The sequence below is a fragment of the Streptomyces sp. AC550_RSS872 genome (assembly GCF_019049285.1).
GTDB lineage: Bacteria > Actinomycetota > Actinomycetes > Streptomycetales > Streptomycetaceae > Streptomyces.
This window is the reverse complement of the sequence record NZ_JAGMUL010000014.1, coordinates 223,464-278,654: the sequence shown is the minus strand read 5'-3', so window position 1 is coordinate 278,654 and position 55,191 is coordinate 223,464. Positions and strand designations below refer to the sequence as shown.

Sequence of the window (55,191 nt, the reverse complement as noted above, 5' to 3'; positions counted from 1 at the left end):
GCGGTGGCCGCGCTCTTCACGGCCCGCACGATGTGGCTGCTGCCGCACGAGGGGGATCTGGATCTCCACCTGCCGTGGTGGCAGCAGCCGTTGGCCTCGCCGTACCCGCTGCTGGCCTTCGCCCTCCTGGCCGCCTACCCTTCCGCGAGGATCTCGTCCGCGTCCACGATCCGGTACGCGTACCCCTGCTCCGCCAGGAAGCGCTGGCGGTGGGCGGCGAAGTCCTGGTCGAGCGTGTCGCGGGCGACGACCGAGTAGAAGTGGGCCTGGTGGCCGTCGGCCTTGGGGCGCAGGACGCGGCCGAGGCGCTGGGCCTCCTCCTGGCGGGAGCCGAAGGTGCCCGAGACCTGGATGGCGACCGTGGCCTCCGGCAGGTCGATGGAGAAGTTGGCGACCTTGGACACGACGAGGACGCTGATCTCGCCCTCCCGGAACGCGTCGAAGAGCTTCTCGCGCTGGGCGTTGGACGTCTCGCCCTTGATCACGGGGGCGTTCAGATGCTCGCCCAGTTCGTCGAGCTGGTCGATGTACTGGCCGATGACCAGGATCTGCTGGCCTGCGAAACGCCGGACGATCGCCTCCGTCACCTTGCGCTTGGTGTCGGTCGTCGCGCAGTAGCGGTACTTCTCCTCCTGCTCGGCGGTGGCGTACGCGAGCCGCTCGGAGTCGGTGAGGTTGACGCGGACCTCGACACAGTCGGCGGGCGCGATGTACCCCTGCGCCTCGATCTCCTTCCACGGCGCGTCGAAACGCTTGGGGCCGATGAGGGAGAAGACGTCGGACTCGCGCCCGTCCTCGCGGACGAGGGTCGCGGTCAGCCCGAGCCGGCGGCGGGCCTGGAGGTCGGCGGTGAACTTGAAGACCGGTGCGGGCAGCAGGTGCACCTCGTCGTAGAGGATCAGACCCCAGTCGCGGGAGTCGAAGAGTTCGAGGTGCGGGTACACGCCCTTCCGCCTGGTGGTGAGCACCTGGTACGTGGCGATGGTGACGGGCCGGATCTCCTTCCGCGTCCCGCTGTACTCACCGATCTCGTCCTCCGTCAGCGACGTCCGCTTCACCAGCTCGTGCTTCCACTGCCGGGCCGAGACGGTGTTCGTGACGAGGATGAGCGTGGTCGACTTCGCCTGGGCCATCGACCCGGCGCCGACAAGGGTCTTCCCGGCCCCGCACGGCAGCACCACGACGCCGCTCCCGCCGTGCCAGAAGTTCTCCACCGCCTGCCTCTGGTACGGCCGCAGCGCCCAGCCGTCCTCGTGCAGCTCGATCGGGTGCGCCTCGCCGTCGACGTACCCGGCGAGGTCCTCGGCGGGCCAGCCCAGCTTCAGCAGCGTCTGTTTGATCTGGCCGCGCTCGGAGGGGTGCACGGCCACGGTGTCCGGGTCGATGCGGGTGCCGACGAGCGGCGCGATCCGCTTCGACCGCAGCACCTCCTCCAGGACCGGGCGGTCGGTGGTGGTGAGGACGAGGCCGTGCGTGGGGTGCTTGGAGAGGGTCAGACGGCCGTAGCGGTCCATCGTGTCGGCGATGTCGACCAGCAGGGCGTGCGGGACCGGGTACCGGCTGTACGTCACCAGCGCGTCCACGACCTGCTCGGCGTCGTGCCCGGCCGCGCGCGCGTTCCACAGGCCGAGCGGGGTCACCCGGTAGGTGTGGATGTGCTCCGGCGCACGCTCCAGTTCCGCGAACGCCGCAATCGCCCGACGGCACGCGTCCGCCTGCTCGTGATCGACTTCCAGGAGCAGGGTCTTGTCCGACTGGACGATCAGTGGTCCGTTCACGTACGTGCGTCCTTCCGCTCGGCCACTCGACCAAACGTCCAGTGTGCCTGATCGATTCCTGATCGAATCCGGAGTCGTACAGGATGTCTTTTCATTCCTGTGAGTGGCGTGGTTTCACCTGGACGGCGCAGGCTGCGAAGAATGCGACCGTGCAGGCCATCTCTCGTGATCCGTCCCCGACCACCACCACACCCCTCGGGTACGCCCTGTTCGCCACCCGCTGGCTACAGGCCCCGCTCTACTTCGGCCTGGTCGCCGCGCAGGGGGTGTACGTCTACAAGTTCTTCCACGAGCTGTGGACATTAGTGCTCCGCTGCGTGACGGGGCAGGCGACCGAGACGTACGTCATGCTCGCCGTGCTGAAGCTGGTGGACGTCGTGATGATCGCCAACCTGCTGATCATGGTGATCGTCGGCGGCTACGAGACGTTCGTCTCCCGCATCGGCCTCCAAGGCCACCGCGACCAGCCGGAGTGGCTCTCGCACGTCAACTCCAACGTGCTGAAGGTCAAGCTCGCCACCGCCATCGTGGGGATCTCCTCCGTCCATCTGCTCCAGATGTTCGTGGACGTCCACCACACCTCGCGGCACGCGCTGCTGTGGGGCACGGTGATCCACATGGCGTTCATCGCGTCGGCGGCGATCCTGGCGTACATGTCGGGGCCGATGGCCGCGCAGAGCGAGCGGGGACATCAGCAGCCGCAGCACGGTGCCGCCTCCGCTCCGGCCGCCGCCCAGGAGCCCGCCGCGCAGGTCTTCGTCCCGGCCCAGGCCGCCGCTCCCCGGTACGACGACGCGTCCAGCACCGAGGAACGGCTGCGCGCCGCCGGGTTCCCCGCCCGCAAGCTGCTGGAGGAGTTCGACTCCGAGCACCCGCACTCCTTCGACCGCGAGGCCGTGGCCCGGCTCGGCAAGCTGGACTTCGTCGCCGCCCACCGCAACGTCGTCCTCGTCGGCCCGCCCGGCACCGGCAAGACACATCTGGCCGTCGGCCTCGGCGTGCGGGCCTGCCAGGCCGGGCACTCGGTGCTCTTCGCGACCGCCGAGGAGTGGGCGGCCCGGCTGGCCGGCGCACGGGACGCCGGACGCCTCGCCGAGGAGCTCTCCGCGCTCGACGACCACCCCGTGCTGATCGTCGACGAGGTCGGCTACACCCCCTTCGACGCGGGCACCGCCGGCCTCTTCTTCCAGCTGATCGCCCACCGCTACGAGCGGTCCTCCCTCATCGTCACCACCGACCGCCCCCTCGGCCGCTGGGACGAGATCTTCGGTGGTCCCTCGGCTCTGGCGATGGTGGACCGGCTGGCCCACCATGCCGAGCTGGTACGGATCGACGGGGAGAGCTATCGGATGCGGCGTGTTGGGGCCGCGTGGGCGGATTGAAGGGGGCGGTGGGCGGATTGAAGGGGGCGGTGCGGTTTCGTGGCGGGCTGAGGGCCGGTGGGGGCTGATCGCGCCCACGCGGCGGAGCCGCATATCGATACAGCCCCGCGCCCCTAGGGGGTCGCAGCCGGCCGCGTAGTTACTTCAGTGTGGGCAGACTGACGTTGTTGACCAACGGGCCCTCGACCGTGAGGCCCTCGGTGATCAGGGACTCCGGGCCGGCCGCGGGGAGCGGCAGGGGGAGGGTTGAGGGGTTCGCGGTGGCCTCGGGGGCGAGGGCGGTGGCCAGTGCGGCTGCTGCGAGGACGGCGGTGACGGCGGCGGAGCGGGCGCGGGCGGGGCGCTTGGAACGCATGGCAGGGCCTTTCAGGTGCGGAGAGGGGCGCCGGGCCGGCCCAGGGATGCCGGACCGGCCCGAAGGGTGCGCGCGGTCGTGTCAGACCTGCGGGGTCTCGACGACCAGTCCGGCGATGTCGACGCTCACCGCCGCGGCCTGGGCGGTGAAGGCACCCATCATCAGGGCTGCGGCGGCCAGGACGGTGGCAAGGCGACGAGCTGTGCGCATGGGACAACTACCTCTCAGTTGCGCTCACTTGAGCGTGATCAGGACACCCGGTGGCTGCCCTGCGTCGCGAGAGGCGATGCGGAAAGATCCCGAAGGTCGCTCAAGAGTGGGAAGAGCCCGGCGTGGCATGCATGGAACGCCGCGTCCACCCGAACGAGTGGGGCGTCGTCAGATCTGGTCGTCCGCCAGTTCCGCCACGCCCGTGATCCGGTGCAGCGGATACGTCCGTACCTCGTCCGCGGTGTGGTCGTACGCCGTCACGAACCCGCCCTCGACCCGCACCGGCGCGATCACCCGCTGACTCGCGGCGCCCTCGGCGTTGACGTACCCGATCCACAGCGCCTCGCCGGTCAGGACGGCGGCCTGCATGGTGGCGAGGGTCTCGGCGGAGGTGGTGCGGGGCAGGTCGCCGCCGGTCACCGTGGGGGCGGTCGCGCTCGGCTTGCGGGGGGCCGTGGAGGCGAGGTCGCCCGCGCGGATGGCGCGGATCGCGGCCGCCAGCAGCGTGGCGTCCGGCGTCGGCGGGCCGTCCGGGACCGGCTCGGGGGCCGTGCGCGGCGGGGTGCGGTGGGCGTCGGCGCGGGTGATCAGGACGTCGCCCTCCGCCGACTCGGCGGCCGGCGCGAAGCCCATCGCGCGCAGGCCCTCCAGCAGGGCGGCCGGGTCCGCGACGGTGGCGAGCACCGTCGGCGCGAGGCGGCGCAGGCGCAGACCCGCGGCCCGCTTGTCGGCGAGGATCTCGTTCAGCATCGCGTCGTCGTCGCAGCGGACGTACGCCGACGCCGCACCCACCCGTAGATGCCCGTGCTTACGGGCGACGTCGTCGATCAGGTACGCGAGCGGCTGCGGCACCGGCGTACGGGAGTGCTCGGCGAGGAAGGCATGCAGGTCGGAGGCGGTGCGGCCGGCGTCGAGGGCGCGGCGCACCGAACCGGGCGTGAACCGGTACACCGTCGCGCCGCCCTTCGACTCGACGTCCGCGAGCACGCCCAGCATGTCCGCCAGCGGCCGGCGCAGGGGGCCGGGTGCCACGGCCGTCAGGTCGGCCTGGAGGAGGACGTGGTCCAGCGGCTCGGGCAGGAGGGGGGCGAGGAGGCGGGCGGCCGCGGCGGAGGCGGTGGACTGTTCGGTGGGGGAGAGGGGCTCGAGGGGCGGGGCCGGACGGTGGTGGACGGGGAGTTTGTCGCCGGGCCCGGCCGGCTGCTCCTCGGCCGCCGGTCCCGGCTGCCGCGCCCCCAGCAGCGCCCGCCCGTGCGCGGACAACGCGCCCCGCCCCGTCACCCCCAGCATCTCCGCCTCGCCCAGCGTCCACTGGGCGAGCCTGCCGCGCAGGTCGTCGTCGCGCTGCGGTCCTCGGAGCGGACGCTCCCAGCGCAGGCGGGCCAGGACCGACTCGGCGGACGGGGACGTTCCCTCCGGGAGGCCGGCCAGCAGGGTCAGTACCCGGTGTCGTACCTCCGGGGCCGCCGAGCGGTCCAGGCCGGGGCCCAGCGCCGACAACGTACGGTCCTTCGCGTCCCGTCCGCCGACCACGCCCGCCGTCCGCGTCGCCGTCAGCCACGCCTGAGCCAGCAGGGCCCAGCGCTGTGCGGCGGGCTGCTCCAGCCACTCGTCGTAGGCCGGGGTCGCCGCGTACCGCTCGTCGGCCTCGCCGTCGGAGGCCAGCAGTCCGGCGGCGTAGGCGAGCTCGACCCAGAAGGCGGCCACGGGTTCGGACACGTCGAGGGCGACGGCGGTGCGCTTGAGGTCGCGCACGCTCAGGCCGCCCGCCCGCAGCACGGCCGGCCCGCCCTCGTGCCAGTCCTTCAGCAGCTCCTCGACGGTCGCCAGCGCCGTGTAGGCCTGTCCGGCCGCGGCTGCGTCCACAACCTGTGGACGGTGCGTCGCGGCCGCCTCGACGGGCGGCGGCAGCGGCTCGGTGGTGCGGTGCGCGCGGCCGGCCCGCAGATGCAGGGCGACCTCGCGGGGGAGTACGACCGTGCCGGGCGCGGTGGGCAGGAGCAGGCCGCGGTCCAGCAGCCAGCGCAGCCGCGGCGCCGGGTCCGCGGTGACCTGGCCGTACGGCGGCCCCCAGACCAGGCGGGAGAGGACCTCCCGGGACTCCTCCGGGGCGTCGGCCAGCAGGGCCGTCATCCGCCGCCGGTCGCCGAACAGGGCGGACAGCGACGACACGGCGGACACGGCGTCGTGCGTCGAGGGCAGCCCGGCCGTCGTGAGGATCTCCTGGATCCGGCCCGGCGACATGCCCGCGGCGGCTTCCTGCACGGTCGGACCCAGTCCCGTGGGAGAGGGGTGCTGCGGCGAGGGCGCCAGCAGCTCACGGGCCGTGCGGACGAGCCGCAGCCGGTCGTCGGCGCCCCACACCAGGGCCTGTTCGCGCAGGGTGCCGAGGGCGTGCGGCAGCGCCGCCACGACGGCCGGGTCGCCCTCGTCGCCGGCCATCAGCGCGAGCAGCTCGTCGTACGTCGCCGGATCCGCCGCCACGGCCAGCGCCTCCGCCGTCTGCAACGCGAGGCGGTCCAGCCGCTCCAGGGCCCGCACGACGGAGGCCCGCGTGCCGGCCCGGGTCGCCAGCTGCGTGAGGTCCGTCGGGACGGGGGTGATGAGGTCGGGGCGGCTGCGCAGGAGTACGGCCAGGGAGGCGTCGTCCCGCGCGCGGAGCGCTTCCGCGAGGGAACGGGGCGGTGTAGCCGGGTCGCTCATCCTGCCCACGTTAGCGGGTGGGGGTGGGGGGTGCTTTGAAAGGGCTGTGCGGTGCCCGCGCCCGCTGCGGCGAGGGTGCGTGCCGGGCGCCGCGGGTGCTGTGCGGCCCTTTCAAAGCCCCCAGGGCGCAGGGGGTGTGTCAGGGGCCCGGGACGGCGCCCGGTGGGCGAACGGAACGTTTCGCAGATGGCTCCCGGATGAACATCATCCGGAGGATTCCGGCACCTCTGGCAACACCGTGCACCCACTCGTCACCCTGGGCTCCCTGTCAACTACTTCACGGCTCAAGGGAATTGGGGGGAAGCGGTGAGTGAGCAGGCGGAGCAGTGGATCGCGATCCTGAGTCTCGCGTTTCCCGTCGCGGCGTTCCTGTGGGAGTTCGCCGTAGTCGGCCGCAAGCGGCTCGGCTACCGGGTGCAGATGGACACCCTCGCCGCGGACGCCGCCGACAAGCCGTACGCCGACGTACTGGGCGACATGCGGCACGACGGCCACCGGCTGAAGGACCCGTCCTTCGTCCTGCTGCGGATCGAGAACGCCGGGTCGGCCAAGATCGTGTCCGACGACTACCTCGCCGACCCCACCGATCCCTACGGCATCAAGGTCACCTTTCGCAACCGCCGGGTCGCGGCCGTGGTCCTCACCGATCCGAGCAACAACGCGCTGCGCGACTTCTTCTTCGAGGAGATGACGGAAGGCGACAACGTCCGCGTCGTCGCCAAACCCGGCTTCCGCCGCAACAACAACGCGGTGGACCGCACGGGCACCATCCGGCTGCCGAAGGTGACGCTGCCCCGGGGCGCCGAGTACAAGGTGCTCGTAGTGCTGGAACGCTGGCCCGAGGACGACAGCAAGGACCCCTTCCCGGACCCGGACGTGCAGGGCACCGACGGGCATGACCGCTGGTACGACCCGCTGGTGCGGTTCCTCCGGCTGAAGGCGACCCGGACCGAGAGCCATGTCTTCGCCTCCCGGCCCGCCTGGTGGGCCATGTGGATCCTGATCGCGGCCGTCGTCGTCCAGGCCTCCTTCACGCTCTTCCTCCGCGACGACCGGCGCCCCCCGCTGGACTGCGTCGGCGGCACCCTGTACCTGCACGGCTCCACCGCCTTCGCGCCCGCCGTCCGGGCCGCCGCCGAGGACTACCTCACCAGATGCGAGGGCGCCGGTGTCGCCATCCCGCTGGAGAGCGACACCTTCAAGGGCAGCACCGACGGGGTCACCGACCTGGACAAGGCCGGCCTGGACGCAGACGTCCCGGTCGGCGAGGGCCTCGGCGACCACCTCGCCTTCACCGACGGCCTCGCCTCAGACGGCCACCCCCGGCTGATCCCCAGGCCCGTCGCCTTCTCCGTGTTCACCCTCGTCGTCAACAAGGACGCGGGCGTGGAGAACCTCAAACTGGACCAGATCCGCAGGGTCTTCGCCGGACAGGTCCAGAACTGGTCCGAGCTCGGCGGCAACGACGTGCCCGTCCATCTGATCAACCGCGACCCCGGCTCGGGCACCCGCAGCACCCTGGTCACCAAGGTCCTGAACGGCAAGGAACCGCCCCAGTTCACCGAGACCGACTGCGCGGCCCTCAACCCGAAGCAGTACGGCCGCTGCGAGGTCACCAGCACGGACACGATGCTGAACACCACCGCCACGGTCCCCGGCGCCATCGGCTACAGCGAGGCCGCCGGAGTCGCCGGCCACAAGGCCGCCGACGGAATCGTCAAGCTGACCATAGACGGCAGGAAGCCGACGGCCGAAGGCGTCGAGGACACCAACTACCCGTACTGGCAGACCGAGTTCGCCTACACCTACGGCGAGCCCCCGGCCGGCTCCGTCGCCGCGGCCTTCCTCAACTTCCTCACCCAGCAGAGCGGTCGCGACATCCTGCACGAACACGGCCACGGGCTCTGCTCCGACGCCCACAACTCGGGCGAGTGCCGACCGGTCTGACCCGCACCGCACACATAGGGCCTGTCGTTTGGATCATGCCGCAGCTGCACGCACCACGCCCCGCTCGGGTTGGCTGAAAGGCGCTGTCTCTCTCAGCCAGCCTGATCCAAACGACAGGCCCTGGTCCTGCGCTAACGTCGTCCCCGCGGGGTTTCGGCACACCCACCCCGGAGGGGACTTCGTGGGGATCGAGAGCGACCAGGTCGTCTACGAGTATCTGAGCCGCGTCGGCGACGTGGCCCAGCAGCGGCAGCTGCCGTCGAGCGCCCGTATGCGCCTGGTGAACGAGCTGCGGGGCGAGATCGACCGGCGCCGCGCCAAGGTGCCCGTCGACAGTCCCGCCGCCGTCCGCCGCATCATCGCCCGCCTCGGCACCCCGGACGAGGTCGTCGCCGCCGCCGGAGGCTCCGCCGCCCCCGCACCCCGGGCACCGGTCACCTCCGTGCCCGTGCAGCCGGACAGCAGGCCCGACGAGGAGCGCCCCAAGGGCCTGCGCCGGCTCGTGCCCCGCCCCCGCCCCGCCGAGGCCCCGACCGTCCCCGACGACGCGCCCCCGCCGCCGCACCTCGCCGGCACGGCGGACCTCGGGGGCAGCGCGGTCCAGCCGGACTGGTGGCGGGTGGACAGCAGCCCGTTCGGGCCCGGCGAGGACATCCCCGGGTTCGTCGGGGGCGTCGAGATCCCGGAGATGCTCAGGCGCCCGCCCGCGCCGGGGGAGACGCGGCTCAAGAAGAAGGACCTCGCCGAGGAGCCGGAGGACCAGGCCGCGGTGGAGGAGGGCGAGGAGGAGGCGCCGAAGGCCCGCCGCCGCCTCATCCGCCGCCCGACCCTCCCGGGCGGCCGCTGGAGCAACCCCCTCCTGCTGCTCGCCGCCGCCCTCCTCGTCGCCGGCGCCGTCCTCAGCCAGATCGTCCCCCTGCTCCTCGGCTGGCTCATCGCCTGGGGCTCGCGCCGCCTGAGCGACGCCGAGACCAAGTGGGCGGTCGTGATCCTGCCCGGCCTCTCCCTCACCGCGGGCGTCGTCTGGCTGTGGGGCCGCACCAACGGCCGCTGGGGCGACCCGATCGCGGAGGGCCACATGAACGCCGCGCTGAGCGAGACCTGGCCCTGGGTGCTGAAGGGAGCGGCGGTGGCGTCGGCGCTGTTCATCGTCTGGCGCTCACAGAAACAGACGTGAGTGGTCGGTTGGGGTCGTCGTTCGTCTGCGGCACCGTCGTGGCTCCGCCGCGTGGGCGCGAACAACCCCCACCCACCCGCAGCCGCCACACGACGGACACCCCCGAGCTACTGGGCGACGGCACAATGAACCCCATGGCTCCTACAACCGTCGGCTTCGATCTCGACATGACCCTCATAGACTCCCGCCCCGGCATCCACGCCTGCTACACGGCGCTGTCCGCGCGCACGGGGACTTTCATCGACGCCGACCTGGCGATCACCCGGCTGGGACCGCCCCTCGCCGACGAGTTGATCAACTGGTTCCCGGCGGACCAGGTCGAGGCCATGGCCGACCTGTACCGCGAGATGTACCCGGCGACAGCCATCACCGCCACCCCCGCACTCCCCGGTGCCCGCGAGGCGATCACCGCGGTACGGGAAGCCGGCGGCCGCGCGATCGTCGTCACCGCCAAGTACGAGCCGAACGCCAAGCTGCACCTGGAACACCTCGGCATCGAACCGGACGCCGTCGTCGGCGACCTGTGGGCCGAGCAGAAGGCCGACGCGCTGCGCGAGTACGCGGCGAGCGTCTACGTCGGCGACCACCAGGGAGACATCCGCGCCGCCCGCGCGGCCGACGCGCTGTCCGTCACCGTGGCGACCGGGCCGTACAGCGCGGTGGAACTCGGCGAACTCGGCGCGGACGTGGTCCTCACGGACCTGACGGCGTTCCCGGACTGGCTGTCCGGCTACCTGGCCGCGCCGCGCGCCTGACGCCGCCCCGCCGCGATCGAGCGGAGCACCCCCGCGCCGGCGACGAGGAATCCGACGCCCATCAGCATGCTCAGTCCGAACATGTATGTGGGAAATGGTGTCGTTCCGAGCAGGAACGGGGTCACGGTGACCAGAGTGGCCAGGGCACCGATGAAGAACACGACCGCACCGGCACGGATCAGTCGGTCACCGGCAGCGGCGGAATTCGTTTGGGTTTTGTCAGGCACCGGACCAGGGTAGTTCCCTGCGCGAAGGAACAACCGGGCGACGTCTTGTCACGGGCCCCGGGAGCATTAGCCTTGGTAGCGGCGGGTCATGGTCGACCCGCTGTAGTGCTATCAAGAGCCGTTTTCAGAAGCAGTTTTCCGACGAGTACGAGGACGAGGACAGACGTGCCTACCGGCAAGGTCAAGTGGTTCAACAGCGAGAAGGGCTTCGGCTTTCTCTCCCGCGACGACGGCGGTGACGTCTTCGTTCATTCCTCGGTCCTCCCCGCCGGAGTAGACACACTCAAGCCGGGACAGCGAGTGGAGTTCGGGGTGGTCGCCGGTCAGCGCGGTGACCAGGCACTTTCGGTCACCCTGCTCGACCCGACCCCCTCGGTCGCGGCCGCCCAGCGCAAGAAGCCGGACGAACTGGCATCCATCGTCCAGGACCTGACGACCCTCCTGGAGAACATCACGCCGATGCTGGAGCGCGGCCGCTACCCGGAGAAGACGGCCGGGAAGAAGATCGCGGGGCTGCTGCGCGCGGTCGCCGACCAACTCGACGTCTAGCCGTCAGCCGTAAGGATTCAGGGGAAATCCAGCACACCCGGGCCGAGGGGCGGCACCAGCCCCTCGGCCGCCGCACGTGTGAGGAGTCCGCGCACGGCCGCGGCACCTCTTTCTGCCGGCCGTGAAAGTCGCGGCTGGGCCGGATGTCAGGGGAAGGTGAGTGCCTCGGGCCCGAGGGGCGGCACCAGTCCTTCCGCAGCCGCCCGAGTCAGCAACCCCCGCACCGCCGCGTAGCCGTCCACGCCCAGGTCGTGGGTGAACTCGTTGACGTAGAGACCGATGTGCTGGTCGGCGACGGACGGGTCCATCTCCTGGGCGTGTTCCATGACGTACGGGCGGGAGGCCTCGGGGTCGTCCCAGGCGGCGCGTACGGACGTGCGGATCGCGTCGGCCAGGAGCGTCAGCCGCTCGGCGCCCAGTGAGCGCTTGGCGATGATCGCGCCGAGCGGGATGGGCAGGCCCGTCGTGTCCTCCCAGTGCTCGCCCATGTCGGCGAGCTTGTGCAGGCCGTAGTTCCGGTACGTGAAGCGGGCCTCGTGGATGACGAGCCCCGCGTCGACCTTGCCGTCCCGCACGGCGGGCATGATCTCGTGGAACGGCATCACCACGATCTCGCCGACCCCTCCGGGGAGCGTGTCCGCCGCCCAGAGGCGGAACAGCAGGTACGCCGTCGACTTCTCGCTCGGTACCGCGACCGTACGGCCCGTGAGGTCCGCGCCGGCCTCGCGGGTGAGCACCAGCGGGCCGCAACCCCGGCCCAGCGCACCCCCGCAGGGCAGCAGCGCGTACTCGTCGAGGACGTACGGCAGCACGGCGTACGACACCTTCAGCACGTCGAACTCACCGCGCTCGGCCATGCCGTTGGTGATGTCGATGTCCGCGAAGGTGACGTCGAGGGCGGGTGCGCCGGGGACGCGGTCGTGGGCGAGGGCGTCGAAGACGAAGGTGTCGTTCGGGCAGGGGGAGTACGCGATCTGCCAAGGCTGTCGCTGCTGTTGCTGCTCACCGGTCATGCGGGTGCCAACCTTCCAGGACGGGTGCGAGCTTCCCGAAGGCCTCGGTCAGGGCGGCCAGCGCGTCGCCGATGCGCCAGGCGGCGCGGTCGCGCGGGCCGACGGGGTTGGAGACCGCGCGCAGCTCCAGCACGGGCGTACCGTGCGCGGCGGCGGCCTCGGCGACGCCGAAGCCCTCCATGGCCTCGGCGAGGGCGGTGGGGTGCCGCTCGCGCAGCCGTGCGGCGCGGACGGCGGTGCCGGTCACGGTGGAGACGGTGAGGACGGCGCCGGGGCGTGCGCCGGTGGCCGACACGACGTCTCGTACGAGTGATTCCGGTGGACGGTGGGTGACGGTGCCGAAGCCCAGTTCGGTGACGGGCAGGAAGCCGTCGGGGGTCTCCGCGCCCAGGTCGGCGGCCGTGATCTCGTCGGCGACGACGAGGGAGCCGACGGGGGCGTGCGGGGCGAAGCCGCCCGCGATGCCGGTCGAGACGGCCAGGCCGTAGGGGGCGCCTTCCAGGGCGGCCCGGGTGAGGGCCGTGGCGGTGGAGGCGGCGGCGAGCGCGGGCCCCACGCCGGCGGCGATCACGTCGACGCCGGGCAGGCCGAGTGCCCGGGCCACCGCGTCCCGCTCGGCGGGGACGGCGGTGGCCACCAGGACACGTACGGCGGACGTCGTCAGCTGTCCTTCTTGAGCTTGAAGGACCACAGGCCCGTCACGTCCTTCTCGCCCTCCTTGATGGAGACCAGCGTGGAGTCGCCGCTCGCGCCGTACTGGGCGTTGAAGAACACGCTGCCCGGGACGGTGCGGTAGGTCTTCGTGCTGGAGTCGGTGAGGGGCTGGCCGTTCATGAGGATGGTCCAGCCGTTGTCCGCGATCTCCGGGTCGACGCCGAAGCGGACGGTGTCGTCCGGGTCCACCTTGATGGACTCGATGCCCTTGTCCTTCAGGCAGCCGGCCAGGTCGGCGGTCTTCACGGCCTTGCCCTCGCCACCGCAGGTCGCCTCCGAGTGGACGGAGGAGGTGCCGACGGTGACCGTGGCCAGCGGGGTCGGCTTGTCGCAGGCCGACAGGGCGAGCAGTCCGGCGGAAACGGCGCCGGCGGCGGCGAGCGCGCGGCGGCGTCGCTCAGCACGTTGTACATCAGCGGCTTCGCCGCGGGGCAGCGTGGTCATGGTCGAAGGCTATCGGGCGCGTGTGACGCTCTCTCCATGTGGGGGGCGGCGTGCCGTACGACAGGCGTGGGTCACGCGCGGGTCACGTGGCCGTCAGGCCACGTCGGGACGGCTGTGTCCGCCGTGCCGGGCCGAGCCGATCAGGCCCTTGACGGTGGTCAGCCAGCCGACGGCGACGATCGCCGCGCCCACCAGCAGCCCGAACGAGCCCTTCAGCGGCAGCACGATGCCGACCGCGCCGCCGAGCACCCAGGACATCTGGAGCAGCGTCTCCGAGCGCGCGAACGCCGACGTACGGACCAGCTCCGGCACGTCCCGCTGGATCAGCGCGTCCAGCGACAGCTTGGCCAGCGCCTGCGCGAACCCGGCGGTCGCCGCGAGGAACGCCACCAGGACCGCGCCGAAGAAGGCCGCCGCCGTGAGCGCCGCGAGCAGCACGAAGCCCACGACCGTCACGATGATGATCTCGGGCGCCCGGGAGCGCAGCCACGCCCCGACCGCCGTACCGCAGGCGTTCCCGACCCCGGCCGAGCCGGCCACTATGCCCAGCGACACGGCCGCGCTCTGCCCGGACATCGGGTGCTCGCGCAGCAGGAACGCGAGGAAGAAGATCAGGAAGCCGGTCAGGCAGCGGATGGAGGCGTTGGCGGCGAGGGCGTGGGTGACGGCGATGCCGACCGTGCGCAGCCCGGGGCGCTTGACCGGTTTGAGGTGCGGCCCGTGCAGATGCTGCTCGTCGGCCGCCAGCAGCGCGGTGTCCTCGCCCTTGGCCGAGTCGACCTTCGGCGGCAGCGTGAACGACAGGAACGTGCCGACGACGAAGATCAGGAAGGCGCCGTACAGCGGATAGCGCGGCCCCAGCGCCTGGAGTCCCGCGCCGATGGGTGCGGCGATGCCGGTGGCGAGAAGACCGCCGAGGGTGACCCGGGAGTTGGCCTTCACCAGGGAGAAGCGGGGTGGCAGCAGCCGGGGCACCACGGCGCTTCTGACGACGCCGTAGGCCTTCGAGGCGACCAGCACCCCGAGGGCGGCCGGATAGAGCTCGATGCTGCCGGTGACCACGGCCCCGGACAGGACCAGCGCGAGCATGGCGCGGGCGAACATGGCCCCGGCCATGGCGGCCCGCCGGCCATGAGGAACCCGGTCGAGGAGCGGGCCGATCACCGGCGCGAGGACGGTGAACGGGGCCATGGTGATGCCGAGGTAGAGCGCGACCCGGCCGCGGGCCTCGTCGGTGGGGACGGAGAAGAAGACGGTGGAGGCGAGGGCGACGGTGATCATCATGTCCCCGGCGCCGTTCACCCCGTGCAGTTCGATCAGCTTGCCGAGGCCGGACTCGCCCGCCCCGTGCGCGTGGGTGGCCTTGCGGATGCCGCGGGCGGTGCCGGTGAACGGGAAGTGCAGGGCACGGCCGACCGCACGGAAGGAGCCGCGCCTGCGGCCCGTTCCGCCACCTCGATTGCGGCCGCCCTTGCCGCCACCGATGCCGGTGGCTCCTTCGGGCTGCCTCGCGGTTGCCACGACGCAATAGTGCCCCGAAGTGGGGGTTGGTAGTGCGGTTACGGCGCGTATGGAGTGCAAGGTCCCGGATCCGCGGAGGGCGCCGCGCAGCCGCGAATGGGCCGTCGGTGTAGGCCCAGCGCGCGAGAGCAGGTAGCGTGCGTATCTCAGCCATCCCGCACAATGGATGACGTAGGTGCGCCCGAGCGCGATTCGGGTGCGGACGTCGACGCGGCCCACAGGTCCGCTCCGTCTGCTCCATCGCCTCACGGCAACCGCACCCGAGAGACGGCGTAGGAGAGAAGCGATACCTGTGAGCGCAGCGACAACGCGAAGCCGCACCCCCGACCGTCTGTGCGCCGAGGCGGTCGACCTCGCCCGCAGCGCCGCCGAGGAGGCCGCCGCGCCAGGTGTGGTGGGTGAGCACGCGGGCCTGCTGTCCGAGGGCGACCGCGTTGTCACGCACTACTTCGAGTGCAAGGAACTCGGGTACCGCGGCTGGCGCTGGGCGGTGACGGTGGCGCGGGCGTCCCGCGCCAAGATCGTGACTCTGGACGAGGTGGTCCTGCTCCCCGGCCCGGACGCCCTCCTGGCCCCCGAGTGGGTGCCCTGGAGCGAACGCCTGCGCCCCGGCGACATGGGCCCCGGCGACCTGCTCCCCACGGACGCCGAGGACCTGCGCCTGGAGCCCGGCTACTCCGGTGAGGACGAGCCGGTGCCGAACGCGGCCGTCTCGGAGGAGATGGCGGAGCTGGTCGAGGCCGAGGACGCCGAGGTCACCGCGGCCACCCCCGCGAACCTGCCGGTCGCCCCCTCCCGAGGCTCGATCGCCGCGGTCGCGGAGGAACTGGGCATGCGCCGCGCCCGCGTCCTGTCCCGCTACGGCCTCCATGTCGCCGCGGACCGCTGGGAGGAGGCGTACGGCGCCAAGACCCCCATGGCCCAGGCGGCCCCCGCCTTCTGCGTCTCCTGCGGCTTCCTGGCCCCCATCGGCGGCTCCCTCGGCCAGGCCTTCGGCGTCTGCGCGAACGAGTTCTCCCCGGCCGACGGTCGTGTGGTCTCCCTTACGTACGGCTGCGGCGGCCACTCCGAGGCCGCGGTCATGCCGAAGCCCCCGCGTCCGGCTCCGCCGGTGATCGACGAGACGCGGGTGGACCCGTTCCCCCTGCGGCCGGCGGCGGATTCGGGGTCGGTTTCGGTTACGGCGGATGAGGACTCGGCGGAGCTCGGACACTCGTAGTACGCGGGACGAGTCAGCGACGGCTCATCTTGCCGACCGGGGTCAGGGCACGAGGCTCTTGAGGTCGATGTCGATCGAGAAGGGGACGGCGGTCTTCAGACGGTCACGGTGAATTCCGGTAGCCACGTACGCGCCGGTCATGGTGTCGAGTTCGTAGGTGTGGACCGTGGGGGCACCGGCCTCGTCCTCGACGCGCCAGAAATGGGAGATCCTGGCCTGCGCGTACTTGAAGGGCTTCAGGGACCGGTCGCGGTCCGCCGACTCCTCCGAGACGACCTCGATCACCAGGGCGACATCGGCGGGTGCGTACCAGGTGCGGTCGGGGTCGTATGCGGCGGTGGTGACCAGGATGTCGGGCTCTGGGCGGCTCTTCTTGTCCAGCCGGACAGTCATCTCGCGCTCGGTCTCGAATCCCTCGGGGACCGATTGCCGCAGGGCGAAAGTCAGGTTCTCCACCAGTCGAGAGTGCCAGGACCGCTGCGGCGACATCATGAAGATCAGGGCTCCGTCGATGAGTTCGGTGTGCCGCGGTGCTTGCGGGAGGTGGTCGAGGTCGTCGGCCTCCCAGCCGCTGGGCCTGGGGGGGATCATCCAGTCGGGGAGTTCGGCGGTCACGGCTTCCTCCAGGCGCTTCAGGGGAGCGGCGGTCTGGGGCCTTGATCCCGGGTCACGGACACGGCCCGAACACCTGGCGTCAGCGTAGTTGATGTCGCGGAGTGCTTCGGCAGTCACGGCAGAGTCCTGGGGTGGGTGAGCGGAAGGCGCGGTCGCAGTCTTCGCAGGTCTGGAAGGGGTGGTGGACAGGCGGTGGTGGGGCTGGTGCCCGGAACGGGGGCGCGGGTGGTAGTTGGGTGGTGAGGCGGTGGGCCAGCAGGGCAGCCGGGCGGCACAAGGGCTCGGTTGGCAGGTCGGTGGTCAGGGCGTGGCGTACGGCAGTGGGGGTGACGTCGCGGTCCAGCCAGGCGGCGACGCCGGGGGCGAGGTGGGCCGTGTCGCTGGCGGAGAGAAGCAGGCGGGGGTCGTGGCGGCGGAGGTCTGCGAGGAGGTCCGTGGCCTTCTGGTGGGGGCGGCGGAGCCGAACTGGCGTGGTTCAAGAGCAGTTACAGCGGCGGCAACAATGGTGAGTCCTGCGTCAAGATCGCGGTAGCGCCCGCACCATCCACGTCCGCGACTCCAAGTACCGCGACACCAGCCCCCGCCTCGCCCTCGCGCCGCCGGCCTGGTCCGTCTTTGTCGCGTACGCGACAAGCGCCCCGGGCCGGCCTCAGTCCTTGACCGCCTCCGCGATCTGCCGGGCAGCCTCCGCGGGCGTGAGGTGCGTGGTGTCGACGACCTCGGCCTCGGCGTGCAGCCATGTGCGGGCCGCCTCGGCGTAGGGCTCGAGGTATTGGAGACGGAACGGGGAGTCGGGGCCAAGGACGGTGTCGCCCGCGATGCGCCCGCGGAGGGTTTCCTGGTCGGCGTGGAGGACGAAGTGCCGGATGGGGATGCCGTGCTGGGCGAGGCCCGTGCTGATCTCGCGCCAGTACTGCTCGACCAGGACCGTCATGGGCATCACCAGAGTGCCGCCGGTGTAGGCGAGTACGTGGCGTGCGGTCTCGACTACGAGCTGCCGCCACGGTGGCCAGTGCTGGAAGTTGTCCGTCCCGGGCAGCCCCGGCGTGATGTCCATCAGCGTCTCGCCGACCTTCTCGGCGTCGAGGACCCGTGAATCTGGGATCAGCTGCTGCACGAGTGCGCTGGTCGTGGTCTTGCCCGCGCCGTGGGTGCCGTTGAGCCATACGATCATGCGACCCAACGTTAGGGGGTGCTTTGAAGGTCCCGCACAGCACCCACCGCGCCCGGCACGCCGAGGGCACGCACCGGCCTGCGACACCAGCCGCTGCCGCGGCGGGCGCGGGCACCGCACGGGACTTTCAAGCACCCCCTGGTGCCGCGCGGGCTGGGGGACATCAAGAACGCCGGGCGCGCACCGCGCGGCGGATCAGCCGGGACGCGATGAGGTACAGCGCGGTGAGGGCCGCCCAGGCGGCGAGGAACACAAGCGCGTCGTTCTTGCCGAGCTCGCTCCAGAGGATGGCGGTGACCCCGGGCCCGCCGATCCACCAGGCGAACACGATGAGTCCGATGACCAACGTGGCCAGCTGACCGAGGGCCTCCGCGATCAGGTCCCGCATTGTTCGTCACTCCCGTGTGGATGAGATGGCTGCATGATCAACCGGCTCAGCCTAAGTACTCCTCGCCCTCGGGCAACAGGCCCACGCCTGACCTCGACCCGCCTCAGTCCCCCGCGTTCCTGCGTCCCGCTCTCTCTGCCAGAGGCGCCATCACCAGCCCGGCCGTGGCCACGGCGACGGCCGGCACGACGGAGTGGGCGCGCACCCCCGGCGTCCACTCCAGCAGCATCACTCCGACCAGGAAGGCCGACAGCCAGCCAAAGACGGCGTCGGTGAGCCGGGCGGCGGGCACGGAGTGGGCCAACGAGCCACGCACCAGTCGGCGTACGGGAACCGTGACGGCCGCGGCGATCGCGGAGCAGGGCGCCAGCAGCAGCAGTGCCCAGAACACCGACGCGAGACCGTCGATCTCGATCGCGCCGGGAAACACCGCCACCGTGATGAGCAGGACAAGCAGCATCACGAGGCCGACCACCGCGGTCACCCAAAGGACCAACCCGCCTATGACGGCTCGGGCGAGCCGCTTCTCACCGTCTGTGGACGGCTCGTCGTCCGTGCTGGGATTCATGCCTGGATCACCTCATTAAGAGCTACCCGGCAAAGAGGATGATCGCCTTCGCGAGATGGTTCGCCACGTCGTACGGCAGCCCTGACCTCACCAGAGCCGGCGTGAGAGCGTGCCCGCCCGTGCCGCCGTGCCGCCGTGCCGGAAGCCGGCCGTCACCAGCTTGCGGACGATGGTGCTCCAGCCGAACCGCGGGGACGCTGCCTTGCCCTCCAGATCGGGGCGGGTGACAAGTCTGCGTGCTCGACTAGTATGGATGCTGGAATAGTTCGGGAATCCGAGAAGGCCCCAGAAGACCAGGGAGGCGACCGTGGCGGTGAACACGTCGTGGACGCGGGCGGTGCTGCCACTCTGCTTGCTCGGGGTGCTGGACGCGGAGGAGAAGAACTACGGGTACGCACTCCTGAACCGCCTCGGTGAGGCGGGCTTGGAGGGTGTGAAGCCGGCAACCCTGTATCCCGCCCTCACGCGACTGGAGGAAGAAGGCGCGGTGGAGATCGAGTGGGGCGCGGGTGAGGGCGGCCCCGGGCGGAAGTACTACCGCATCACCGAGGAGGGGCGGAAGCGGCTGCGGCGAGACAGCGCAGCCTGGCGTGACCTCAACAGCACCGTCGCCTCGCTCCTCGGAGACCTCACAGGGGGAGAGTCATGACCACCACGGAGAAGCTCGACTGGGCGCGCGAGGAGGACGAGGAGTGGGCGGCGGTTGTCGAACTGCGTCTCGCGCTCGACACCCAGGCACCTGCCGACCTGGTGCACCAAGTACTGGCGGAGGCCCATGATGCCGTGACCGAGACGGGCCGGGCGGCCCGCGACCTCTTCGGTGCTCCCGCGGCGTACGCGCGGTCCGTGGCCGGCGAACGGATCGACGAGGAAGACCGCGCGCGGGCCGACTCGCACGGTCTGACGCCGGGTGAGCGTCTCATCGGTTCCCTCGTGACGCTCGGTGTCGTGGGGATCGGCGTCGCCGTTCTGTGGTGGATCCGCGACGGGCTTTGGGCGCAGGCCAGCTGGTCGTCGATCGCAGCGATCGGGACAGTCGTCCTCGTGGCCGTCCTGGTGGCCGTCGTCCCTGTGGCGTGGGCCGCCGGGCGGATCGTGGGGACATGGGCCTTCGGCGCGGGGGCGGTCGTCACCGTGGGCGTCGGTGCCGCGGCTGCCGGCGTCCTGCCCGGCGACCGGCTCTTCGACTTCCCCGTCCCCGTACTGGCGGCGGTCGGCGGCGCCTTGATCCTCGCGGCCGTAGTGCTCCCCGGCACCACCGCCGACCGCTGGCTCACTCCGCGGCTCCAGGGCCAGGGCAGCGACGAGCGCTGGCTGTCGCATGTGGAGGGTCTGCTGCGCGGTCGCCACGCCGTGCCCGCCGCCGAAGCGCGTGCCCACGTGCGGGAGGCACGCCAGCATCTGGCCTCGTCGGGCGAGAGCGCCGAGAACGCCTTCGGCCGCGCCGAGGTGTACGCGATGCGCCTGGCCGAAGGCCCGCGCAAGGAACAGCGGCTGGCTCGACGCAAGCTCTACGGCGTCACCGCGTCGGCGCTCATCCTCACCCTGATCTTCGTCGACGAGCTGCGTGACCTGGAGCCGTCGTCCTTGGGGTTCTGGTTCTGTGCGGCAGCGGTCGCCTACCTGATCTGGTACGCGGCATGCGGATGGATCCGGTGGATCCGGGCGTCCTCTGCGGGCGGTCGGCATGATCGCGGGCCGTCCTCCGACCGGACCTGAGCGAGCGCCGCCGTACCGCCCGACATCCAAGGTCCGTCATCCGAGGTCCGTCATCCGAGGTCCGTCATCCGAGGTCCGTCATCCGAGGTCCGTCATCCGAGGTCCGATGCCCGAGGTCCGATGCCCGAGGCCCCAAGTCCGACGCCAAGGCCCGGCGCCCAAGGCCCGGCGCCGGAACGCGTCACCGATCGCGGCCGCCCGGGGCGCGGCCGTCCTGTGACGCCCGTCGTCGGGACCAGTCATCCGGCACCCGGGGCTCGCGGCGCCCCCCGCCCCCGTTGAGCGGTACCTTCAACATCACGCCGATGAGGAGAGTCAACGTGAGCAAGTTCGTGCGGCCCGCGGCCGAAGGTGCCGACCCCTTCGGTACGGCCCGTCTGCGACGCGGAGTGGCCGGCGCCTGGGCGACCAGCCCCGCCCGTTTCCGGGAGGACGCCAATGCCGAGGAGGACCTCGTCCTCGGTGGGTACCGGGACCGGCTCGTGGTCGAGCTCGCGCAGAACGCCGCCGATGCCGCCGCCAGGGCAGGGGTGGCCGGCCGCCTTCGGCTGACCCTCCGTGAGGGTGTTCTCGTCGCCGCCAACACCGGGGCGCCGCTGGACGCGGCCGGAGTCGAGTCGCTTTCCACCCTGCGCGCCTCCGCCAAGCGGGACACGGCCACCGTCGGCCGCTTCGGCGTCGGGTTCGCCGCCGTTCTGTCCGTCACCGACGAGCCCGCCGTCGTCGGCCGGCACGGCGGTGTGCGGTGGTCCCTGGCCGAGGCCCGGGAGCTGGCCCAGGAGACCGCGCGGCACAGCCCGGGGCTGGGTGACGAGATCCGGCGCCGGGACGGCCATGTGCCCGTGCTCCGGTTGCCGTTCGCCGCCGAGGGCACCGCCCCGGACCCGTACGACACCGCCGTGATCCTCCCGCTGCGCGACACCGCGGCCGCCGACCTCGCCGAGCGGCTGCTGCACACCGTCGACGACGCGCTGCTCCTCGCCCTGCCCGGGCTCGAGGAGGTCGTGATCGAGGTCGGCGACGCCGAGCCGCGCACGCTGCGGCGCCGGACCGACGGGCCCTTCACGGTCGTGGAGGACTCCCGCGACGGCGTCGACGGCGTCACCCACTGGCGTACGGCCGCCGCCTCCGGCCCGCTCACCCCCGAGCTTCTCGCCGACCGGCCGGTGGAGGAGCGGTTGCGGCCCCACTGGTCGCTCACCTGGGCCGTCCCCGTCAACGCCGCCGACAGCACCCCGGCCCGGCCCCGCACCGCCCCCGTCGTCCACGCGCCCACACCCAGCGACGAACCCCTCGGTGTCCCCGCGCTTCTCATTGCCTCCTTCCCCCTGGACACCACGCGCCGCCACGCCGCCCCCGGTCCGCTCACCGACTTCCTCGTGCAGCGCGCGGCGGACGCGTACGCCGAACTCCTCGCCGACTGGCGCCCGGTGAGCGAGGGCATCATCGGCCTCGTGCCCGGGCCGCTCGGCAAGGGCGAACTGGACGGCGCCCTGCGCCAGGCCGTCCTGGAGCGGCTGCCCCGGACCTCCTTCCTGCCGCCCGCCCACCAGGGCCTTTCCCAGCCGGTGGGCGAAGCGCTCGAGCACGAGTCCGAGCTGCCCGAGTCCCTCAGCCCCCGCGAGGCCGAGGTCGTGGAGGGCGCGGGCGCCGACACCGTGCGCGTGCTGGCCGAGGTGCTGCCGACCCTGCTGCCCGCCGGGCTCGAACGGCGCGTGGAGTTGCGGACGTTGGGCGTCGCCCGGGTCCCGCTCACCGACGCGATCGACCGCCTCGCCGGACTGGAGAAGGAGCCGGGCTGGTGGCGACGGCTCTACGACAGCCTCGCCGGCGTCGACCCGGACCGGCTGTCCGGACTGCCGGTGCCGCTGGCCGACGGGCGCACCACCATCGGGCCGCGACAGGTCCTGCTCCCGACCTCCGACGGTGCCCCCGTCGACCCGGAGATCCTCACCCGTCTCGGTCTCAAGGTCGCCCACCCGGACGCCGCGCACCCGCTCCTGGAGAAGCTCGGCGCCCTGCCGGCCACGCCCCGCGCGGTCCTCACCACGCCCCAGGTGCGTGCCGCCGTCGCCGCCTCCCTGGACGACGACGGTGGCGTCAGCTGGGAGGAGGACGCGCCGGACGCCGAGGAACTGGCCGACACGGTGCTCGCGCTGGTGCGGGACGCGGGCCTTGAGCCCGGTGACGAGCCGTGGCTCGGCGCACTCGCGCTGCCCGACGAGGAGGGTGAGCCGGCGCCGGCCGGTGAGCTGGTCCTCCCCGGCAGCCCCTTCGCCCAGGTCATGCGGGAGGACGAACTCGCCACCGTCGACGCCGAACTGGCCGACAAGTGGGGCGAGCAGCCGCTCGCCGCCTGTGGCGTCCTCGCCAACTTCGCCCTGGTCCGGGCCACGGACGTCGTCCTCGACCCGGATGAACTGGAGCCCCGTGAAGGGGACTTCGCCGAGCCCGACGACGCCGGTCTGCTGGACGCGGTCGACGTCTGGTGCGAGGACATCCTCGACCGTGTCCCGGACACGCCCGTACCGCCCGTCGCGACCGAGCTGATCGCCGTACGCGATCTGGACCTGGTCGACGACGACAAGTGGCCGCAGGCCCTCGCCCTGCTCGCCCAGCCGCCCCTGCGGGACGCGCTGACCCAGCAGGTCCGCATCCTGCTGCCCGACGGCACGCACGAGGTCGTACGGCCGTACACGGCCTGGTGGCTGCGGGGCAACCCGGTGCTGGACGGCCGCCGCCCGGCCGGGCTCCTCGCCTCCGGCGGCGACCCGCTCCTGCGCGGCCTGTACGACGAGGCCGACGCCACCGGCTTCGACGACGAGCAGGTGCTGCGGGCCCTCGGCGTGCGCACCTCCGTCGCCGCGCTGCTCGACGAGCCGGGCGGCGCCGCCGAACTCCTCGACCGCCTCGCCGACCCCGACCGCCCCGTCACCTCCGCCCAACTGCACGCCCTGTACGGCGCCTTGGCCGACCTGGACCCCGAGCAGGTGACCCTGCCGGACGAGCTGCGAGCCGTCATCGACGGGCGGGTCGAGGTCGTGGACGCGGCCGACGCGGTGGTCGTCGACTCGCCCGATCTGCTGCCCTTCACCGAGGGCGTGCCTCTGCTTCCGGTACGGCCGGCCCGGGCCGCCGAGCTGGCCGAGCTGTTCCAGGTGCGGCGGCTGAGCGAGTCCGTCACCGGCGAGGTGACGAGCGAGGGCACCGAGCACGACGTGCCGGAGCCGGTACGGATCCTGCTCGGGCCGCGGACCCCGCAGTCGTACGTCGAGCACGAGGAACTCGTCGTCGACGGTGTGGAGATCGACTGGCGGCTCACGGACGACGGGGTGCTGCACGCCTCCACCCTGGAGGGGGTAGCGGCCGGGCTCGCCTGGGCGGCGGGGCAGTGGCCGCGGCGGTTCGAGGTGGCGGCGTTGTTGGAGGATCCGTCACGCACGGCGGAGCTGGCGCGGGACCGGTGGTTCGACTGACGTTCCCGTGAACGGTCAGTCCGCCTCGGTTTCCAGGAAGTAGTCGTACGTCTCCAGGTCGAGCGTGATCCCGGTCAGCTGCCGGACACGCTCGGCGTGTTCCCGCGTCAGCGGATACACGTCGGCCAGCTGCTCCGGCGGCATCCCGAGGAGTTCGCCGAAGGCCTCCGCGCCGACCGCGGTGACATCCGTGATCGAGTCGGGCCATTCCTCGTCCTTGCGATAGCGGACGAGAGGGAGTCGGAGTCCCATGACTTCACCTACCTGAACTGTGATCTTGAAATTTCCCGCACAAATTTCTCACGACATGTACAACCTTTCGCATGTGCCGCGAATCTCATCACGTGGGTCAACAGACTCTCTGACCACTTGGGTCCCGTTCCGTCCCACGAGCCACTGTGCGCGACCGGCGGAGGGGCCCCATCTCCACGTGGGGAACACACATGCGCGTTCGTGCCTCTGTCGCCATCGTCACCGGCGCACTGGCCCTGACTGGCCTCGCCGTTCCGGCTGCGCAGGCGGACAGTCACCCGGACCTCGCCTCTCTGGCGTCCTCTTCGGCAAAGGCGGGGGCGGCGAAGAGCACCCCGTTCGCCGCCGCGGCCGACGAGGCCGAGGGCGACACCAAGATCACTGCTGTCACCGTCAACGGTGGTAAGAACATCGTCGTCGGCACCACGCAGAAGAAGGCCTTCACGGTCTCGGTGACGGCCACCGACCCGAAGGGCATCCACGACGCGTTCGCCATGCTCTGGCACGGCCCGAGTTCCGAGAACGCCGACGGCGCCATCGTGCCGTCGAACCTGGACGACGAGCAGATCGGCACCTGCACCAACTCCAGTGCCACCACTGCCACGTGCAAGATCACGCTGATCGCCGACCCGAACGAGAACATCTACGGCAACATCCTGGCCGGCACCTGGAAGGTGTGGGCCGCGGCCGCCGGCAACGACGGCGACTACGTGATCCGCGAGGCCTACAAGACGGCCAAGGTCCAGCGCGCGTCCAAGCTCACGGTCAACGCCTCCCCGGAGCCCGTGAAGAAGGGCAAGACCATCACGGTCACCGGCAAGCTGACCCGCGCCAACTGGGACCGCGGCACGTACAACGGCTACTCCGCCCAGCCGGTGAAGCTCCAGTTCCGCAAGAAGAACAGCAGCACCTACACCACCGTCAGGACCATCAAGACGAGCACGACGGGCGACCTGAAGACCACGGTCAAGGCCACCCAGGACGGCTACTTCCGCTACTCCTTCGCGGGCACCTCGACCACCCCGGCGGTCAACGCCGCGGGTGACTTCGTCGACGTGAAGTAGCCGGCGGGGCGTCAGGACAGCAGCAGAACAGCGACAGGCAGACAGGGCACGCGTCACGAACTCCCTGTGACAGAAGGGGAGTTCGTGACGAAGCTCACAAAGATTCCGCCCGGTCCGAACAACCGGCAACGCCCGGCGCCTATCTGACCACGTGGACCAACAGGTCCCACGATCACCCGGGCCCCGAGGTGACCGGCAGCGCAGGCTACGACGACCAGCGGGGCCCCTTTCCGTACCAGGGGAACGCATGCGCATCAGAGCCACCGTGGCCGCCGTCTCCGGCGCCCTGGCCCTCTCCGCCCTCGCCGTGCCGGCCGCCCAGGCCGACGACACCGCCGCCTCCTACCGCGCGGACGTCGCGAAGGTCCGCCAGGCCGCGCTCGCCGCGTCCGACCGGGCCCCGGCCGCGGCGGGCAAGCCGTACGCCCTGAACGTCTCCTTCTCCAACTTCAAGATCGCCAAGGCGGTCAAGGTCGGCACCACCGGCCACGTCGCCACCACGGTGACGTACACGCTGACCCACGGCGCGGACGTCAAGATCACCGCCGCCGACTTCGTCACCGACCCCTTCATCTACCGGGGTTCCGCCACCGCGCCGGACAACATGCTCTACGGCAACAAGCCGGCCAAGTGCACCGCGACCTCGGCGACCACCGCCACCTGCAAGGGCACCATCGACGTGTACCCGGGCGCCCACGAGCTGATCAACGCCGACGCCGGGACCTGGCGGGCCGCCGCCGAGGCCACCGCCTTCAACGGCCAGGACCCCGACGGCGAGACCTTCGACATCACCAAGGTCGGCTACAAGAGCCAGAGCGGCCTCGGCAGCACGCTGATGCAGCGGTCCTCCAAGCTGACGGTCAACGCCTCCCCGGAGCCCGTGAAGAAGGGCAAGACCATCACGGTCACCGGCAAGCTCTCCCGCGCCAACTGGGAGGACAACAAGGACCACGGCTACACGAACCAGCCGGTGAAGTTGCAGTTCCGCAAGAAGAACAGCGACACCTACACCACGGTCAGGACCATCAAGACCAACGCGACGGGTGAGCTGAAGACCACGGTCAAGGCGACCCAGGACGGCTACTTCCGCTACACCTTCGCGGGCACGACCACGACCCCGGCGGTCACCGCTGCCGGCGACTTCGTAGACGTCCAGTAGGGCAACGCCCTTCAGGGGCGCGGGGCTGTAGCGATTTGCGGCTCCGCCGCGTGGGCGCGACCAGCCACAACGCACCCGCGGCGACCCACGACGCTCAACGGCCCAAGCCAAGCGCAGCGGCTACGCCGGGAAACGGCGGTCGACCCACTTCCAGGTCAACTCCAGGGCGACCGCCGCCACGCCCGCTATCCCCACCGCGATCCACGGCATCGTGGCCCCGACGAGCCGCAGCGCGAAGAACTCCTGTAGCCACGGCACCACCAGCACCAGCAGGAACCCGAACCCCATCGCGGCCACCAGCGCGATCCGCCACCAGGTGTACGGGCGGGCGATGATGGCCAGCACCCACATCGAGATCAGGAAGAGCGTCAGCGTGGCGACGCTGGTCTCCGCGTCCAACGCGCCCTCGCCGGTGTAATGGTGACGGGCGGTCAGATACGTCGCGAACGTCGCCACCGCGGCCACCAGCCCGCCCGGGATCGCGTACCGCATGACCCGCCGTACGAAGTGGGGTTTCGCGCGTTCCTTGTTGGGGGCGAGGGCCAGGAAGAAGGCCGGGACGCCGATGGTGAGGGTGGAGAGCAGGGTCAGATGGCGGGGCAGGAAGGGGTACTCCACCTGCCAGAAGACGACCATCAGCGCCAGCAGGACCGAGTACACGGTCTTCACCAGGAACAGCGTCGCCACGCGCGTGATGTTGCCGATCACCCGCCGGCCCTCCGCGACCACCGACGGCAGCGTCGCGAAGCTGTTGTTGAGCAGCACGATCTGCGCGACCGCCCGGGTCGCCTCCGAGCCAGAGCCCATCGCCACGCCGATGTCGGCGTCCTTCAGCGCGAGGACGTCGTTCACGCCGTCGCCGGTCATGGCGACGGTGTGCCCGTGGGACTGGAGCGCGCCGACCATGTCCCGCTTCTGCTGCGGGGTGACCCGCCCGAACACCGTGCCGTCGTCGAGTGCCGTCGCCATCCCGTCCTTGTCCTGCGGGATCCGGCGCGCGTCGACCGTCGTCCCGGTCAGCCCGAGCTTGGTCGCGACCGCGCCCACGGACACGGCGTTGTCCCCGGAGATCACCTTGGCGCGGACGTTCTGCTCGGCGAAGTAGCGCAGGGTGTCGGCGGCGTCGGGCCGTAGCCGTTGTTCCAGTACGACGAGGGCGGCGGGCTTGGCGCCGTCCGCCACGTCGGGATCGTCGAGGTCGCGGCCGGCGCGGGCGAGCAGCAGGACGCGCAGGCCCTGTTCGTTCAGCCGATCGGTTTCGGCCAGGGCCGGGTCGTCGGCGGGCAGCAGCACGTCGGGGGCGCCCAGCAGCCAGGTGCCGGCCTCGCCGTTGCCCTCGCTGAAGGTGGCGCCGCTGTACTTGCGGGCGGAGGAGAAGGGCAGGGACTCGGTGCAGCGCCAGTCCTCGGCGTCGGGGTAGGCGTCGATGATGGCCTGGAGGGAGGCGTTCGGGCGGGGGTCGGACTCGCCGAGGGCGCCGAGCACCTTGCGTACGTAGTCCTCGTCGTTGCCGCCCAGCGGCCGCAGCTCGGTGACGTCCATGCCGCCCTCGGTGAGCGTGCCCGTCTTGTCGAGGCAGACGGTGTCGACGCGGGCGAGGCCCTCGATGGCGGGGAGTTCCTGCACCAGGCACTGCTTGCGGCCGAGCCGGATGACGCCGATGGCGAAGGCGACCGAGGTGAGGAGCACGAGGCCCTCCGGGACCATGGGCACGATGCCGCCGACGGTCCGGGCGATCGAGTCGTCGAGCTCGTTGTCCTTGGCGACCAGCTGGGTGATGATCAGGCCCGTCGCGGCCGGGATCATCATCCATGTCACGTACTTGAGGATCGTGGAGATGCCGGAGCGCAGCTCGGAGTGGACCAGGGTGAAGCGTGAGGCCTCCTCGGCGAGCTGGGCGGCGTAGGCCTCGCGCCCGACCTTGGTGGCCTGGAAGGCGCCCCCTCCCGCGACGACGAAACTGCCGGAGAGGACCTGGTCCCCGGGCCGTTTGACGACCGGATCGGCCTCCCCGGTGAGCAGCGACTCGTCGATCTCCAGCCCGTCGGCCTCGACGCACACCCCGTCCACGACGGCCTTGTCCCCCGGCCCGATCTCTATCAGGTCGTCCAGCACGATCTCGGAGGTACCGACCTCGTCGGCGACCCCGTCCCGCCGCACCGTGGGCCGGGCCTCGCCGATCACGGCGAGCGAGTCGAGGGTCTTCTTCGCCCGCCACTCCTGGATGATCCCGATGCCGGTGTTGGCGAGGATCACGAACCCGAACAGGCTGTCCTGGATCGGCGCTACGAAGAGCATGATCACCCAGAGCACGCCGATGATCGCGTTGAACCGGGTGAAGACGTTGGCGCGGACGATGTCCGCCATCGACCGGCTGCTGCGCACCGGTACGTCGTTGACCTGTCCCCGCGCGACCCGCTCGGCCACCTCGGCGGCGGTCAGCCCGCCCGTCGCCACCGGGGTGGCGGCGGGGTGCACGGGGTTGTCCACTTCGGTGCCCGCGTCGGCATGCGTCATGCATTCGACGGTACGTGCGGATCTACGGCTTCACCCGCTGAGTGCACGGAAGTTCCGACCTGGGGAGGACGGGCGTCGTACCGGGGTTGTACGACGGTCAGTCGGAGGACGGTGCCGGTGACTGCTCGGTTTCCGGCTTCGTCGCCGAGTCCGGCTCCTTCTCCGCCGCCGCCCTCTTGAGCGCGGCGTCGCGTCGGCGGACGTACCAGATGCCGATGATTCCCAGCCCGCCGCCGGCCAGACAGGTCCACACCCACCAGGTGAGGTCGCGGTCGTCGAACCAGCCGTAGAAGGGGAGCTGGACGACGAAGAGGACGAACCACAGGATCGTGCCGCCGGTGATGGTGGCGACCACGGGGCCCTCCAGGGGCTCCGGCGCCTCGTGCTTGGGGGTCCACTTCGCCATGGGGGACAGCTTACGAGGCGATCGGATCCACATACGAAGCGATCGGATCCGCGCGGATCTACGCGCGGAGATCGTCGTTCTCGGCTCTATATGTTCATACTGAAACGGTTTATGCCTGACCACTTCTCTTCGTAGGAACAGCCAAAAGCATGCCCGCATACGGCGCACTCGACCGCTACTTCAAGATCTCGGAGCGGGGCAGCACCCTGCCCCGGGAAATCCGCGGCGGTTTCGCCACCTTCTTCGCGATGGCCTACATCATCGTGCTGAACCCGATCATCCTCGGCAGCGCGAAGGACATGTACGGCCACCAGCTGGACAACGGACAGCTGGTGACGGCGACGGCCCTGACGGCGGCGTTCACCACGCTCCTCATGGGCGTCATCGGCAACGTACCGATCGCGCTCGCCGCCGGACTCGGCGTGAACTCGGTCGTCGCGCTCCAGCTGGCGCCCCGCATGTCCTGGCCGGACGCCATGGGCATGGTGGTCCTGGCCGGCTTCGTGGTCATGCTGCTCGTCGCCACGGGGCTGCGCGAGCGCGTCATGAACGCCGTGCCCTACAGCCTGCGCAAGGCCATCTCCATCGGTATCGGCCTGTTCATCATGCTGATCGGCCTCGTCGACTCCGGCTTCGTCTCCCGCATCCCGGACGTCGCCCAGACGACCGTGCCCCTCCAGCTCGGCGGCGACGGTCACCTCAACGGCTGGCCCGTCCTGGTCTTCGTCCTGGGCGCGCTGCTCACCCTCGCGCTCATCGTCCGCAAGGTCTCCGGCGCGATCCTGATCTCGATCGTCGCGACGACGGTGCTCGCGGTCGTCATCGAGGCCGTGGCGAACGTGCCGTCCTGGGGGCTCACGACCCCGAAGTGGCCCGGCAACCCCGTCGCCAGCCCCGACTTCGGCCTGCTCGGCCAGGTCAGTCTGTTCGGAGGCTTCGACAAGGTCGGCGCGCTGACCGGCACCCTCTTCGTCTTCACGGTCCTCCTCTCCTGCTTCTTCGACGCCATGGGCACGATCATGGGCGTCAGCGACGAGGCGAAGCTGACCGACGCCCAGGGACAGATGCCGGGCATCAACAAGGTCCTGTTCGTCGACGGCCTCGCCGTGGCCACGGGCGGCGCCGGCTCCGCCTCGGCCACCACCGCCTTCGTGGAGTCCACGGCCGGCGTCGGCGAGGGCGCCCGTACCGGCTTCGCGAACGTCGTCACCGGCGCCCTGTTCGGCGTGGCGCTGTTCCTGACGCCGGTCGCCACGATGGTCCCGTCCCAGGCGGCCACCCCGGCGCTGCTCGCGGTCGGCTTCCTGATCATGGCGAACTCCGTCAAGGAGATCGACTGGGCCGACTACACGGTCGCGATCCCGGCCTTCGTGACGATGGTGATGATGCCGTTCACCTACTCGATCACCAACGGCATCGGCATGGGCTTCATCACCTTCGCGGTGCTGCGCCTGGCCGCCGGGCGGGGGCGTGAGGTGCCGGCGGCGATGTACGTCGTGGCGGCGGTGTTCGGCTTCTACTACCTGATGCCGGCGCTGGGGCTGACCTAGGGGGTCCCGCACAGCACCCGCGGCGCCCGGCACGCACCCTCGCCGCACCGGCTGCGACACCAGCCGCTGCCGCGGCGGGCGCGGGCACCGCACGGGACTTTCAGAGCACCCCCTGGCGCCTGTCCGGCTCAGGTGAGGCCGTAGAACTTCTCGGTCTCCTCGACCGCGGACTGGAACCGCTCGTCGAAGTCATCGCGGATGAGCGTCCGGACGACATAGTCCTGGACGCTCATTCCTCGTTTCGCCGCGTGCTCCTTGAGTCGTTCGAGCAGCTCGTGGTCTATCCGCAGGCTGAGCACGCTGGTCCCCATGGATACGAGGGTCGCGGTACCGGCTGGTCCGGTGCGTCACGTTCCGCCACCGGATCACCCAGATGAGTGACGTCACCCCCAGTGGTCTTTAGTCAGGGTAATGAGTTACTCTAAAGAACATGTCGGACCTTACGCATGGCGACGACGTAGCCGCCGTGAACTCCCTGCGCTCCGCCGTGATGCGACTGTCGCGTCGGCTCAAGCACCAGCGAGTCGACGAGTCGCTGAGCCCCACCGAGATGTCGGTGCTGGGCACTCTCTCCCGCTGCGGCAAGGCCACCCCCGGTGAGCTCGCCCGCAAGGAGCACGTCCAGCCGCCGTCGATGACCCGCATCGTCGCCCTGCTGGAGTCCAAGGGACTGGTCCGGCTGGAGCCGCACCCCGAGGACCGGCGCCAGAAGGTCGTCACGAAGACGGAGCAGGCCGAGGCGATGCTCGAGGAGAGCCGCCGCAAGCGCAACGCCTTCCTGGCCACCCTGGTCGAGGGCCTGGACGAGGACGAGTGGGCGAAACTGCGCGCCGCCGCCCCCGTGCTGGAGAAGCTCGCACATCTGTAAGCAGTCACCCCAAGGAGGCGAACACTTTTGAGTTCGGGACCCGGAGCAGCTTCCGCACCCGCACCGACCACCCCTACAACTGCCGGCCCCCGCAAGTCCTCGATGTTCAGCTCGCTGAAGGTCAGGAACTACCGCCTCTTCTTCCTCGGCCAGGTCGTCTCCAACACCGGTACGTGGATGCAGCGCATCGCCCAGGACTGGCTGGTGCTGAGCCTCACCGGCTCCGCCACCGCCGTCGGCATCACGACGGCCCTCCAGTTCCTGCCGATGCTGCTCTTCGGTCTCTACGGCGGCGTCCTCGTCGACCGGCTGCCCAAGCGCCGGACGCTGCTGGTCACCCAGTCCTCGATGGCCCTCACCGGCATCGCGCTGGCCGTCCTCACCCTCACCGGTCATGTCGAGGTCTGGCACGTCTACCTGGCCGCCTTCGCGGTCGGCCTCGCCACGGTCGTCGACAACCCGGCCCGCCAGTCCTTCGTCAGCGAGATGGTCGGCCCGGACCAGCTCCAGAACGCGGTCAGCCTGAACTCCGCGAACTTCCAGTCGGCCCGGCTGATCGGCCCCGCCGTGGCCGGCCTGATGATCACCGGCGTCGGCACGGGCTGGGCGTTCCTCGCCAACGGCCTGTCCTTCGTCGCGCCCATCACCGGTCTGCTGCTGATGCGGGCGCGCGAGCTGTACGTCGTTGAGCGCGCCCCGCGTGCCAAGGGGCAGATGCGGGAGGGGCTGCGCTATGTCGCCGGGCGCCCGGAGCTGATCTGGACCATCGCCCTGGCCGGGTTCGTCAGCACCTTCGGCTTCAACTTCCCGGTCTACCTGTCCGCCTTCGCCGACGACGTCTTCCACGCCGGCGCCGGCTCCTACAGCCTCTTCAACACCCTGATGGCGGTCGGCTCCCTGGCGGGCGCGCTGCTCGCGGCCCGGCGCGGTACTGCCCGGATGCGGGTGCTGATCGTGGGGGCGGTGGCCTTCGGCACGATGGAGATCGTGGCCGCGTTCGCCCCCTCCCTGTGGCTGTTCGCCCTGCTCATGGCCCCCATAGGCATGTTCGGCATGACGGTGAACGTGACGGCGAACAGCAGCATTCAGATGTCCACCGACCCGAGCATGCGGGGCCGTGTGATGGCCCTGTACATGATGGTCTTCATGGGCGGAGCCCCGCTGGGGGCGCCGATCGCGGGCTGGATCACGGACGCGTACGGGGTCCGGGCGGGGCTGGCGGTGGGCGGCGCGATCACGACGGCCGCGGCCGTCGTCATCGCCCTGGTGCTGGCTCGCGTCGGTGGACTGCGGCTGTCGGTGGGGTGGAACCAGGGGCATCCGCACGCCCGGTTCGTTCCACGGGAGCGGCAGGAGAAGGAGCTGGCGACGGTGGCGTAAGAGGGAGCGCGCGGGTCAGTCGCGCGGGAACTCGTCGGTCTTGAGGACCAGATCGACCGACGTGCCCGTCAGGTCGATGTCCTCTCCGAAGGGGAAGCTGACGGTGCTGTGGTACTTGCCGTCCTTCGGCAGGGTGTGCAGCTGCCACTGGCCGGTGTACGGGTCCACGATCAGGTACACCGGCACCTCAGCAGCGGCGTAGGCGTCCTTCTTAGGGCCGTGGTCGTTGCCCGCCGTGTCCTTGGAGATGACCTCGGCCACGAATTCGACGTCCTGATAGCGCCAGCGGCCCCTGCTGTCCTTCACTGACCGTTCGGCCATGGCCACCAGGTCGCAGGCGAAGCCGTTCAGATGTCCGGGGAAGTCGATCCGCACGTCCGATGCCAGGCGCTTTTGCGTGTACTTGGCGTCCAACTGCTTCGCGATGTCGAAGATGATCTCCCAGTGGTTCTGCCGCTGCGGTGACATGAAGATGTTTCCCCCGACGATCTCGACCTTCGTTCCCTCGGGGATGGGCATCTTCTCGAGCCACTCGAACAGGACGTCCAGAGTCAGCTCGCCGCACTCCTCGGCCATCTCGATCCTGTCGTCAAGGACGGTCATCGTGGCGCTCCTCCGCGGCTGCTCCTCGGACGAGCGCAGCCGCGCAGTACAACGATACGCACGGTGACCGGGACACGTGTGGCCGTGGTCACGTGCACGGTCCGCCGGGGCTAGACCCTGCGAGCCAGCACCTGGCCCGGCCAGCCGTCCGTGCCCGTGTAGGTCTCGGTACGGACGAAGCCCTGGCTCTCGTAGTAACGGACCAGCTTGCCGTCGTCACCCGCGTAGCAGTCCACCCGCAGCAGCGAGACGCCGGCCCGCCGGGTCTCCTCGGCGGCGTGTGCGAGCAAGGCGCTGCCCACGCCCAGGCCCTTGAAACTCCGGTCGGTGGCGAGGTAGCGGACGAACCGCTCGGGTTCATCGGCGGGGCGCAGCCGGCCGCCGGGCGCGTCGGTGAGGGTCAGCATTCCGACGGGGACGCCGTCGGCCTCGCCGAGGTAACAGGTGCCATGGGTGACCTGCTCGGTGACCAGGTCCACGACGTTCGGTCTCGCCGACAGTGGTTCGGTGCCCCACTGCCCGGTGCGGCCCTGCGCGACGAGCCACTGCGCGGCCCCGTCCAGCAGGCCGAGTATCGCGGGGATGTCGTCGGGCCCGCCTTCTCTGATCATGATCTCCACGCCCTCATGGTGCCAGGCTGGGGGCATGAGACTTTTCGCCGCCCTGCTGCCGCCCGAGGACGTCACCCGTGAACTGGCCGCGGAGGTGGCCGCGTTGAAGAAGCTGCCCGGCGCGGACGGACTGCGCTGGACCGGCCGTCCCGGCTGGCACTTCACCCTCGCCTTCTACGGCGAGGTCGACGACGACCTCGTACCCGACCTGTCGGCCCGACTGGAGCGCGCCGCGCACCGTACGCCGCCGTTTCCGCTGGCGCTGAGCCGTGGCGGACAGTTCGGGCACGGGCGGGCCCTGTGGGCGGGCGCCGAGGGGGACCTGGAGACCCTGCGGCTGCTGGCGGACCGGAGCGAGGCGGCGGGGCGCAAGGCCGGGGTGCCGATGGGGGAGCACCGGCGGTACAAGGCCCACCTGACGGTGGCCAGGAGCCGGTCGGCGGTGGAGGTGCGGCCGTATGTCGCCGCCCTGCGCGAGTTCACCGGCCGGACGTGGAGGGTGGACGAGCTGGTGCTGGTGCGCAGCCATCTGCCGAGGTCCGGGGTCGCGGGCGAGGAGCCCCGCTACGAGGCGGTCGCCCGCTGGCCGCTCGGAGGGGCCGGTTAGGCTCGTTCGCGTGGACCCGAAAACCCGGAACCGGATCATGGCCGGTGCGCTTGTGTTGATGTTCGTGGTGGTGGCGCTGGCGGCTGCGCTCGGAAGGTAGGCCGACCCGGCCCGACCGAACCGACACCTGCCCGACCGACACCTGCCCGACCGACACCTGCCCGACCGACACCTGCCCGACCGACACCTGCCCTGCCGCACCTCTCCGGTCACGCCAGTTCGATCAGCCCCAGCCGGACGGCCTCGCTGACGGTCGCGGCCCGGTTCTCCGTGCCGAGCTTGCGGTAGATCCGCACGAGGTGGGTCTTGACCGTCGCCTCGGCGAGGAACAGCGCGCCCGCGATGGCGCGGTTGCTGTTCCCCTGCGCGAGCAGCCGTACGACCTCGATCTCCCGCTCGCTGAGCACCGGCCCCGGCCCAACCGCGTGCCCGACGACACTGGCGGCGGCCTCCGGCGCCAGCGCCATGCCCCCCGCCGCCGCGGCACGCACGGCGCGGAACAGCTCCTCGGGCGGGCCCGCCTTGAGGACATAGCCGCGGGCGCCGGCCTCGACGGCCCGCAGGACGTCGGCCGTACGGCCGTGGCTGGTGAGCACGACGACCCGTACGCCGGTGGTGGCCGAGAGGATCCGGCGGGTGGCCTCGATGCCGTCCACCCCGTCCGGGGAGGCGCCTGCGTCGGTGAGCCGCAGGTCCATGAGTACGACGTCGGGACGCAGCCGCCCCACCAGGCGTACGGCGTCGGTGCCGCCGCCGGTCTCGCCGACGACCTCGAAGCCGGGCTCGCCTTCGAGCAGGGCGCGCAGACCTGCCCGTACGACGGCGTGGTCGTCGACGATCAGGAGCCGCAGCGGCTCGGCCGCGTCGTCGCTCACCGGGCGCCGACCGGTACGCGGTCCTCGACGGCCCGTGCGACGGGCAGTGCCGCCCGGACCCGGGTGCCGCGGCCGGGCGCGGTGTCGACGGTGAGCGTGCCGCCGAGGGCGGTGAGCCGCTCGCGGGCCCCGGCGAGCCCGAATCCGCGCCCGTCGGCGGTCGACCGTACGGCGTTCGGGTCGAAGCCCACTCCGTCGTCGCATACCTCGACGGCCGCGGTGGCCCCGCCGTGGACCAGGGTGACGTGCACCTGCGTGGCGCGGGCGTGTTCGCAGGTGTTGGCGAGCATGCCCTGGGTCACGCGCAGCAGGGCCACGGCCTGTTCCGTGGGCAGGACGACAGGGGGGTTCTCGGCGCTGAAGGAGATCCTGGGCGCCCCGGCGGCGGACCCCGTACGGGCGGTCAGGTCGCGCAGCGCCGCCTCCAGGCCCTCCCGGGCGAGGGCGGGCGGAGTGAGGTCGTCGATGATGCCGCGGGTCTGCGCGAGGTGGTCGCCGAGCGCCTCGGTGACCAGGCGCACCTGCCACCGTGCCGCCTCCGGGCGGCGGTCCCAGTCGCGTTCGGCGGCCTGGAGGAGCATGCGACTGCCCGCGAGTTCCTGGGCGAGTGTGTCGTGCAGGTCGCGGGCGATGCGGGCGCGCTCGGCCAGCCGCCCGGCCTCGCGCTGCTGCCGCGCCAACTCGCCCCGGGTTTCGGCCAGTTCACGTGTCGTTCGCTGCTGGCTGCGGTAGAGCAGGACGGTCGCCCACAGGGCGGTGACCGGCGGCGCCAGCAGATCCGGGTCGAGGCCACCGCCGGCCCGGACGAGCGCCGCCAGCAACAGCGCGGTGAGGACGCCGAGCGCCGCCACCCGCTCCGCGCGGGTGGGCATCCGCAGCGCCAGGACGGCCAGCGGTACGGCCAGCCACGCGTATCCGAAGGTGAGCTGCGCGGGCAGGACCCAGGCCACCCACGACCACAGCAGCAGGAGCAGCCCGAACCAGACCGGCCGCCCCGCCCGGCCCAACCGCTCCCACGGGGCAGGCCCGGCGGCGTACAGCAGGGCCAGTACGGCCATGGGCGGGGCGACGGACCAGCACAGCTCGTTGTTCAGCTCGACGAGCCGTACGAGGGTGCCGGCGGCGGCGACCAGGAAGACCAGGTGCGGGAGGTGCCGGGCCGACAGGCGGGGCGGGCGAACGGTGAGAGCGGTGGCGGGCACGGCGGTGACTCCCTGGACGGGCCGATGGGAAGCGACGATGCCGTCAGGAGTCTAAGCCGTTACTCGTGTGACCGTTGCAAATGACAGTGAACCGACAGGGCTCAGCGTCCCGGGTGCAGCCCGAGCCAGCCCGGCGACGGGTCGCCCTTCACCTCGCCGAAGTACAGCGCGAAGGTCTGCTTCAGCCGCTCGATCGCAGCGCGGTCCTCCATGAACCCGGGGAAGCCGTCCACGTGGGCGTCCGGGTTCTCCCACACCGGCTTCAGCCCGGGGGACGGGGTGACGTCCGTACGCACCGACCAGCCGTTGAAGCTGCCCTTCTGCCGCTCCTCGGACAGTGCCCAGTTCAGGTACAGCTTGCCGGCGGTCGGATTGGCGGCCTGCTTCAGGACCGCGGCCCGCTGCCCCCACGCCATGAACGGGTGCCCCTCGGGCGCGACCCACTTCGTCACGGTCGACGTCGACACCACGCTGCCCGACCCGCCGACGCCGATGGCCTTCTGCTTGCCGTTGACCGCGAGGCCCGGCGTGTGCGAGCCACGGGCGAACTGCGGCTGCTGCGCGGCGAACTTCGCCACCCAGTCCCAGCCGTACGTCCGCTGGTAGAGGGAGAAGAGGTAGAGCACGGCGTCGTCGTCGTGCGGGTAGGAGGAGGCGATCTGCCCCTTCCAGCGCGGGTCGACGAGGTCGAGGGGCGTCTTGGGCGCGTGGGCACCGGCCGCCTCGATGCCGTACATGAAGCTGAAGCCGATGACCATCAGCGCGGTCCAGGCGCCATCCGGGTCCTTGAACCCGTTGTGGACCTTGGAGAACCCGGCGGGCTTGTAGGGCAGCAGCTTGCCCTCCCGCTTCCAGCGGGTGAAGTCCTGGAGGGTCTGGAGCTGTACGACGTCGGGGACCAGGGTGCCGGTCGCGAGCTGGTTGTCCACGCGGACGTCGTGGTACTTGCTGTAGTCGACGACGACCGTCAGGTCGATGTCGGGGAAGCGGTCGGCGAAGGCCGCCCGCACTCCGGCCGCCTGGCCGTCGACGTCTCCGCCTTGGTAGAGGACGAGCTTGCCGCCCTCGGCGACGGCGGCCGCGTACAACTCGTCGAGCGAGCGGGTCTCCTCGCGGAGGCGGGAGCCGGACGAGGGCGAGGGGGTGTTCGCCGCGGCCGGCACGGTGGACGCCGACACCGCGGCGGCACCGCCGAGCGCGACACCGGCCCCCGTGGCGAGCAGTCGGCGCCTGCTGAAGTCCCTGGACATGTGGGGGGTCCTCCTGACCTGTCGCGCCGCCACGTCCGTTACGCGGCGGCGCGGCAAGTCTGGCGACGGGGAGGGGTGTTCCGCGTCGTCCGCCCGCTGCCTCCTTGTTCAACCGTTCGATGGAACGGCCTACGGGAATACAGGCGTTACCAGGCGAAGGCCTCCGGGGAGGGCCCGGGCCCCGGGAAGATCTCGTCCAGCCCCTCCAGCAGCTCCTCGCTCAGCTCCAGCTCGGCGGCACGGAGCGCGGACTCCAACTGCTCGGCCGTGCGCGGGCCGACGATGGGGCCGGTCACGCCGGGGCGGGTGAGCAGCCAGGCCAGGGCGGCCTCGCCGGGCTCCAGACCGTGCTTGTCGAGCAGGTCCTCGTACGCCTGGATCTTCGCGCGTACGGCAGGGTCGGCCAGGGTGTCGGCGGCCCGCCCGGAGCTGCGCCGGCCGCCCTCGACCTCCTTCTTCAGGACGCCGCCGAGCAGACCGCCGTGCAGCGGCGACCACGGGATGACGCCGAGGCCGTACTCCTGCGCGGCCGGGATGACCTCCATCTCGGCGCGGCGCTCGTAGAGGTTGTAGAGGCACTGCTCGCTGACCAGGCCGATGGTGCCGCCGCGGCGGGCCGCGATCTCGTTGGCCTGGGCGATCTTGTAGCCGGGGAAGTTGGAGGACCCGACGTACAGGATCTTGCCCTGCTGGACCAGGACGTCGATGGCCTGCCAGATCTCCTCGAAGGGAGTGGCGCGGTCGATGTGGTGGAACTGGTAGACGTCGATGTGGTCGGTCTGGAGCCGCTTGAGCGACGCGTCGACGGCCCGCCGGATGTTCACGGCAGACAGCTTGTCGTGGTTGGGCCACGCCGCGCCGTCGGCGCCCATGTTGCCGTAGACCTTGGTGGCGAGGACGACCTTCTCGCGCCGGTCGCCGCCCTTCGCGAACCAGTTGCCGATGATGCTTTCGGTACGGCCCTTGTTCTCGCCCCAGCCGTAGACGTTCGCCGTGTCGAAGAAGTTGATGCCGGCGTCCAGCGCCGCGTCCATGATCGCGTGACTGTCGCCCTCGTCGGTCTGCGGACCGAAGTTCATGGTGCCGAGGACGAGCCTGCTGACCTTGAGTCCCGTGCGTCCGAGCTGCGTGTACTCCATGGTCCGCACGCTAGTCGCGTGGAGTGCGCTCTAGGCAAGGGCGTTCAGTCACCAGGCGCCTTGATGCCGTAGGTTCCTTGACGCTAACTGATGGTTAGTGCTTTCCTTTGGTGAGCATTAGCTTGAACTTTCAATATCACCGGAAAGAGAGCAGCCTCGTGACCCCCACCACCACTGCCCGCCGTGCCGTCGTCGCCGCGTTCGCCGCGGCGGCCCTCGCCGTCCCCCTCGCCGCCGCCCCCGCAATCGCGGCCGCGCCGAGCGCTGCCGTGCACCACGCCGGGTACGGCGACCAGGCGCGCCTCGCGTACCAGAAGTACGTCACTGTCCGGGTCCTGAAGGGCGTGTTCGAGCAGGGTGACGCTGAAGTCGTCGACCGTTATGTCCGGCCGGACTACATCCAGCACAACCCGCTGGCGCCCGATGGCGCCGAGACGCTGAAGAACCTCGGCCAGGTCATCCACCAGCAGTTTCCGGACGCCGAGTACGGCGTCAAGCGGGTCATCTCCGAGGGCGACCTGGTGCTGGTGCACTCGAACGTGGTGCTGACGCCGGGCACACGCGGGCAGGCCGTCTTCGACATCTTCCGCTTCCAGGACGGGAAGATCGCCGAGCACTGGGATGTGGGGCAGGACGTTCCTGAGGGCTCCGCCAACGGGAACGACATGTTCTCCACGGTGAGTTGGCCGCGGACGGAGGAGCCGGGGGCGGGCTGGCTGACCGCGTACAACAAGCGGCTCGTGACCAAGGCCTTCGAGCAGTTGATCGTGCGGAAGGATCTGTCGGCCCTTGACCGGTACTGGGGGGCCGAGTACCACCAGCACAACCCGAACATCGCGGACGGGGTGGCCGGCGCGAAGGCGGGGCTCGGCGGGTTCTTCGAGCAGTTCCCGCAGCTCAAGGTCACGCCGAAGCGGGTGATCGCCGAGGGCGACCTGGTCGCGGTGCACAGCCACTACGTGGCCGTGCCGGGGGAGCGGGGGCAGGCCGTGGTGGATCTGTTCCGGGTGCGGGGCGGGAAGATCGTGGAGCACTGGGATGTGCTCCAGGATGTCCCGGCCACGTCCGCGAATGACAACGGGATGTTCTAGAGCAGGGAGTTGAGGAAGGTCGTCCAGGTGGTGGGGGTTACCTGGACGACCGGGGCGGTGGGGGTTCTGAGTCGCGGATGTGGACGGCGGTGGGGGTGAGGGCGGTGACGCAAGTGGTGGGGCGGGTGGGCGCCCGACGGTGACGTGGCCGTCAGAGCCGGTGCGCGGCCGGGTGCAGCGTCGCGAACACGGCGCGGGCGCGGGCGTCGTCCGGTGACTGCCAGGCGCCGATGACGGCGCGGGCGCGGGCGTCGTCCGGTGACTGCCAGGCGCCGATGACGTGACCGGTGGCGTCGGAGGGAGCGGTGTCCGGGGCGGTGGGCCGCAGGACCCGGTGGATACGGAGCGTCGTGCCACCCGGGGCGGGAAGCTCCGTGCCGTCCTGGTCGTCGGTGGCTTTGACGATCCCGTCCCAGGCGGGGAGAGCGTCGCCGGTGTAGGAGTGGGTGACCTCGTGGTCGGGGGTGTCGGTGAGGCTCTGGGCCTGGGCCTGGACGCGGCCCTCGAACAGGGCCAGCAACTGGGCGACCGCCACCGGGTCGTGGGCGCCGTCGTAGGCCCAACGAGGTCCCAGTACGCCGTGCTCCATGGTGCCGACGAGGGCGTGCTCCGCGCCGTCGAGGGCAGCGCCTCGGTAGGTGAGAGGCACGAGGTAGTGGACCGGGTCGGGGCCGGAGGCGTCCGTGGCCACCATGAACTCGATGCCGACCTCGCCCTCCGGGTCGTCCAGCCGGAAGCCGCCGGTCCTGGTCAGTGCCGGTTCGCCGGTGCCGGCGTACCAGGGGCGGGTGGGGAGCCAGGAGGCGAGCAGTTCGAGCTTGGTGGGCTTGAGGGTGGTGCGGTGGATGACGGCCATGCCCCACAGCTTTTCATCGGTCGCGGGGGAAGTCGTCGGTCCTGAGGACGAGGTCGACCACTGTGCCGGTCAGGTCGATGTCGGTGCCGAAGTCCACCTTCGTGGGTTCGGCGTAGTCGCCCTGCTTGGGGTCGGTGTAGACGTAGCAGCGGCCCTGATAGGGGTCGGCGATGACGTACAGAGGGACCTCCGCCTCCGCGTAGGCCAGCCTCTTCGGGACGTAGTCATTGGCGGCCGTGCCTTTCGAGATGACCTCGGCGACGAACTGGACGTCCTGGTGACGCCAGTGGCCCGTGTCGTCCTTCTTCGCCGAGTCCTTGAGCAGGGCGATGTCCGGGCAGAAGCCGTTCTCGTGGCCGGGAAAGTCGATGCGGACGTCCGTGAAAACGTTGACCTTCCTCCCGAACCTGTCCTCGAGGGCCCATAGGAACCGGCGGATGATTTCCCAGTGCGTGTCCCGCTGCGGTGTCATATGGACGTTGCCCCCGACGATCTCGACCCTGAATCCTTCGGGGACGGGCATCCGCTCAAGGCGCTCGAACCACTCGTCCAGGCGCTTGGTGTTGGCGTCGGCGTCGGCCATCTCGATCCTGTCTTCAATGACGGTCATCGTGGCGCTTCTCCCCGGCTGCCCCACGGACAGGTGCAGCCGCGCACTCCAACGATACGCACAGTGACCGCGTCACGGAGAGGAAGCTCATATGCCGACCGCGGACACCCAGCACGTCCTCCCCCTCCTCCGCCGTGTTCTCGGCGACACCGTCCTCGGCGTCTACCTGCACGGCTCCGCCACCCTCGGCGGCCTGCGCCCCCACAGCGACCTCGACGTCCTGGTCGTCGTGCGCCAAACCATGACCCACGCCCAACGCCGGGCTCTGGTCGAGGAGTTGATGAAGGTGTCCGGCGGCACCGCCCGCCCCGTCGAGCTCATCGTCGTAGTACACGACGACGTACGGCCCTGGCGCTACCCGCCCACCTGCGACTTCCTGTACGGCGAATGGCTGCGGGACGAGTACGAGCGCGGTGGCACCCCGGGCCCCGAGCCCAGCCCGGACCTCGCCCCGCTCCTCACCATGGTCCTGCTCGCGAACACCCCGCTGTACGGCCCGCCACCCGCCGACGTTCTCGCCCCCGTCCCGCACGGGGACCTGCGGCGTGCGATCCTCGCCGGAGTGCCGGAACTGCTCGGCGACTTGGACACCGACACCCGTAACGTCCTGCTCACCCTCGCCCGGATCTGGACCACGCTCGCCACGGGCACCATCCGGTCCAAGGACGCCGCCGCCGACTGGGCCCTCCCGAGGCTCCCCGCCGAACACCGTCCCGTCCTGGCGCACGCCCGGGCCGTCTACGTCGGGGAGAGGGATGAGCGCTGGGACTCCGACCTGCTACCTGGTGTCCACCCCTGCGCCGAGTTCCTCGTGGAGGCCATCGACCGTCAGAGGGCGGTGTAGGGCCCGCCCAGGTCCCACGCCTGGTACATCGCCTCCGCGAACGCCTCCGCGATCTTGTGCTCGCCGCTCGCGTTCGGGTGGGTGCCGTCGTAGGTGTCGAGATGGATGTCGTACGACGGGGGCGGGGACGTCAGCAGGAGGGGCGAGCGCGGTTCGTCGAGGTCCGCGAGGGCCTTCGCGAGGAGTTCGTTGAAGCGGGCGACCTCGGTGGCGAAGGTCTCCTCCGACTCGGCGCGGATGTTCGGGATCACCGGCAGGACGGCGATCCGCACCCGGGGGTTCGCCGAGCGTGCCTCGGTCACGAAGGCCCGTACGTTCACCGCGGTCTGCTCGGCGTTCGTGTAGAAGCCGAGGTCGATCAGGCCCAGCGACACCAGCAGCACATCCGCCCGGCACGAGCGCACCGCCTCGCCGATCAGCGGGGCCATGTGCAGCCAGCCCTCGCCCCAGCCGGCCAGATGGGCGCGGGGGAAGGCCGGGTCGGGGGCGGCGTACTCGTACGACGTGGGCGCGTCCGTCGCCTTGTCGTAGAGCGTCTCGCGCGGGCCGACGAGGGCGAAGGGGCCGCCGTACGTCTCACGCAGGTGCTGCCACATGCGGTAGCGCCACGTGTGTTCGCCGGCGCTGCCGATGGTCTGGGAGTCGCCGACGGGCATGAACCTGAGCATCCGCTCATGATGGACGATCGCTACCGGAGGGTAGGAACAGGTGGGGTGTGAAGCCGGACACGCCACTCCGACGTGCCACACAGGCGTGCCACACGGACGAGCCACACCGACGTGCCACACCCACGTGCCACACCGACGTGCCATGGACGCGCCCCAGCCCCGCCACCCACCGTCACCCTCCGTCGACCCGGCCTCCGAATCACCGGGCCGGATGGCAGGCTTGGGGCATGCGCCGACCGATCGCCCTTCTCGCCGGACTCCTGCTCGCGGGCGCCTGCGCCCTGCCCGCCTCCGCCGCCGACGGGGACGGCAAGGGCAACGAGGACTTCACGATCAAGGATCCGCGCATCACCGAGTCCAGCGGCCTCGCCGCCTCGCGTCAGCACCCCGGCATCTACTGGACGCACAACGACCAGGACGAGGGCGCCTACCTCTACGCCGTCGACAGCGGCACCGGCGAGACCGTCGCGAGGATCACCATGACCGGTGTGGGCACCCCGCGCGACGTGGAGGCGATCTCCATCGGGCCGGACAACGAGATCTGGGTCGGTGACATCGGCGACAACGACGGCGTGCAGTGGCCGTTCGTCTGGATCTACCGCCTCCCCGAGCCCAAGACGCTCAAGGACCAGACGATCCGGGCCACGCAGTACGTCGTGAAGTACTCCGACGGCACCCGCGACGCCGAGTCCCTCGCCGTGCACCCCAAGACCGGGCGCGTCTACGTCATCGACAAGCAGGAGGACGGCGGGCACCTGTACGAGGGCCCGGCCAAGCTCTCCGCCTCCGGCACGAACGTCTTCAAGCCCACCGTCCCCGTCGACCTGTGGGCCACCGACGCCGCCTTCTCCCCGGACGGCAGGACGCTCGCCGTACGCGGCTACTTCGGCGGCATCGCCTACGACTGGAACGGCGGCGAACTCAAGCGGCTGGAGCGCATCAGTGTCCCCCTCGGCCAGGGCGAGTCCGCCAGCTACTCGACCGACGGCACCAAGCTGATGCTCGGCAGCGAGGGCGTCGGCAGCGCGGTGGTCGCAGAACCCGCACCCGGCGACACCGGCTCCTCCGACTCGTCCTCCGGCAGCGGCAGTTCGGCCTCGTCGGACGACGGGGGCAGCGGCCCGGACGGCAACCTCAAGGTCGGCGCCTTCGCGGTGATCGGCGCGTGTGTCGTCCTGTTCGGGATGCGGCGACTGCTGCGGAGGAGATGAGGGGGAGGAGACGAGAGGGGAGGAGACGAGAGGGGAGGAGACGAGAGGGGAGGAGACGAGAGGGGAGGAGATGAGGGGGATCGCGCAGGGCCGAGAGGGGGCCAGTGGGCCCTGACAGCGTCACCGGGCCCGGCCCGCCGAACTTGCGATCTCCTGCGAAGGATCATCCCGCTCCGCATGGACACCCCGCCCGTGGCACCCGAAGTCGCCCAGGTGCTCAAGCACAACCGTCAGGCTCAGCCTCGCCGGACATGAAGCGCTGCCGGAGCCCACGCCGTAGGGGGTGGCTCTCCTCTAGGCCTGTTCCTCCGCCGCGCGCCGCGCGACGAAGACCTCCAGCCCGTCCAGGATCCGCTGCAAGCCGAACTCGAAGTGGTCGAAGTCGGGGCCCCAGGCGGTCTCGTCCAGGGACGCGAGGAGCGGGTAGCGGCCGGAGGCCATGATCTTCTCCAGTATCGGGGTCTGCGCCTGCCAGAACTCCGTGTCCGTCAGGCCCGTCCGGCGCTCCGCCTCCTGCGCGTACAGCTGGGTGCGCGCGGCCCCGACGACGTAGCCGTCGATCAGGATGATCGCCGAGACCAGTTCGGGGTCGGTCAGGCCCATCGGCTTGATGCGGTCGAGCACCTTCTCCATGCCGTCGAGGGCGCTGGGGCCGAGGATCGGGCGGGACTGGTTGACCTGGAGCAGCCAGGGGTGGCGGCGGTAGAGGTCGAGGGTCGCGCGGCCCAGGGCTTCCAGCGCCGAGCGCCAGCTGCCGTCGCCGAGGTCGGCCGGGTTCTCGGAGGGGCGCTGGACGCGGTCCAGCATCAGGTCGAGCAGCTCTGCCTTGCCGGGGAGGTAGCGGTAGAGCGACATCGTGCCGGTTCCCAGCTCGGCGGCGACCCGGCGCATGGACACCGACTCCAGCCCCTCCGCGTCCGCGACCCGGACGGCCGCTTCCACGATCTGGTCCAGGGACAGGGCCGGTTTGGGGCCGCGACTGGGGCGTCGGCCCGTCTCCCACAGGAGCTCCAGGGTGCGGACGATATCGCCGCTGCCGCTGGTCTCCGTACCGCCGGTACTGCCCTTGCCGCTCGTCATGCACTTCAGCTTAGGTCCTCCCGGAAAAACTGGGTACGGCGTACGCGTAATCGGGTACGGTGTACTCAGTTAAGGAAAGGGGGACCCCCATGGGTGACGGAAGCGTCGGGAACGACGGATACGGCGACGGATACGCGGTGCGGGCCGAAGGGCTGGAGAAGCGCTACGGCGAGAAGCGCGCCCTGGACGGCTTCGATCTGGCCGTCCGCGAGGGCACGGTGCACGGCCTGCTCGGCCCGAACGGCGCCGGCAAGACCACCGCCGTACGCATCCTGTCCACGCTGGTCAAACTGGACGGCGGCCGGGCGGCGGTGGCAGGTCTGGACGTGGCCCGCAACCCGCGCGAGGTACGGGCGCGGATCGGACTCACCGGGCAGTACGCGGCCGTGGACGAGGTGCTGACCGGCCGGCAGAACCTGGAGATGTTCGGCCGGCTCTTCCACCTCGGCGGCAAGCGGGCCAAGCTGCGCGCCACCGAGCTGCTGGAGCAGTTCGACCTGACCGACGCCGCCGACAAGGGAGTAAGCAAGTACAGCGGCGGGATGCGGCGCCGTCTCGACCTCGCCGCCTCCATGATCCTCGCCCCGGCCGTCCTCTTCCTCGACGAGCCGACGACGGGACTCGACCCCCGCAGCCGGGGCGAAGTCTGGGAGTCGGTACGGGCGTTGGTGGCAAGCGGCACGACCGTCCTGCTGACCACGCAGTATCTGGAGGAGGCCGACAAGCTGGCCTCGCAGATCACCGTCATCGACCAGGGGCGGGCCATCGCCGACGACACCCCGGACGGGCTGAAGAACCTCGTCGGCGGCGACCGTATCGAGGTCGTGGTCGCCGAGCGGTCCGACATCGCACGCGTGGTGAAGGTGGTCGCCCGGGTCTCGGACGGCGAACCCGAGGCCGACGAGGAGGAGTTGCGCGTACACGGCCCGGTCACCGACCGGGTGTCAGCGCTGACCGAGGTGGCGCGGACGTTGCAGGACGAGGGCGTCCAGGTCGAGGACATCGGGCTGCGCAGGCCGAGCCTCGACGACGTGTTCCTGCGCCTGACCGGACACCGCACCGAGTCCACCCCCTCGGCAGAGAAGGAGGCCGTCGCATGACCGCCGTAGACCTGACCGTCCCGGCCACACGCGGCCGCCTGTACTGGGCCCTCGCCGACGTCTGGAACATCGTCCGCCGGGGCATCACCCACTACCAGCGCCAACCGGTGAACATCGCCTGGCAGCTGGGCTTCCCGATCCTGTCCGTCCTCCTCTACGGCTATGTCTTCGGCAGCGCCATGAAGGTGCCCGGCGGCGGGGACTACAAGGACTTCCTGATGCCGGGCATGTTCGTGATGACGATGGCCTTCGGCTTCATCAACACCGCGACGCTGGTCGTCTACGACTCGACGAAGGGCGTCATCGACCGCTTCCGCTCCATGCCGATGGCCTCGTCCGCGGTGGTCGCCGGGCGCGGGATCACCGATCTCCTCGCCGCCTGCGCCGAGTTGGCGATCATGATGCTGACGGCCTTCGCGATGGGCTGGCGCCCGGACGGCGGCCTCGGCTTCCTCGGCGCCTTCGGTCTGCTGCTGTGGCTGCGGTTCGCGCTGATCTGGATCGGGGTGTGGCTGGGCCTGCTGGTGCCCAACCCGGAGGCCGCCGGTGGCCTGTTCGCCGTCGCGTTCCCGCTCACGATGATCTCCAGCATCTTCGTCGCGCCCCAGCTGATGCCCGACTGGCTGGGCTGGGTGGCGGCCTGGAACCCGATCTCCTCCACGGCGGCGGCCAGCCGCGAGCTGTTCGGGGTGCCGGGCACGGCTGCGGCCGGGGACTCCTGGGTCGAGCAGCACGCGCTGCTGATGGCCGGGGTGTGGCCGGTGATCCTGACCCTGATCTTTCTGCCGCTCGCGGTACGCCGTTTCAGGAAGCTCAGCCGCTGACACCGCCGGTCAAGGGGACCCGTCCGCCTTCGGCAGCATGATCGTCCGGGACACCACGAACGTCGCCGGAATCGCCACCATCGACGCGAGGAGCGGAGCGAAGCGGCTGCCCGCGTGGAGGATGTCGACGATGACGTACACGCCGGCTGTCGTCACCACGAAGCTGGTGGCGTTCGTCAGGGGGAACAGGAGGAATTTCCGCCAGGTCGGTCGGGTCCGGTAGGTGAAGCGGGTGTTCAGGAAGAAGGATCCGGTCATGCTGAGGGCGGTGGCGAGGAGGTGGGCGGCCATGTAGGGGAGATGGGGGAGGAAGAGGAGGTAGAGGCCGTAATACGTCCCGGTGTTGATGACGCCGACGATGGCGAAGACGAGGATCTGACCCGATATCGGGCGGGTCTCCTGGGCTGCTGTTCGGGTGCTCATCAGGGAATGAGGTCCTTGGCCGCGTGGCCGCCGCACGATGGCCGGTCGTGGGATCGTTCCACGTTTGTCGCCTTGATCAGGAAGTGCGGGCGGCCTTTGACCTCGTAGTAGATCCGGCCGGTGTATTCGCCGATGATTCCCATCATGATCATTTGCATGGCGGCCGCGGCGGTGACGGCGGTGATGATCGTGACGTAGCCCGGGGTCTGCACGCCGTTGATGAGCGCGGCGCCGACGATCCACGCCGTATACAGGCCGGTGCACAGCAGCAGGCCCATGCCCAGGTAGAGGGCGGCGCGCAGGGGCCGGTTGTTGAAGGAGAGCAGGCCGTCGAGGCCGTAGTTGAGAAGGCTGCGGAAGTTCCAGGAGCTGTGGCCCTGGGCGCGTACGGCGTTCTCGTACTCGAAGGTGGTGCTGGGGAAACCCACCCATGCGAACAGGCCCTTGGAGAAGCGGTTGTACTCGGTCAGGTCCAGAACCGCGTTCACCACACGTCGGGAGAGCAGACGGAAGTCGCCCACGCCGTCGATGAGTTCGATGTCGACGAGCCGGTTGATGAGGCGGTAGTAGAGGCGGGCGGTGACCGTGCGGGTGAGGCGGTCGCCGGTCCTGGTGCGCTTGGCGATGACCTGGTCGTAGCCCTGGGCATGCAGTTCCACCATGCGGTGGATCAGCTCCGGCGGGTGCTGGAGGTCCGCGTCCATGACGATCACGGAGTCTCCCGAGGCGTGCCGCAGACCGGCGAGCAGGGCTGCCTCCTTGCCGAAGTTGCGGCTGAAGGAGAGATAGCGCACACGCGCGTCGAGTTCGGCCAGGCGCTCGAGTTCGGTGAGCGTACGGTCGCTGCTGCCGTCGTCGACGTAGACGAACTCCATGTCGTGGCCGAGCGGCAGGAGTTCCTCGGCGATCTTCTGGACCGCCTCGTGGAACCGGCCTATGACGTCTTCTTCGTTGAAGCAGGGTGCGACGATCGAGATGAGCATGGTTCGGGTACTCCCGGTGAGATCCGGTCGGCGAGCGGTGGTCACGCGCTCGGGTGGTGGTGTGCGCGCCGTCGTCTGACCGCGGCGAGGACGCTGAGGGCGATGAGGGTCAGCAGGGAGGCGGCGCCGACGGCGCCGCCCAGACGCAGGCCCGGTGGGTGGAACGTGCAGGTGAGACTGGTCGAGGAGCCGTCCAGGGGGACGGCGATCAGGCCGTAGTACTGCTTCGCGGGTACGGCGTCGGCGCCACCCGCCGCACAGCGCCAGCCGGCGATGCGCGGGGCGGCGACGACCGCGGTTCCCTTGCTGCCGGGCGGCAGTTCGGCGCGGATCGTGCCGTCGGAGACCGACACCTTCGTGGCGCCGGTGCTCTTGAGCCGCTCTACGGCGGTGTGCAGCCGGGCGGTGTCCAGGCAGCCGACGGCGCCGTCCGGGATGAGCCCCGTCTTGTCGGGTGACAGGTCGATCCGCAGGCGTCCGGAGGCCGGGACCGTGCCGAGCCGCTGCATGGCGGCGATCTTGGTGACCGGGTGGTCGGACCGGAACCGCCCGGTCAGGCCGTGGGCCGAGTCACCGGCGATCCGCGCGGTGCCCGAGAAGTGCGGCGCCCACAGGTAGACCTCGCTGCCGGCCGGGCACCGGGCCGTGATGGTCGGCTTCCGCCAGGCGGTCGCGGGTCCGGGGACGCCGATGAGCAGGCCCGGCCGCTCGTCGTCGCTGGGGCCCGGCTGCTTCCCGGCGCTGGTGCGCACCGTGAGGCGGGGCACGGTGTAGACGCGGGTGCCCAGCAGGAGTTCCTGGTTGCGGTAGGGCGACGGCCCGAATGCAGAAACGTTTGTCCGCGGACCGGCGGGGGACGGGCGCACGGTGGCCAGGGGCGGCACGTCCTGCCGTGACACGGTCACCTGGCTGCCGTCCTGCGGGAAGAAGCCCTGGTGCGGGTCCGGCGGGGAGTGGACCCGTGCGCCGACGGAGAAGATCGCGTCCGTGACGGCGTTGTCCAGGCTCTGCATGTTGCGGCCGCGTGAGGTCCAGCCGTCCCCGAGGGCAGTGAGCGTGCGGGTGAGGACGTCGGAGGTCAGGCTGCTGTAGTACTGGGCGCCCTGACCGCCCACCATCAGCGGGTCGTTGCCGACGGTCTGCTCGCGGCCCGGGTCGGTACGGTACCGGGGCCAGCCGTCGGCCTCGGCGATCACGTCCGTCTGCCGCTGCTGCCGCTCTCCCCAGGGCGCGTAGTAGTTCTTGTGCCCCAGGCGCATCCGAGTGGCGACCGCGGAGGTGGCGGTGACCTCGCCGACCTGCGTGCCGATGAGCAGGGCCACGGCCAGTCCGGCGAGTACGGTCCTGCGCCCGCCCTGGTGGCGGGCGAGCAGAGCCAGCCCGCACAAGGCGAACACGGCGGCGACCAGGGCGACCGGCAGGGTGAACGGGTGTTTCGTCAGCTCACTGCCGCTCGCCACAGCGATGATCAGTGCGAGCAGCCCACCCGCCGCACCCAACGCGCGCGTTCCGGGGAGGCCGTACGACAGGGCATGCCACGCGGCGATCACCAGCAGCCCGCAGAGCACGAACGTCTGGCGGTACGAGCTGCCCTGCGGGGTGGTGAAAGCGTGCCAGAGCAGGTGCGTCGGGCCCCACTGGAGCGACAGCGTGACCGCGATCACGAGCAGTGTCCAGCCGAGGCGCACCCGCCCGGGGACCTTGCGGTGGAAGGGGAGGGCGAGGGCGAGCAGTAGCGCCGCGGTGCCGACGTACACGGCCGGCGAGCCGAAGTCGTACGTCGTCGGCAGCAGCCGCGCCAGCAGATCCTCCGTCGCCCGGGGCGTGAACTCCCGGACCCTGCCGGGGTAGGCGTGCCTGGTGCCGAAGTACACGACGGCCACCAGCGGCGCCGCCAGACCCACGCCGAGCCCGACGGTGACGACGGCGCGACCCAGCGCGGCGAGGCTCCGGCGCCACGGGTGACGGACGAGCCACAGCCGCAGCAGCAGCACCAGGCCGGCCGCGAGGGTGGCCATGTAAGCCGTGTAGAAGTTGGCGATCCAGGCGACCGCCACGACCACCACGCCGAGCACCCGGCGCCGGTCCTCCAGCGTCCACTCCCCGACCAGGCACAGCAGCGGCAGGGCGAGCAGGCCGTCGAGCCACATCGGGTTGTACACGCCGGCGGACAGGGTCCAGCCGCACAGGGCGTACGACGCTCCGAGCAGCCCTGCCACCCACCAGCGGCCGGGGCGCAGCCGCAGCAGCAGCCACGCCATGGCGGCCCCGGCCGACGCGATCTTCAGGAGGGTGATCACATACACCGCGAGGTCGATCTCGTCCCGTGGGAACAGGGCCACGAGCAGCGCGAAGGGGCTGCTGAGATAGGTACCGAGGTCGGGAAGGAAGCCGGCGCCGAATCCCGACTGCCAGTTGACGAGCAGCCCGCCGTCGGCCCTTCCGTGCAGCAGGTCCCACAGGTGGGCGTGGAAGGGGACGTACTGGCTGCCCAGGTCGCTGACGTTTCGCGTGCGGAAGCCGAAGGGGTGGCTACGGGCAACGATGTCGCCCGCGCACAGCACTGTGACCGTGACGAACGCCGACAGCAGCGCGGCGGTCGGCCTGGGGCCGGTGGGGCGGGACAGCCGTAGACGGGTCCGGGCTATCGGATTCACGCCCTGTCCCCGGGAAGGCTCGAGCCACATTCTCCCGTATTCCTCCAGAAAGCGCACCATCGGTTCGCCGGTATAGAGGGGTATTGATCGCCGATGGTTGTGTTGCGTCCGGAAGTCGGGGATTAATTCCGCATACGGGTGTGGGAAGTCCGGAAAGAGATCATGACGGAAGAGGGGACGGAGCTTCGTATGAATGACGTGTGGGTGAACGCGACCCGCACCCGTGTCGGCGTCCGTGGCCGCGCACGTGCCCGCGCCCGGCTGTCCTGAGGCTGCGGATGCGGCCTGGTTCTTGACGTGGCCGAGTGGCATGACTTCCATGGAAGGTGCGGGATATGGGAGCGCTCCCATATGTTCCGGGCCCGCGCCTCCGAGAGGAAGCAGCGACATGTTCCGCAGTTTGCGAAGAGCGCTGTGCGTGGTGGCCGCCGCGCTCCTGTTACCGCTTGCCGGAATCGGCGCGCAGCCGGCCCACGCGGCTGAGGCGGGCGCCGGCTACTGGCACACCAGTGGCCGCCAGATCCTGGACGCGGCCGGGCAACCGGTCCGTATCGCCGGCATCAACTGGTTCGGCTTCGAGACCGGCAACCACGTCGTCCACGGCCTGTGGGCCCGCGACTACAAGAGCATGCTCGACCAGATGACCTCGCTGGGCTACAACACCCTCCGCCTGCCCTTCAGCGACGACATCCTCAAGCCCGGCACCATGCCGGACAGCATCAACTTCGCCGACGGCAAGAACGCCGACCTGCAAGGGCTGACGTCCTTGCAGGTGATGGACAGGATCGTGGCGTACGCAGGCCGGATCGGCCTCAAGATCGTCCTCGACCGGCATCGCCCCGACGCCGGCGGCCAGTCGGCGCTCTGGTACACGTCGGCGGTTCCCGAGTCGACCTGGATCGCCAACCTCAAGTCGTTGGCGACGCGTTACGCCGGCAACCCGACCGTCGTCGGCATCGACCTGCACAACGAGCCGCACGACCCGGCGTGCTGGGGCTGCGGCGACACGACCCGCGACTGGCGCCTCGCCGCTCAGCGGGCCGGCAACGCGGTCCTGTCCGCCAACCCGGACCTCCTCATCATGGTCGAGGGCGTCCAGTCGTACGACGGCGTCAACGGCTGGTGGGGCGGCAACCTCATGGGCGTCGCCCAGTACCCGGTCCAACTGGACGTCCCCAACCGGCTGGTCTACTCAGCCCACGACTACGCCACCAGCGTCGCCCAGCAGCCCTGGTTCAGCGACCCGTCGTTCCCCGCCAACCTGCCGGGCGTCTGGGACAAGTACTGGGGCTACATCTTCAAGCAGAACATCGCCCCGGTCTGGCTCGGCGAGTTCGGTACGACACTCCAGCCGGCGGCGGACCAGAAGTGGCTGGCCACGCTCGTGACCTACCTGCGCTCGACCTCGACGTACGGCGCCGACTCCTTCCACTGGACCTTCTGGTCCTGGAACCCCAACTCCGGCGACACGGGCGGCATCCTCAAGGACGACTGGCAGACCGTCGACACGGTGAAGGACGGCTACCTGGCGAGCATCAAGGCGCCGGGATTCCCGGCCGGCGGCGGGGGAGACCCCGACCCGGACCCGGACCCCGACCCGGGTGGCGGTTCGGCCGCCTGCACCGCCGCCTACAGCGTCAGCAGTGACTGGGGTGGCGGGTTCAATGCCGAGGTGAAGGTGGCCAACACGGGGACGACTCCGCTCAAGTCCTGGAAGGTGACGTGGACCTGGAGCGGCACCCAGAAGGTCACCAGTATGTGGAACGCGTCCTACACGCAGAGCGGAGGGACGGTGGCCGCGTCCAACGCCGCGCACAACGGGACGGTTCCGGTGGGTGGCTCGGCGAGCTTCGGCTTCTCGGGGGCGCCCGGTGGTGGTGGCATGCCTGGTGTGAGCTGTACGGCGACCTGAGTACGAGGTGCACGGCTACGTGAGCGCGAGGGGCGCCCGGGTTGGTGCCGGGTTGGTGCCGGGTGTCCCTCTGCCCCTCCGGAGCGGGCGTGCGTTCATGTTCCTTCAACACGCGTGCGGGACAGTTGTGCGCGCACCCATGCATGACCGGGGTTGACGTACGGCCGACCTGCCACGACCACGGTCGGCACGGTCTCGTCGCCGTCGTTGGCCGCCCTGACGGCTGCTGCTCCAGCGGGGTCCCGCCAGATGTCGACCCAGTGCAACCGGCGGGCATCACGGCCCAGCCGGATGCGCAGTCGCAGACAGTACTTGCACCCCGGCCGCCAGAACACGATCGGCCGGCCGTCGACCGCACTGCGGCGCTGAGCCTCCAGGGCCCCGATCGGCCTCGGGAAGAACAGAGGCGAGTTCGCGCCCGCGAGCAGCACGAACAGCAGCAGGAGTGCGACGGCCGCGCCCGGGGCCCCGCTGAGGACCAGCCCAGCGGCCACGACTGAGCCGCAGAGCACGAACAGCATCGGCAGGAGCCAGGCGCGCGTCATGGGGATGAAGGTTATCCCCGGTAGGGCGTCCCCCATCGGTCCAGCGGACACGGGCTTCTCGATCACGTGTTTGCTCGGTATTACGTAATAACGTAATGTCGAGCAGGCGAATGGTGATCTCGACGGGGGAGCAACCCATGAACCGAAGGAAGTTTCTCGGCGCGGCGACGGCGACGGCGGCGGCAGGAGCGTCGCTGCTGCCGGGCAACGCCGCGGCTGCCGGCGACGGCCTGCCCGCGCTTGTCAGGCGATACCTGGACCAGGCGGTGGCCGCGGGCAGTCCGAGTGTGATCTGCGGGGTCGTCCGCGGCCCGCGTACATACGTCGAGGGCGCGGGCGCGGCGGTGGGCCGGTCGGCGCCGGACGGCAGGACGGTGTTCCAACTCGGCTCCATCACCAAGACGCTCACCGCCACGGCTCTCGCGCGCGCCGTCGGCACGGGCGCGGCACGCCTGGACGCGCCGCTCGTGCTGCCCGCCGGGTTTCCCGTGCCGCGCAAGGGGGCTCGACGGATCACCCTGGCCCACCTGGCGACCCACACCTCCGGCCTGCCCTCCCTGCCGCCGAACCTGCTCGCGGAAGCGGATCCGTACGATCCCTACGCGCACTACACGCTCGACGACCTGGCCGCCGGACTGCGCGACACGGAGCTGAGCACCGAGCCGGGGGCGGTCTACGCGTACTCGAACCTGGGGTTCGGTCTGCTCGGCCAGGCGCTGGCCTTCGACGGCGTCGACCCGATGCTGCGGCACCGGGTGGCGGCGCCGCTCGGCATGGTGGACACGACGACGACCCTGCGGCCGGACATGGTGTCCCGCAAGGCCGTCGGGCATGTCGACGGTGAGCCGGTTCCTGACTGGCACGACCGGGTTCTCAGCGCGGCCGGGACGTCGATGTACAGCACCGCCGACGACATGGTGCGCTTCCTGCGCTCCCAACTGCGGCCCGAGACCTCGCCGTTGCGGGACGC

55 protein-coding genes and 2 pseudogenes (1 of these 57 cut by a window edge) are annotated in these 55,191 nt (G+C 70.8%); 24 read left to right on the top strand and 33 right to left on the bottom strand.

Translation table 11 applies throughout. The features are described 5' to 3' along the window. Window positions 1–134 precede the first annotated feature (134 nt). Entirely contained in the window at window positions 135–1,778 is a 1,644-nt protein-coding gene (locus KUM44_RS06200) for a DNA repair helicase XPB (protein WP_217206718.1), read from the bottom strand. 149 nt (window positions 1,779–1,927) lie between these two features. On the opposite strand from KUM44_RS06200, the gene istB reads away from it, so the two are divergent. Then, on the top strand, window positions 1,928–3,160 hold the full coding sequence (istB, locus tag KUM44_RS06195; RefSeq protein WP_217206717.1) for an IS21-like element helper ATPase IstB: 1,233 nt from the start codon (window positions 1,928–1,930) through the stop codon (window positions 3,158–3,160). Between the two features lie 139 nt (window positions 3,161–3,299). On the opposite strand, the gene KUM44_RS06190 is transcribed toward istB, so the two are convergent. The 3 genes from KUM44_RS06190 to KUM44_RS06185 form a co-directional block, all read right to left on the bottom strand. Beyond that, window positions 3,300–3,515, bottom strand: a complete 216-nt coding sequence (locus KUM44_RS06190) for a hypothetical protein (RefSeq protein ID WP_217206716.1) — start codon at window positions 3,513–3,515, stop codon at window positions 3,300–3,302. Window positions 3,516–3,596: 81 nt separating this feature from the next. Continuing rightward, window positions 3,597–3,725, bottom strand: a complete 129-nt coding sequence (locus KUM44_RS46715) for a hypothetical protein (RefSeq protein ID WP_302185965.1) — start codon at window positions 3,723–3,725, stop codon at window positions 3,597–3,599. Between the two features lie 168 nt (window positions 3,726–3,893). Next, a complete protein-coding gene (locus tag KUM44_RS06185) occupies window positions 3,894–6,428 on the bottom strand; it encodes a helicase C-terminal domain-containing protein (RefSeq protein WP_217206715.1) in 2,535 nt (844 codons plus the stop codon). A gap of 306 nt (window positions 6,429–6,734) precedes the next feature. Between KUM44_RS06185 and KUM44_RS06180 the strand changes: the two genes are divergently transcribed. The 3 genes from KUM44_RS06180 to KUM44_RS06170 all read left to right on the top strand — a co-directional run bounded on the left by KUM44_RS06180 (window position 6,735) and on the right by KUM44_RS06170 (window position 10,307). After that, window positions 6,735–8,375, top strand: a complete 1,641-nt coding sequence (locus KUM44_RS06180) for a substrate-binding domain-containing protein (RefSeq protein ID WP_217206714.1) — start codon at window positions 6,735–6,737, stop codon at window positions 8,373–8,375. Window positions 8,376–8,556: 181 nt separating this feature from the next. Further along, entirely contained in the window at window positions 8,557–9,552 is a 996-nt protein-coding gene (locus KUM44_RS06175) for a hypothetical protein (protein WP_217206713.1), read from the top strand. A gap of 125 nt (window positions 9,553–9,677) precedes the next feature. After that, window positions 9,678–10,307, top strand: coding sequence for an HAD family hydrolase (locus KUM44_RS06170; protein ID WP_217206771.1), 630 nt, complete (start codon window positions 9,678–9,680; stop codon window positions 10,305–10,307). On the opposite strand, the gene KUM44_RS06165 is transcribed toward KUM44_RS06170, so the two are convergent. Then, window positions 10,283–10,534 carry a hypothetical protein gene (locus KUM44_RS06165; protein ID WP_217206712.1) on the bottom strand — a complete coding sequence of 84 codons (252 nt, stop codon included), beginning with the start codon at window positions 10,532–10,534 and terminating at the stop codon, window positions 10,283–10,285. The genes KUM44_RS06170 and KUM44_RS06165 overlap by 25 nt on opposite strands. Window positions 10,535–10,699: 165 nt before the next feature. Here KUM44_RS06165 and KUM44_RS46710 point away from each other — a divergent pair, with 165 nt between their 5' ends. Then, entirely contained in the window at window positions 10,700–11,083 is a 384-nt protein-coding gene (locus KUM44_RS46710) for a cold-shock protein (RefSeq protein ID WP_217206711.1), read from the top strand. Between the two features lie 146 nt (window positions 11,084–11,229). Here KUM44_RS46710 and KUM44_RS06155 read toward each other — a convergent pair whose 3' ends face one another. The 4 genes from KUM44_RS06155 to KUM44_RS06140 form a co-directional block, all read right to left on the bottom strand. Next, on the bottom strand, window positions 11,230–12,096 hold the full coding sequence (locus tag KUM44_RS06155) for a 1,4-dihydroxy-6-naphthoate synthase (RefSeq protein ID WP_217206710.1): 867 nt from the start codon (window positions 12,094–12,096) through the stop codon (window positions 11,230–11,232). Continuing rightward, window positions 12,086–12,787, bottom strand: a complete 702-nt coding sequence (locus tag KUM44_RS06150; protein WP_217206709.1) for a futalosine hydrolase — start codon at window positions 12,785–12,787, stop codon at window positions 12,086–12,088. The genes KUM44_RS06155 and KUM44_RS06150 overlap by 11 nt, the downstream gene beginning before the upstream one ends. Then, window positions 12,757–13,254 (bottom strand): DUF2771 domain-containing protein, encoded by a 498-nt coding sequence (locus tag KUM44_RS06145; protein ID WP_217206708.1) that lies wholly within the window; start codon window positions 13,252–13,254, stop codon window positions 12,757–12,759. The genes KUM44_RS06150 and KUM44_RS06145 overlap by 31 nt, the downstream gene beginning before the upstream one ends. 93 nt (window positions 13,255–13,347) lie before the next feature. Further along, on the bottom strand, window positions 13,348–14,775 hold the full coding sequence (locus KUM44_RS06140) for an MFS transporter (RefSeq protein WP_217206707.1): 1,428 nt from the start codon (window positions 14,773–14,775) through the stop codon (window positions 13,348–13,350). 292 nt (window positions 14,776–15,067) lie between these two features. Here KUM44_RS06140 and KUM44_RS06135 point away from each other — a divergent pair, with 292 nt between their 5' ends. Next, window positions 15,068–15,994, top strand: a complete 927-nt coding sequence (locus KUM44_RS06135; RefSeq protein WP_217206706.1) for a DUF3027 domain-containing protein — start codon at window positions 15,068–15,070, stop codon at window positions 15,992–15,994. A 42-nt stretch (window positions 15,995–16,036) separates the two neighbouring features. Here the strand turns inward: KUM44_RS06135 and KUM44_RS06130 are convergent, their stop codons facing one another. After that, window positions 16,037–16,585: a Uma2 family endonuclease gene (locus tag KUM44_RS06130; protein WP_254389130.1), complete on the bottom strand. Its 549-nt coding sequence runs from the start codon at window positions 16,583–16,585 to the stop codon at window positions 16,037–16,039. Between the two features lie 103 nt (window positions 16,586–16,688). Beyond that, a pseudogene (locus tag KUM44_RS45115) lies at window positions 16,689–17,054 on the bottom strand (helix-turn-helix domain-containing protein); the annotation flags it as partial. On the opposite strand from KUM44_RS45115, the pseudogene KUM44_RS45110 reads away from it, so the two are divergent. Both KUM44_RS45110 and KUM44_RS47505 read left to right on the top strand, forming a co-directional pair. Beyond that, window positions 17,030–17,176 (top strand): annotated as a pseudogene (locus KUM44_RS45110) (DUF397 domain-containing protein); the annotation flags it as partial. The pseudogenes KUM44_RS45115 and KUM44_RS45110 overlap by 25 nt on opposite strands. Further along, a complete protein-coding gene (locus KUM44_RS47505; protein WP_374202016.1) occupies window positions 17,122–17,370 on the top strand; it encodes a DUF397 domain-containing protein in 249 nt (82 codons plus the stop codon). The pseudogene KUM44_RS45110 and the gene KUM44_RS47505, both read left to right, overlap by 55 nt. Here KUM44_RS47505 and KUM44_RS06120 read toward each other — a convergent pair. The 4 genes from KUM44_RS06120 to KUM44_RS06105 form a co-directional block, all read right to left on the bottom strand. Further along, complete coding sequence (locus KUM44_RS06120) at window positions 17,259–17,783, bottom strand: AAA family ATPase (protein ID WP_217206705.1); 525 nt, start codon at window positions 17,781–17,783, stop codon at window positions 17,259–17,261. The two genes, KUM44_RS47505 and KUM44_RS06120, sit on opposite strands and share 112 nt — an antisense overlap. A gap of 163 nt (window positions 17,784–17,946) precedes the next feature. Beyond that, on the bottom strand, window positions 17,947–18,171 hold the full coding sequence (locus tag KUM44_RS06115; RefSeq protein ID WP_217206704.1) for a hypothetical protein: 225 nt from the start codon (window positions 18,169–18,171) through the stop codon (window positions 17,947–17,949). 103 nt (window positions 18,172–18,274) lie between these two features. Next, complete coding sequence (locus tag KUM44_RS06110; protein WP_217206703.1) at window positions 18,275–18,739, bottom strand: hypothetical protein; 465 nt, start codon at window positions 18,737–18,739, stop codon at window positions 18,275–18,277. An 87-nt stretch (window positions 18,740–18,826) separates the two neighbouring features. Beyond that, on the bottom strand, window positions 18,827–19,060 hold the full coding sequence (locus KUM44_RS06105; protein WP_217206702.1) for a hypothetical protein: 234 nt from the start codon (window positions 19,058–19,060) through the stop codon (window positions 18,827–18,829). On the opposite strand from KUM44_RS06105, the gene KUM44_RS06100 reads away from it, so the two are divergent. The 3 genes from KUM44_RS06100 (at window position 19,047) to KUM44_RS06090 (ending at window position 23,934) form a co-directional block, all read left to right on the top strand. Then, window positions 19,047–19,388, top strand: coding sequence for a PadR family transcriptional regulator (locus KUM44_RS06100; protein ID WP_217206701.1), 342 nt, complete (start codon window positions 19,047–19,049; stop codon window positions 19,386–19,388). The genes KUM44_RS06105 and KUM44_RS06100 overlap by 14 nt on opposite strands. Then, a complete protein-coding gene (locus KUM44_RS06095; protein ID WP_217206700.1) occupies window positions 19,385–20,458 on the top strand; it encodes a hypothetical protein in 1,074 nt (357 codons plus the stop codon). Before KUM44_RS06100 ends, KUM44_RS06095 begins: the two co-directional genes overlap by 4 nt. A gap of 320 nt (window positions 20,459–20,778) precedes the next feature. Further along, window positions 20,779–23,934, top strand: coding sequence for a sacsin N-terminal ATP-binding-like domain-containing protein (locus KUM44_RS06090; RefSeq protein ID WP_217206699.1), 3,156 nt, complete (start codon window positions 20,779–20,781; stop codon window positions 23,932–23,934). A 15-nt stretch (window positions 23,935–23,949) separates the two neighbouring features. Here KUM44_RS06090 and KUM44_RS06085 read toward each other — a convergent pair whose 3' ends face one another. Next, window positions 23,950–24,186, bottom strand: coding sequence for a hypothetical protein (locus KUM44_RS06085; RefSeq protein ID WP_217206698.1), 237 nt, complete (start codon window positions 24,184–24,186; stop codon window positions 23,950–23,952). A 191-nt stretch (window positions 24,187–24,377) separates the two neighbouring features. On the opposite strand from KUM44_RS06085, the gene KUM44_RS06080 reads away from it, so the two are divergent. Together KUM44_RS06080 and KUM44_RS06075 are read left to right on the top strand one after the other, a co-directional pair. Continuing rightward, the gene (locus KUM44_RS06080; RefSeq protein WP_217206697.1) at window positions 24,378–25,250 is read left to right on the top strand and encodes a DUF5707 domain-containing protein; all 873 of its coding nucleotides are present in this window, start codon (window positions 24,378–24,380) and stop codon (window positions 25,248–25,250) included. A gap of 247 nt (window positions 25,251–25,497) precedes the next feature. Further along, window positions 25,498–26,409: a hypothetical protein gene (locus tag KUM44_RS06075; protein WP_217206696.1), complete on the top strand. Its 912-nt coding sequence runs from the start codon at window positions 25,498–25,500 to the stop codon at window positions 26,407–26,409. A 120-nt stretch (window positions 26,410–26,529) separates the two neighbouring features. Here KUM44_RS06075 and KUM44_RS06070 read toward each other — a convergent pair whose 3' ends face one another. Together KUM44_RS06070 and KUM44_RS06065 are read right to left on the bottom strand one after the other, a co-directional pair. Next, window positions 26,530–28,926, bottom strand: a complete 2,397-nt coding sequence (locus tag KUM44_RS06070) for a cation-translocating P-type ATPase (protein ID WP_217206695.1) — start codon at window positions 28,924–28,926, stop codon at window positions 26,530–26,532. Window positions 28,927–29,023: 97 nt separating this feature from the next. Beyond that, complete coding sequence (locus tag KUM44_RS06065; RefSeq protein WP_217206694.1) at window positions 29,024–29,332, bottom strand: DUF2530 domain-containing protein; 309 nt, start codon at window positions 29,330–29,332, stop codon at window positions 29,024–29,026. Between the two features lie 149 nt (window positions 29,333–29,481). Between KUM44_RS06065 and KUM44_RS06060 the strand changes: the two genes are divergently transcribed. Beyond that, a complete protein-coding gene (locus KUM44_RS06060; protein ID WP_217206693.1) occupies window positions 29,482–30,882 on the top strand; it encodes an NCS2 family permease in 1,401 nt (466 codons plus the stop codon). Window positions 30,883–31,010: 128 nt separating this feature from the next. Here KUM44_RS06060 and KUM44_RS06055 read toward each other — a convergent pair whose 3' ends face one another. After that, window positions 31,011–31,193, bottom strand: a complete 183-nt coding sequence (locus tag KUM44_RS06055; RefSeq protein ID WP_030048376.1) for a ribbon-helix-helix protein, CopG family — start codon at window positions 31,191–31,193, stop codon at window positions 31,011–31,013. 119 nt (window positions 31,194–31,312) lie between these two features. On the opposite strand from KUM44_RS06055, the gene KUM44_RS06050 reads away from it, so the two are divergent. Continuing rightward, window positions 31,313–31,750: a MarR family winged helix-turn-helix transcriptional regulator gene (locus tag KUM44_RS06050; RefSeq protein WP_217206692.1), complete on the top strand. Its 438-nt coding sequence runs from the start codon at window positions 31,313–31,315 to the stop codon at window positions 31,748–31,750. 102 nt (window positions 31,751–31,852) lie between these two features. Beyond that, a complete protein-coding gene (locus KUM44_RS06045; RefSeq protein WP_217206691.1) occupies window positions 31,853–33,130 on the top strand; it encodes an MFS transporter in 1,278 nt (425 codons plus the stop codon). 15 nt (window positions 33,131–33,145) lie between these two features. On the opposite strand, the gene KUM44_RS06040 is transcribed toward KUM44_RS06045, so the two are convergent. Continuing rightward, window positions 33,146–33,733: a Uma2 family endonuclease gene (locus KUM44_RS06040; RefSeq protein ID WP_217206690.1), complete on the bottom strand. Its 588-nt coding sequence runs from the start codon at window positions 33,731–33,733 to the stop codon at window positions 33,146–33,148. A 110-nt stretch (window positions 33,734–33,843) separates the two neighbouring features. Further along, window positions 33,844–34,353 carry a GNAT family N-acetyltransferase gene (locus KUM44_RS06035; protein ID WP_217206689.1) on the bottom strand — a complete coding sequence of 170 codons (510 nt, stop codon included), beginning with the start codon at window positions 34,351–34,353 and terminating at the stop codon, window positions 33,844–33,846. A 25-nt stretch (window positions 34,354–34,378) separates the two neighbouring features. Between KUM44_RS06035 and thpR the strand changes: the two genes are divergently transcribed. Beyond that, on the top strand, window positions 34,379–34,951 hold the full coding sequence (gene thpR, locus KUM44_RS06030) for an RNA 2',3'-cyclic phosphodiesterase (RefSeq protein WP_217206688.1): 573 nt from the start codon (window positions 34,379–34,381) through the stop codon (window positions 34,949–34,951). Between the two features lie 209 nt (window positions 34,952–35,160). Here the strand turns inward: thpR and KUM44_RS06025 are convergent, their stop codons facing one another. The 4 genes from KUM44_RS06025 to KUM44_RS06015 form a co-directional block, all read right to left on the bottom strand. Continuing rightward, on the bottom strand, window positions 35,161–35,826 hold the full coding sequence (locus tag KUM44_RS06025) for a response regulator transcription factor (RefSeq protein WP_308402506.1): 666 nt from the start codon (window positions 35,824–35,826) through the stop codon (window positions 35,161–35,163). Continuing rightward, window positions 35,823–37,028: a sensor histidine kinase gene (locus KUM44_RS45105; protein ID WP_308402504.1), complete on the bottom strand. Its 1,206-nt coding sequence runs from the start codon at window positions 37,026–37,028 to the stop codon at window positions 35,823–35,825. Before KUM44_RS45105 ends, KUM44_RS06025 begins: the two co-directional genes overlap by 4 nt. Window positions 37,029–37,129: 101 nt before the next feature. Further along, window positions 37,130–38,278, bottom strand: a complete 1,149-nt coding sequence (locus KUM44_RS06020; protein ID WP_217206686.1) for an ABC transporter substrate-binding protein — start codon at window positions 38,276–38,278, stop codon at window positions 37,130–37,132. Window positions 38,279–38,424: 146 nt separating this feature from the next. Continuing rightward, window positions 38,425–39,417 carry an aldo/keto reductase gene (locus KUM44_RS06015; protein WP_217206685.1) on the bottom strand — a complete coding sequence of 331 codons (993 nt, stop codon included), beginning with the start codon at window positions 39,415–39,417 and terminating at the stop codon, window positions 38,425–38,427. Window positions 39,418–39,575: 158 nt separating this feature from the next. Here KUM44_RS06015 and KUM44_RS06010 point away from each other — a divergent pair, with 158 nt between their 5' ends. Continuing rightward, complete coding sequence (locus KUM44_RS06010) at window positions 39,576–40,508, top strand: nuclear transport factor 2 family protein (RefSeq protein ID WP_217206684.1); 933 nt, start codon at window positions 39,576–39,578, stop codon at window positions 40,506–40,508. Window positions 40,509–40,659: 151 nt separating this feature from the next. On the opposite strand, the gene KUM44_RS06005 is transcribed toward KUM44_RS06010, so the two are convergent. Both KUM44_RS06005 and KUM44_RS06000 read right to left on the bottom strand, forming a co-directional pair. Continuing rightward, the gene (locus KUM44_RS06005) at window positions 40,660–41,364 is read right to left on the bottom strand and encodes a 1,4-alpha-glucan branching protein (RefSeq protein ID WP_217206683.1); all 705 of its coding nucleotides are present in this window, start codon (window positions 41,362–41,364) and stop codon (window positions 40,660–40,662) included. Between the two features lie 13 nt (window positions 41,365–41,377). Continuing rightward, entirely contained in the window at window positions 41,378–41,974 is a 597-nt protein-coding gene (locus tag KUM44_RS06000) for a Uma2 family endonuclease (RefSeq protein WP_217206682.1), read from the bottom strand. A 91-nt stretch (window positions 41,975–42,065) separates the two neighbouring features. Between KUM44_RS06000 and KUM44_RS05995 the strand changes: the two genes are divergently transcribed. After that, window positions 42,066–42,818, top strand: coding sequence for an aminoglycoside adenylyltransferase family protein (locus KUM44_RS05995; RefSeq protein ID WP_217206681.1), 753 nt, complete (start codon window positions 42,066–42,068; stop codon window positions 42,816–42,818). Here KUM44_RS05995 and KUM44_RS05990 read toward each other — a convergent pair. Continuing rightward, on the bottom strand, window positions 42,803–43,486 hold the full coding sequence (locus KUM44_RS05990; protein ID WP_217206680.1) for an SGNH/GDSL hydrolase family protein: 684 nt from the start codon (window positions 43,484–43,486) through the stop codon (window positions 42,803–42,805). The genes KUM44_RS05995 and KUM44_RS05990 overlap by 16 nt on opposite strands. A 227-nt stretch (window positions 43,487–43,713) precedes the next feature. Between KUM44_RS05990 and KUM44_RS05985 the strand changes: the two genes are divergently transcribed. Beyond that, window positions 43,714–44,697, top strand: coding sequence for a WD40 repeat domain-containing protein (locus tag KUM44_RS05985; RefSeq protein WP_217206679.1), 984 nt, complete (start codon window positions 43,714–43,716; stop codon window positions 44,695–44,697). A 294-nt stretch (window positions 44,698–44,991) separates the two neighbouring features. On the opposite strand, the gene KUM44_RS05980 is transcribed toward KUM44_RS05985, so the two are convergent. After that, on the bottom strand, window positions 44,992–45,777 hold the full coding sequence (locus tag KUM44_RS05980) for a TetR/AcrR family transcriptional regulator (protein ID WP_217206678.1): 786 nt from the start codon (window positions 45,775–45,777) through the stop codon (window positions 44,992–44,994). Window positions 45,778–45,866: 89 nt separating this feature from the next. Here KUM44_RS05980 and KUM44_RS05975 point away from each other — a divergent pair, with 89 nt between their 5' ends. Together KUM44_RS05975 and KUM44_RS05970 are read left to right on the top strand one after the other, a co-directional pair. Further along, a complete protein-coding gene (locus KUM44_RS05975; RefSeq protein ID WP_217206677.1) occupies window positions 45,867–46,877 on the top strand; it encodes an ATP-binding cassette domain-containing protein in 1,011 nt (336 codons plus the stop codon). Continuing rightward, on the top strand, window positions 46,874–47,701 hold the full coding sequence (locus KUM44_RS05970) for an ABC transporter permease (RefSeq protein ID WP_217206676.1): 828 nt from the start codon (window positions 46,874–46,876) through the stop codon (window positions 47,699–47,701). The genes KUM44_RS05975 and KUM44_RS05970 overlap by 4 nt, the downstream gene beginning before the upstream one ends. A 9-nt stretch (window positions 47,702–47,710) precedes the next feature. Here the strand turns inward: KUM44_RS05970 and KUM44_RS05965 are convergent, their stop codons facing one another. Genes KUM44_RS05965 through KUM44_RS05955 form a run of 3 tightly spaced genes read right to left on the bottom strand, consistent with a single transcriptional unit; the run spans window position 47,711 to window position 51,794 of the window. Further along, entirely contained in the window at window positions 47,711–48,124 is a 414-nt protein-coding gene (locus KUM44_RS05965; protein WP_217206675.1) for a GtrA family protein, read from the bottom strand. Further along, entirely contained in the window at window positions 48,124–49,107 is a 984-nt protein-coding gene (locus tag KUM44_RS05960) for a glycosyltransferase family 2 protein (RefSeq protein WP_217206674.1), read from the bottom strand. Before KUM44_RS05960 ends, KUM44_RS05965 begins: the two co-directional genes overlap by 1 nt. A gap of 41 nt (window positions 49,108–49,148) precedes the next feature. Then, window positions 49,149–51,794: a YfhO family protein gene (locus KUM44_RS05955; protein WP_217206673.1), complete on the bottom strand. Its 2,646-nt coding sequence runs from the start codon at window positions 51,792–51,794 to the stop codon at window positions 49,149–49,151. Window positions 51,795–52,152: 358 nt separating this feature from the next. Here KUM44_RS05955 and KUM44_RS05950 point away from each other — a divergent pair, with 358 nt between their 5' ends. Next, on the top strand, window positions 52,153–53,676 hold the full coding sequence (locus KUM44_RS05950; RefSeq protein WP_217206672.1) for a cellulase family glycosylhydrolase: 1,524 nt from the start codon (window positions 52,153–52,155) through the stop codon (window positions 53,674–53,676). A gap of 95 nt (window positions 53,677–53,771) precedes the next feature. Here the strand turns inward: KUM44_RS05950 and KUM44_RS05945 are convergent, their stop codons facing one another. Continuing rightward, entirely contained in the window at window positions 53,772–54,221 is a 450-nt protein-coding gene (locus KUM44_RS05945) for a glutaredoxin domain-containing protein (protein WP_217206671.1), read from the bottom strand. 137 nt (window positions 54,222–54,358) lie between these two features. On the opposite strand from KUM44_RS05945, the gene KUM44_RS05940 reads away from it, so the two are divergent. Next, window positions 54,359–55,191: the 5' portion of a serine hydrolase gene (locus tag KUM44_RS05940; RefSeq protein ID WP_217206670.1), read on the top strand. It continues 268 nt past the right edge of the window; 833 of the gene's 1,101 nt are visible here — the first part of the coding sequence; it begins with the start codon at window positions 54,359–54,361; its stop codon lies beyond the right edge, outside the window.

Bases quoted from the DNA above. Each gene is read 5' to 3' on its own strand.
- KUM44_RS06190 (WP_217206716.1), bottom strand. From the start codon at position 3,515: ATGCGTTCCAAGCGCCCCGCCCGCGCCCGCTCCGCCGCCGTCACCGCC.
- KUM44_RS06070 (WP_217206695.1), bottom strand. From the start codon at position 28,926: ATGACGCATGCCGACGCGGGCACCGAAGTGGACAACCCCGTGCACCCC.
- KUM44_RS05945 (WP_217206671.1), bottom strand. From the start codon at position 54,221: ATGACGCGCGCCTGGCTCCTGCCGATGCTGTTCGTGCTCTGCGGCTCA.
- KUM44_RS06015 (WP_217206685.1), bottom strand. From the start codon at position 39,417: ATGGAGTACACGCAGCTCGGACGCACGGGACTCAAGGTCAGCAGGCTC.
- thpR (WP_217206688.1), top strand. From the start codon at position 34,379: ATGAGACTTTTCGCCGCCCTGCTGCCGCCCGAGGACGTCACCCGTGAA.
- KUM44_RS06055 (WP_030048376.1), bottom strand. From the start codon at position 31,193: ATGGGGACCAGCGTGCTCAGCCTGCGGATAGACCACGAGCTGCTCGAA.
- KUM44_RS06050 (WP_217206692.1), top strand. From the start codon at position 31,313: ATGTCGGACCTTACGCATGGCGACGACGTAGCCGCCGTGAACTCCCTG.
- KUM44_RS06060 (WP_217206693.1), top strand. From the start codon at position 29,482: ATGCCCGCATACGGCGCACTCGACCGCTACTTCAAGATCTCGGAGCGG.
- KUM44_RS06065 (WP_217206694.1), bottom strand. From the start codon at position 29,332: ATGGCGAAGTGGACCCCCAAGCACGAGGCGCCGGAGCCCCTGGAGGGC.
- KUM44_RS05965 (WP_217206675.1), bottom strand. From the start codon at position 48,124: ATGAGCACCCGAACAGCAGCCCAGGAGACCCGCCCGATATCGGGTCAG.
- KUM44_RS05990 (WP_217206680.1), bottom strand. From the start codon at position 43,486: ATGCTCAGGTTCATGCCCGTCGGCGACTCCCAGACCATCGGCAGCGCC.
- KUM44_RS06040 (WP_217206690.1), bottom strand. From the start codon at position 33,733: ATGACCGTCCTTGACGACAGGATCGAGATGGCCGAGGAGTGCGGCGAG.
- KUM44_RS06115 (WP_217206704.1), bottom strand. From the start codon at position 18,171: ATGCGGGACCTGATCGCGGAGGCCCTCGGTCAGCTGGCCACGTTGGTC.
- KUM44_RS06155 (WP_217206710.1), bottom strand. From the start codon at position 12,096: ATGACCGGTGAGCAGCAACAGCAGCGACAGCCTTGGCAGATCGCGTAC.
- KUM44_RS46715 (WP_302185965.1), bottom strand. From the start codon at position 3,725: ATGCGCACAGCTCGTCGCCTTGCCACCGTCCTGGCCGCCGCAGCCCTG.
- KUM44_RS06095 (WP_217206700.1), top strand. From the start codon at position 19,385: ATGACCACCACGGAGAAGCTCGACTGGGCGCGCGAGGAGGACGAGGAG.
- KUM44_RS06075 (WP_217206696.1), top strand. From the start codon at position 25,498: ATGCGCATCAGAGCCACCGTGGCCGCCGTCTCCGGCGCCCTGGCCCTC.
- KUM44_RS06080 (WP_217206697.1), top strand. From the start codon at position 24,378: ATGCGCGTTCGTGCCTCTGTCGCCATCGTCACCGGCGCACTGGCCCTG.
- KUM44_RS05980 (WP_217206678.1), bottom strand. From the start codon at position 45,777: ATGACGAGCGGCAAGGGCAGTACCGGCGGTACGGAGACCAGCGGCAGC.
- KUM44_RS06145 (WP_217206708.1), bottom strand. From the start codon at position 13,254: ATGACCACGCTGCCCCGCGGCGAAGCCGCTGATGTACAACGTGCTGAG.
- KUM44_RS06130 (WP_254389130.1), bottom strand. From the start codon at position 16,585: ATGATCCCCCCCAGGCCCAGCGGCTGGGAGGCCGACGACCTCGACCAC.
- KUM44_RS06120 (WP_217206705.1), bottom strand. From the start codon at position 17,783: ATGATCGTATGGCTCAACGGCACCCACGGCGCGGGCAAGACCACGACC.
- KUM44_RS06170 (WP_217206771.1), top strand. From the start codon at position 9,678: ATGAACCCCATGGCTCCTACAACCGTCGGCTTCGATCTCGACATGACC.
- KUM44_RS05985 (WP_217206679.1), top strand. From the start codon at position 43,714: ATGCGCCGACCGATCGCCCTTCTCGCCGGACTCCTGCTCGCGGGCGCC.
- KUM44_RS06005 (WP_217206683.1), bottom strand. From the start codon at position 41,364: ATGGCCGTCATCCACCGCACCACCCTCAAGCCCACCAAGCTCGAACTG.
- KUM44_RS06185 (WP_217206715.1), bottom strand. From the start codon at position 6,428: ATGAGCGACCCGGCTACACCGCCCCGTTCCCTCGCGGAAGCGCTCCGC.
- KUM44_RS05955 (WP_217206673.1), bottom strand. From the start codon at position 51,794: ATGTGGCTCGAGCCTTCCCGGGGACAGGGCGTGAATCCGATAGCCCGG.
- KUM44_RS05960 (WP_217206674.1), bottom strand. From the start codon at position 49,107: ATGCTCATCTCGATCGTCGCACCCTGCTTCAACGAAGAAGACGTCATA.
- KUM44_RS05950 (WP_217206672.1), top strand. From the start codon at position 52,153: ATGTTCCGCAGTTTGCGAAGAGCGCTGTGCGTGGTGGCCGCCGCGCTC.
- KUM44_RS06000 (WP_217206682.1), bottom strand. From the start codon at position 41,974: ATGACCGTCATTGAAGACAGGATCGAGATGGCCGACGCCGACGCCAAC.
- KUM44_RS06110 (WP_217206703.1), bottom strand. From the start codon at position 18,739: ATGAATCCCAGCACGGACGACGAGCCGTCCACAGACGGTGAGAAGCGG.
- KUM44_RS06020 (WP_217206686.1), bottom strand. From the start codon at position 38,278: ATGTCCAGGGACTTCAGCAGGCGCCGACTGCTCGCCACGGGGGCCGGT.
- KUM44_RS06045 (WP_217206691.1), top strand. From the start codon at position 31,853: ATGTTCAGCTCGCTGAAGGTCAGGAACTACCGCCTCTTCTTCCTCGGC.
- KUM44_RS05975 (WP_217206677.1), top strand. From the start codon at position 45,867: ATGGGTGACGGAAGCGTCGGGAACGACGGATACGGCGACGGATACGCG.
- KUM44_RS05995 (WP_217206681.1), top strand. From the start codon at position 42,066: ATGCCGACCGCGGACACCCAGCACGTCCTCCCCCTCCTCCGCCGTGTT.
- KUM44_RS05970 (WP_217206676.1), top strand. From the start codon at position 46,874: ATGACCGCCGTAGACCTGACCGTCCCGGCCACACGCGGCCGCCTGTAC.
- KUM44_RS06085 (WP_217206698.1), bottom strand. From the start codon at position 24,186: ATGGGACTCCGACTCCCTCTCGTCCGCTATCGCAAGGACGAGGAATGG.